Consider the following 54,511-nt stretch of genomic DNA (forward strand, 5'->3'; position numbering starts at 1 on the left):
CTTCCTTGTAAGTGTTAGCGTGACATCACCGGCACGCTCTGCTGCGGGGCTTGGGTTTGTGCCTCGATCTGCGTTGCCTGCTGATTGATCGTCTGACCCTGCGCCTGTATCTGATCCTGTTGGCGGTTGAGCTGAGCGCCCATCGCCAGATATGCATGGCCCTCGGGGGACTGCTCATAGCATTTGCCCACTGCCAGCATGCCCTTGGTGTCGCCTCTTTCAGCGGCGCTACAAATCGCCTCGAACATGTCGTGGACAGAGCTGTCCTTGGTGACCGCCTGCGCCGTTTCGGCATAGGGGCCTTGGGCGTGTTCCAGGTTGTGTACCTGCTCCCGCAAGGCGTTGAGTGTCGTCGGGCCGGCTACACCATCAATCTTCAGGCCATTATTCCTCTGAAAGCTCTCCACTGCCTTGGTGGTGGCGGGGCCGAAGCGACCGTCTGCATGCAGGGTTTGACCATGGCTGTCGGTATAGCCCAGCACGGCAAGGTCGGATTGCAACGCGCGCACGGTATCGCCATGGCCTCCTTGCTTGAGGATTGCCCCAGCCTCGTTCAACGTATGGCCGTGGGCTTTTTGGCAGGGCTGGCAGGGCCAAGCTTGAGTTCGCTCATGGCTTCGTTGAAGCGCTCTTCGCGGCCTGCGACGCCGCGCGCATTGGCCGGGTCGCGGCCGTATGGTGTCGTACCGATAAAGTTCTGCATATCGTCACGGGTCGGTGGGTTACCCGCTTGTATCCCGCGCTCCATCTTCCCTGCCAGAAAGCTAGCAAGCTGGGCGTCATACCGAGGGGAGAACTGGTTCGCGTAATCGGCGACGCCTAATTGCAATTTGGCGTCTTTGACCATGGCGTCGGCGGCCGCTGGATTTTGTTTGCGAACATCATCAATGATGTCGCCTACACGTCCAATGGTGGCATCCAGCTGTTGGTTGGTGAATTGATCCATTTTGGTTTGCGGGATCGCCTGCAATTTGATGTCTAGCGCATCCAGCTCCTTGCGTGACAGACCACCATGTTGCGATAGATTAGTGATGTCGGTATCGTCGAATCCATTCGACTTCAAAAAACCCTTTACTTCATGACCCCCATTACCGACATCAAATTGCATCGGCCCAAACGAATAGGTGCTACTGGCAAGCTCGGCATACGAAAAATGACTAGAATCGCCCGTTCTTCCGCCAAGCTCTGTGGAGATGACAACCGTGAGCAGTTGATCGCGGGTGATAGTGGCGCTGTCTGACATGGTCAACTCCTTTTAGGACGTAGTCGGCGGGGCATAGCACTGCGTGTAAGTGAAATCGATCAGGTGCTTATCGGAAGCATCCTGTGGACTGGCCGGCTGCATCTGGAAAGCCCCGCCCATATCGCCGTAGCAAATTTCCACATTTTTCCGCTGTGACCCTTCCTGCAGTATGCAGGTGCCGCCAAAAGTGTTTTCACCGCCAACGGTGCCCAGTGGCAGATCGATGAGCTGGCTGCAACCGATGATCTTGCCGCTTTGCTTCTGTTGCGATAGGGATTGGTTGAACGAACTAATCCTGTCGTTGGGATCTCGATAGATCACCAGATTCAAGCAGCCATCATAATTGGGCTTGCCGCTAGGTTTTATGCAATTATCTGGAGTGTCATTAACTATGTTTTTATCGTTGCGCGCCAATACAGTGATACGGGCTGTATAAATCTGTCTTAGGCAGGTCGTATCTTGGCAAATGCCACGGGTGTACGTGATCCAGTTGCGTTGTTCTTTAGCCAACGCTTTCTTGCCGTACGCATCGGTCGCAGCCAGGGCCGTCTTGTAGGCTTGCTGCAGCTTGCCATCCAGCGCGGATGTCTCGGCGTCGCTACAGATCAGCTTTTCCGTGGCGCTCGCGGCCTTGTGGCAATCGAAACTGGCTGCGAGGACGCTAGGCGATAGACCGACAAGACCCAACGCAAAGAGAAGCTTCATCGCGCACGTAGACTGTATTTTCATAGAGGCTGGCGACCATTTTGAACATGACTCGGTCATTGCCCGATATCCTTCAATTGCTTGTCGATGATGTCTTTCGGACAGCACAACATCCCACCCTCCTTAGCGACGCGTCAAATCAGCTTGACTGATCTTATACCCGTCTAATCGATGCTTGCTACCGGCTAATTCGCCACGCTGATGTGACATGGCTCATTGCTCTAGTCCGTGCTTCAGTGTTTAGGACATCCGTAAGCCCCACGCGCGCGGATGCCCAGCGCTAGGTCATAAGCCAGAGTCTGCGTGTGGTCGCCGTCGTCGCTCACACACCACAACGAGTCGTCTTAGTTGGTAGGGTTGCCGTTGAGGTCCAACAAGATCACAACGACTCCCACGCACTGCCACTTGTCGCCGCGCCAGGCCTTGGGGTAGCAGCCAACACATATAGGATGCTGGGCGGATTCAGCTACGAAGTGCACCACGGTTGCATTGAATGCTCACTCAGGTCACTCACTTTTCCGGACTGACCATGGCGATGGCAACGATGACTATTATTTGAACGATGGTGGCAATGACACTGATGGCGAGGCCGCGAAAAAACGTTGTGCCGATGACAGCCGATAGGATAGCCGCACCCAGAATCGACGAGGCCGCGAAGGTCATTGTTTGAGACTGGCCCGCAAGAAATTTATCGATTACAGCGGATAGTAATCCCAGAAGAACGACGGCCAAAAGGGCAGCGCCGAAGCCTGTATTTTTAGCGCCGACCAAGCGTGCCGCAAACATCACGGGCGCAACAGTAATGGCGATAATTATCGCAAATGTCACAAAGAACATGATCATAAATATTCCGATCTGACGCGGGAGTTAAGCAGCGTCCGAGGCGTCCGCCTTGAACTAATGGTCAAGCGCACTGCACGAAACCAAAGCCCGCCAATCAATGTAGCGACCCATATCACGCAGTGACCTGAGGTCGATCCAGAACCGGCTCAACTCTCCAACCTGTTGAAACTCTTGGAACGCGCCAATAAGTTTAGCCAGGATGGCTGCATGGGACAGCCGTTGGCATGTCACTTGAGACAGCTTGCCGCAATCTTCAAAGGTGCGCTTGACTAGCACGCGGGACGGGCGTTCGCGAGCAAGGCAATACTCCGCGCGAACCGCATCAGGACGCGGCTCTAGCCAGATGTAGCCGATGGCCTTGTTGTAATGCAACCGGGCCGCTGCGCCAGGAAAATCGTCTGGCGGTAGGTAGAAGATTGGCACGTCAAAAATGCGACTGTTCATGATGCACGCCTGACGCCCGAATTAAGCCGACCCACGAAGCGGGTGCGGCTTGAATGAATGGTAAGACCCTTCTTACCCGCTTGCTGGCACTGACTCATAGCCGTTTCCCTTGCCACTCAACCAGCGCAAGGTGATCTTTCCCTCGCTGCGCAGGTGAGACTGCGCCAAATGGAATAACGGATGTTTCAGATCGGCCTCGACAAGGGCGCGCTGACTTCCATTTGTCTCAACTCTAAGAAAGTGCGCCTCGTCTGGCTCGTCGGTGTAGCTGCGTGCAATGAGGCTGAGAGGGCCGTCAGTGAAGCGGTAGATATCGTACTCGTAGTAGTAGTCGTACATACCCGACTCATCCGGCTCACTGGATTCAATTCGGCGGACGAGCTCAATGTGCATAGAAGCGGAGCCTGACGCAGAAATTAAGCGGCAGTGAAGCCATCCGCCTTGAACTAGTTGCTAGGCTATAGCTACGCAAGCGTTGCGATCAACTTTGCTGCAGATTGCCTTGTAAGTGGCCATGTGAGCAATGGGTTGGCAAGCTCATGCAGCGCCAGACCGGCGGGTCGTACTCTATGTCGTCGCGACATTCTATGCAGCTGGCCCAGTCCTCGACCTGCGCAGCAGAAACCTCGCCAGCGATGAATCGATCGAGCATCGAGGAAATAGGGGCGGCGTCCAGCACGATCACTGAGCTGGGAGCGTCCCAGCCGCAAGCCGAGAGGTCACGAGCGATTTCCCGGGCTGGCCGCCTGAGCGAAAGAAGCGCATTGAGAAGGGATTCGCGGCTGTCCATGTTTGCGACCTGGCGTTTGACATGAGCGAGTCCGCTCGATGGAGTTTTGTACTCAACGAAAGCGGGCATACATAAAGCAGGCTCTCGGTTCGGGAGAGATATTGGGATGGATCGTATAACGTTCCAGACGCCCCTCTCGATGGAAGCCCGACTTCTCGAGCGTTCGTTGTGAGCGAATATTCTCGACATCGCAGCTTGCTTGAATTCGAAACGTAGAAGGCTGCGCGAGCGCGGTAGCCACCAGGGCGTCGATGGCCTCGGTCATGAGGCCTTTGCCCCAATGCGTTGCCGCCAGAACGTAACCGATATCGATAGTGCTGCCTTGAAACCTTGCCTCAAGCATGCCAACTGGCGAGTCCGACCCGGGCGCAACAAGGATATAGGCGAAGCGGGTTCCTTCATTCCAGGCGCTTACGCAAGACCCGATGAATTCGGCGGTGACAGCCTCGGAAGCGTGCGGCGTCCAGACCATGAATCGGCAGACGGCTGGATCCTGCGCGTAGGAGGCGAAGATGGCTTTTGCATCCGAATGCCGAGGGCGCCGCAACGTCAGGCGCTCAGTCTTGATGTCGTCGGGAAGGTGCACGAATGCGGCCTAACGCTGGAGTTGAGTGACGTGCGGTACGCGCGTCCGCTTGGACGCATTGTCAGGTGGTTGCCCCACCACTACCGTGCACCTGCACCGGGTGGCCCAACCAGCGACTCGATGCCTTCCTCACGAATGGTCCGTAGCCCCTCGTCCAGAGCAGCCTGGTCGGTGGCGAACAAATCATCCCACACGGTCGAGTTGTTGAAGGCGTCAACAATCTCCAGTGTCCAGGCCGTATCAGGTCCTCGATAAATATCGATGCGAACGGTGTGATCTTTTTCGGTGATCGACTGGCAGAGCGGCGAGATAGTGAGTGGGTAATCCTGGTCCATAAGCGTCTCCGTTTGTCATGGTGTTTTACAGCCGCCTAACGCCTGAATTAAGTCCACTAGTGAGGCGGATTCGGCTCGAATGAAATTGTTAGGTCCCATGGTGCATCCAGGCAGCCCGACCCGCAAGCAAGGTGCGCGCTACCGCAAAGCCGTCCGGAGACTGGCGGCCAACTCCATGCGCTCCTCGGTGGTGTAGGGCACTTTCTGTCCCGCATGCAGCTCGTCGTTTGTGTAGCGAGGAAATACATGGAGATGGTAGTGCCACACATCTTGATTGCCGGCTGGCCCGTTGTGCTGGCGAGTGGAGATTCCTTCACACCCAAAGGCATTCAACATAGCGTGCGCCAGGCGACGCGTGGCACGAAAAAAATCGTTACCAAGGTGGTCCGGGATGTCCAGCACGTTCTCATAGTGACCACGAGGTATCACCAAGCAGTTGCCTTTAATTCCCGCGTAGTGGTGCGTCGGAACCAACGCGAACACGTTGGTATCTACGAGGACAACGGCCGATTCTGGCGCAGGCGATGGGAGCGTCTCGGCAATAGCGCAAAACGGACACGCGTATCCGGGTGGAGCATTCTTCATAAGACCTAACGCTTGAGGTAAGCGGCGGCGCAGCCATCCGCCTTGAACGAATGGCTACAGCCCATTGCCCGAGAGATAGGCCGATGAGCGTAATGCCGCTGAGTATTGTTCACTCGAAAGAAAGGGCCAATAGGAAATGTCGCGGCTGCGCTTGGCTCGATGCGAGTAAACCCTGCCGGCAATGCTCAGTGTGAGCAAATTGGCGATTGTGAGCAGCATAGCTGCTGATCGCGAGAGAACCGGCCAACCGTATGGAAGCCCCGATTTAAGAAATAGGATGCAACGTACAGCGACTTCGCGCACTTGCGGAGAGAGCTGGTCACGCCCTGTTAGACGGTACTGACGCAAGTCGCAGTACATAAGCCAGAAAGCTTTGTTGTAGATCTCACGAATTGCAGGATCACTCGATATCGGAATGCGGTCATCGAATTGATGATTCGTGATGAGCCCTGCAACTAATGAGCGCGAAGCCTCTGCAAGTTTAGATCGTGCCTGTATGTCAATCATGGGCTCTAACGCCTGAATTAAACCGCGCCACGAAGTGGTGTTGGCTTGAATGAATTTGTTAGACATCATGCCCCTTGACACGTGACGCCTCTGCCAGCGCTTGCGCGCCAGACATGGTGTTACACGGCACGAGAATGCTGCCCGGCGAACAAACAAAATACTCTTGCGTGCTAGGGCGAAAGAATCCAGCCCTATCGAATTGAGCCAGGCTCTTGAACGCCGCGGGAATGTCTCGAACGATCTGATCATGATTCCAAGTGCCGCCGTACGCCTGCGCGAATGCTCGTATGTGACTTTGCTGCAACACGGCAAACGTGAGTGGTTCATTTGTGAAACACTCGCTGATATAAGGCGTATAGCCCTTGGTACGTCCGCATTGAGCGTGCATGGCAACATACTCGGCTGCATAGTCGAGCGTTGGCGAGAACCAGTGACCGCACGGAAATTGAACCTGCGATGCCCAGTAGCCGCGAAATAATTTGGCGCCGGCTGGTAACTGATGAGTTGGGCTGCCATTGAAAAGGTTGGCCAAATTTAAGATATAGCTTGGTGTCATGATATCTACCACTGGAGTTAAGCGGCGGCGCAGCCGTCCGCCTTGAACAAAATGTTAGCCCTCTCCCACGAGCGAGCCAATGTAGCCGGCTTGGTCATTTCATTGCCGCTCCAATTGCTTGGCGCACAGGAATGCCAGATGGCTCAAAATCTTGAAGGCAAAGAACATTTATACCGAGGTAGTCGGGCGTGACGCGCTTGCGATGAAACGGGTAGATGCCGCAGACCTTACAGAAGAAGTGACGGGCGGTCTTGGTGTGGAACTGGTACTCGGTGAGCGACTCTTCGCCGGCCAGCAATTTGAACTTGCTCTCGTGAACCTTGACCATCAGGGCATTCTTGCGACGGCAGATCGAGCAGTCGCACATGGTGAGTTCCGGGAAGTCGGTTTCGATCTCAAATCGGACAGCGCCACAGTGGCAACTTCCTTCGTATTTCTGAGGTGGGCGACTACCCATCGACTGAATCTCCATGAGAGGGCTAACGCTGGAGTTAAGCGGCGGCGAAGCCGTCCGCCTTGAACGAGTTGTTAGGCCTCCTTAGTAAGGCATCGACTGAGTATCTGAGCCTTGTAGTACGGACCATCGTTGCTTAAATCGTGCTGCGGAGTATCAAATTTAACCCAGTAAGAGTAATCCACGCCTTGCAGAGTTTGAATGGATTCCGGAGCGCTGGATATCACCCCAAGACAATCATCGCGCCACCCGCCGCCGATGGCTGAGACCATGACGCGCGTGCCGATAGCAAAATCTTGCCTCATTGCATAAGGGCTATACGGGGCGCTCACTTAGGTTCCTTGCGGCCTAATGCTGGAGTTAAGCGGCGCGCGGTACGCGCGTACGCTTGGACGAGATGTTAGGCCGCCGAATGTAACGCCAGGCAGCCGCTAAAGCGATGCTGAAAGTGAGCATGAGTGAAGAGATGATCCAGAACAACAGGCCTGCGAACGGTTCAGGGCCTTTAAAGATATTGGAGTAATAGCTGCTGTCGAAGACAGCCAGAACGTGTGGGAGGAACACAGTCATAATTGGTGTCGGGACAGGAGCCGCCAAAACTGAAAAGGATGAGGCAAGACCCGCAATGGCCCACCCAGAACGCACACCTTTACGACGCATCGAACGAGCTGCGAAGAAAAATGCCAACAAGAACGGGGAGGCAAGAACGGCCCACAGCAGCAATAAAGCCACCGATATTGTCAACGCTTGCAGAAAATAGCCCATGGCGGTCTAGCACCTGAGTTGAGCGGCGGCGGAGCCGTTCGCCTTGAACGAAATGTTAGGCGTTGCCTTTTGCCTTCTGTAATAGATATTCGAGTCCACAGCCACAAACAGCTCCTGCGATGCCCCAAAAATAAGAAACTGGAATGGTGATCATTGCCCACATTTTTGACTCGGGATCAGCCGGGTAAATCCAGGTCATGAACGCGATCACTATTGGAACGAAAATCCCACCCAACGCCATGCTGACAACGGCTCCATTCCCGCGCTTTCGGAGGTAGATGGCCGCCAGCAAGGAGCCAAGAATGCATACAATCAAAACCATCATGTGCTGACACCTTTCCTATGCAGCCTAACTCTGAACTTAAGCGGCGGCGAAGCCGTCCGCCTTGAACGAATGGTTAGGCCTCAGGCGAAACGCCCATTGCCAACTAGAATAAGAGTGACAGCTGCAGCGGCACCAATCGCCAACAAAGTGTCAATGGCCGAAACGGCGTAACCAAGAAATTGGCGCACCTTACTATCTGAGCCTCTTGCGCCCCGAAAAAGTAATACAGCTGCCGGCAAACAGACAAGACAGATTACTTGGGACACGAGCAATGTGGTGATTCCGTCCAAGCGGGGCAGCGCGCCACGAGCAACGACGATAGAGGTCCCGATAGATCCAACCGTGAGTGCATAACCGAAAGCTAAGAGACGGTTCATGTGAGGCCTAACGCTGGAATTAAGCGGCGGCCGAGCCGCCCGCCTTGAACGATTAGTTAGGCGGCTGCCACATACGTACAACAAAGCTTGCCAAAGTTACGACGAGCAGCGGAAGCAGCAACCAGTGAAGTTGAAGATCTTGAAATGGTGTTATGAAAACAACGGTTCCGTGGCAGTTGTAGTCGACGGTATTTTTGGTTGCCTCGTTTATCGTGCGAGGCGAGGCACAAAGCGTGCTGAGCAAGTAACACCATGCCGCAACAATGCCGACACCCATAACATTGATGATTACAAGTAGAGCGACACGTACTTTTTTCATGGTGCGTCTCGAAACCTAACGCTGGAGTTAAGCGGCGGCGAAGCCGTCCGCCTTGGACGAAATGTTAGGTGTGCAGCATGGAGCCAATGCAAATTATAAGTAGCACAAGGCCAGCAAGGGTAAGACAAAGGATATAAAAAACTTTGTTGCCTTTCTGATCATTTTTTACGTAAGACTCAGGGTTACGCCACTTGTGTACGACAGCCTCCCATTCACGTTGAAGCTCCATCGCGGCCGCGATAAAAAGTGGTAAAAAGCCAAGGAAATATAAAAACTTTGATACGGGAAGATCTGGTTTTTTTGGAGAGAGCCAAATAGTCATTGGCAACGTCACCAGGGTCAAAGCCGCAATTTTCCATTTTGATGCTGTCGACTTCATTCTCTACCTAACGCTTGAGTTAAGCGGTGGCGAAGCCATACGCCTTGAATGATTTGTTAGGCGCTAGGGCGCCCGAATTCTTGTAGCAGCACTTCATCAGCCTGCGTACCTGCGAGCTTTGTAAGCTGTGCCGCTTGGGCCGTCCGCTTTTTGTACTCGGGTGAGTAGTCTGCTTTCCAAGTGGCCAGATCAATGCACCTGCTGCGTATGGAATATGCCAGATTTGCTGCTGATGACTGAAGTACTTGATCATTAGGACTAGTAGCGAGCGCAGCTACGAGCGCATCGAATCTTTGATCTAGTTCGGGTGATGCTTCCTGATAACGCATATTTCGCAGCCTAATGCTGGAGTTAAGCGGCGGCGAAGCCGTCCGTCTTGAACGAGTTGTTAGCGACCAACTGGGGGAGCCCAACCTTCTTGTCTTAATTGTGCATGCATATTGTCCAAATCGTAGATGTGAACCATGAGCTTGCCATTTGTCGTTGTGCCGTTGAGCCCCATATAGGACACGCCGCCGGTATCTTTGAACTCGACAACCTGCATGCCGTCGTGAAGCATAGGCACTAAGTCGATCGTTCTTTTGGTCCCATCCGAGAGTGTTACGTTCTTGGAATAATGGCCATTGAACTCGTCAGCGAACACGAAATTCTTCTTGACCTCGTCTATGGACACGACAAAGTTTTTATGTGTGAGGTCGTTACTTGAGGTAATAACGGCAGTCGCGTTGGCGCGTGGAAGATTTGCTATAAGAACGCCGGCGGCGAAGCTTGCAACTACGAGTGTCAAGCTCTTCAGCATATTTGATTCCACGACATAGCTCCTCTGGTTGCTAACGCTGGAGTTAAGCGGCGGCGCAGCCGTCCGCCTTGAACGATTTGTTAGCGGGGTTGCTTTGGATCTTACCTGGGGCAAAGCAACCGATGATGCAACCCGAGTAAGGGTCCTGACCATCTTCAGTGATTGCCCAATGCCAATCAACAACAGTGGTATCCGTTGGAAACTGGAGCTTCACTCCGTTAGCAAACCGAAGAGTTATGGATGCGTCTGGAGACAGCTGCACGTCAGAAATTGCAGCGCCGAGGCAGGCGGCCAATATCGCGCTCTTGCCAATCAATTCAGGGTTGGCCGTATTGGCCGCCGGGCCGTAAGAGTTAACAAAGGAACTCTCTATGAGTTTCTCGTCGGGGCTACGCACATCCTGGGTCGAGAGTTCAAATCCGTCGAAGTCGAGTCCAAAAGCAGAAGCGACACTGAAGCTCCCATAGAAATTTCCGAGGAGGAGCGCTTGCAGTTGTTCGATTGCTTGCATGGTCGTGGGCACCGCTAACGCTGGAGTTAAGCGGCGGCGAAGCCGTCCGCCTTGAATGATTTGTTAGCTTGCCTTTGCAGCATGCTTGATGAACCGACGCTCGTCCAGCGAGTACCCGACTGCTTGGTAAAACCCGTGTGCAGCAGGACGGTGATCACCGCTTGTAACCTCCATGCGTTTCGCGCCCTTGCCCCATGCCCACTGCTCCGCGGCTGAAACAAGAGCCTTGCCCACACCTTTGCCGTGCGTTGATGGATTGACAGCGAGCGACGTGATGCGGCCGAGCAGCCCAGTTGTGTGAAAGAGCGGAAGCAAGCGCACGCTGACGACGCCCAACATGGAAGTAAGGTCGCTAGCCGAAGCAACGAAGACCGCATCCGTTGAACTGTCGGCGAAGGAGGCAAGACGCTCGGAAACAAGGTTGCACTCTGTGCCGTAACCAAGAGCGGAAAGGCATACAGCGATTTCGGGAGCGTCGACAATCTTGGCATGACGTACTGTCAGATTGCTCATGGTTACGTCACCGATGCTCTGAGAGCTAACGCTTGAGTTAAGCGGCGGCGGAGCCGTCCGCCTTGAACGAGATGTTAGGCCCCACGACCAACGAACCAACGCCCAATGATTGTACCCAGCCCCATGCCGATGATGGCAGCAGGGAGAACCCTGAGGAAGATCAAGTAGCCCGTCAGCGCACCAGCGGCGAAGCCCACGAGACCGTAGGCGGCGGCACGACGACGGACCGAGAGGATGCGAACACGGCTAGCGCTGTTTTTTGCCATGGCAGCCTGTTGAGCTTGCGGCTCCAGTAAAAGAGCGTCAGCGACTGAATTAGCTTGTTCGGAATTCATAGATGTCCCATTAGAGGGCCTAACGCCTGAGTTAAGCCGAGCTGCGAAGCGGCTTCGGCTTGAATGAATTGTTAGGCCGTAACCCGCCAAGGAGGATTCTTGCGATTGTCACCGGCCCAGAATAGGCAGAGTACATTGCCAGACGGGTCATTGAGGCGCGCCTCCCGCCAAAGCCAGCGCTCATCAGTGGGGAGCTGGGTAAAAGTGAACCCAGCAGCGACCAAGCTTTGAACGCGAGCATCTAGATCAGCGCACTCAAAGTACACAACTAAGCCACTTGCGGGATGATCAGCCGCGTGTAACGAAAAAGTGGCGTCTCCATCCGGGCACTCGAAGCGTGCATAGCGGGGCGGCGAGTGGACGATGAGCGTAAAGCCCATGTCTCGGTAGAAATCCACCGAGCGATCGAAGTCAATGACCGGGAGTGTTATCTGGTTGAGGTTCACAAGAGTGCCTGCTTACGGCCTAACGCTTGAGTTAAGCGGCGGCGAAGCCGTCCGCCTTGAACGATTTGTTAGCGGGGTTGCTTTGGATCTTACCTGGGGCAAAGCAACCGATGATGCAACCCGAGTAAGGGTCCTGACCATCTTCAGTGATTGCCCAATGCCAATCAACAACAGTGGTATCCGTTGGAAGCTGGAGCTTCACTCCGTTAGCAAACCGAAGAGTTATGGATGCGTCTGGAGACAGCCGCACGTCAGAAATTGCAGCGCCGAGGCAGGCGGCCAATATCGCGCTCTTGCCAATCAATTCAGGGTTGGTCGTATTGGCCGCCGGGCCGTAAGAGTTAACAAAGGAACTCTCTATGATTTTCTCGTCGGGGCTACGCACATCCTGAGTTGAGAGTTCATATCCGTCGAAGTCGAGTCCAAAAGCAGAGGCGACACTGAAGCTCCCATAGAAATTTCCGAGGAGGAGCGCTTGCAGTTGTTCGATTGCTTGCATGGTCGTGTACACCGCTAACGCTGGAGTTAAGGGGCGGCGAAGCCGTCCGCCTTGAATGAATAGTTAGATGCTTTAACGGAAAATTTGGTCGACTGATATTGGCTTTCCGTCTGGCCAATGTAGTACGAAGCCTCTATCAACGAACGATTGCAACGTTGTTCTGGCGAATAAAATCGCTAGATTCATGGCCTGCAAGGAGTCGACGCCACGTATGTCTGGCCCTTGCCGATCAAGCCCATCGAGAAATACAGGACAGGCCCAGCGCTCTCCGTTGAGCTCTGAATATGGCGTACCGATCCTGATGTGAAACGGAAATTTTCCCTTTTGAGGATGCTTCGCTACCAGCTTCCGTTCGGCGATAAATTCATCGGGGCGATTCATGGGCATCTAACGCTGGAATTAAGCGGCGGCGGAGCCGTCCGCTTGGATGACTTGTTAGACGGCGGCCCGCCACGCCGAAGTGTGGTTGCACGATAGCGCTGCTTTTGGTGCCCGGCAATGCCTTGAGGGTGATGGCGTGCGCGACGAGCGCGAACAGCGTGCGATGACCGGGACGTTACCGCGAGCCGCGCGTGATGAATGGCACGAAGAAGCGAGAAACGAAAACGCGCGCAATTTGCGGCGCACGCCCGAGCGAGCAAAACACCGCAACGCACGCTGGCCTGAAACACACCAGACGGGTGAAACGGAAAGCCAATTACGCGGGTCAACGCAAAAGGAAAATTGCTCTGCCGCCTAACGCTGGAGTTAAGCGGCGGCGAAGCCGTCCGCCTTGAACGAGTTGTTAGGCACGCTCGGCACCAACCTGTGAATCGAGGCTTTGGAGGTACGTTATGAGTGCCCGCAGTTGCTCATGTGTGACCGCGAGTGGGTATTGGGCAATAGCCGACCTAAGCACATCGTGATGATCGACGAAGAAAAGCTCTGTTTCTATGTATTGCCTGTACTCGTCGATGCTCATCTTGTACATCGTCGGTATATCAACGGCATCAATTTCGATTGTGTGTTTCATCCTGAAAGCTCCCCTTGTGTGCCTAACGCTGGAGTTAAGCGGCGGCGAAGCCGTCCGCCTCGAACGAATTGTTAGGAGTCAGCGCGACTGGAGCCAATTTATGACCTCCGGAATATCACTCTGCTCTGTCTCCAACAGTAGCTGTGCAGTTTGATGGTTGCCAGTGGCGGCCGCGGTTGCAGCTAGAGCCGAAGTACACAGCGACTCGCTCCATCCTGGCTGTGCGGCGGCTCCCGCGAGCATCGGAAGTTTAGCCAGTGCCGCAAAGTAAGAAGTAGCCAATGAAGTGGGGACAACGATCTTGCTTGAAGCCCGCGCGACCTCGATGCTTGCTGGCAACAGGAAGAAGCTCATGGAGGCTCGCGATGGGTCAGCGGCTAGAGTTTCGACGATGTGGGGAACTGCTGCGAAGGATGCAGAGTAGATATCGCCTTGATGGCAGAGCGAACTCCATAACGTGAACCACGGCTCGTCTTGGTAGGACGCCTCGTTTGGGTAGCTAGTAAGTTGACTCAACAACGCAGGGATATCTGACGCGACGCCGTACGCGTGCCGAAGCTCGGACCAAAAGGGACTATCGAGAGCCAACATCCTGTCTCTGACTCCTATCGCTGGAGTTAAGCGGCGGCGAAGCCGTCCGCCTTGAACGAATTGTTAGAGCGCATCATTGCCCGCCTTGTAGCCTAACGGGAATTGACCAAAATCGTTCCGGATCATTTGGGAAGCACCGTTGGTAATAAGGAACGAAATAACCTCTGGTCTTGAAGCGTAGTGCAGCGGAGTCGAGCCCATGTCGCCTCGCCGATTAATGTCCAGACCAGCCTTGATCAGAAGCTCAACGGCCCGCAGATTCCCTCGGTGCGACGCTGCATGAAGGCAGGTATCGCCATCGGGCGCAACATAGCTAAGTGGTTCGATCGCAGCTGTTGGATCTTCAGACTCGTAATTTACCAAATCGGCAAAGGCAGATTGCAGCTCGGAATATTCGGAAGATGAGAGCTGCTTCATTTGCGCTCTAACGCTGGAGTTAAGCGGCGGCAAAGCCGTCCGCCTTGAACGAGTGGTTAGCGCCCACCCTACGCAAAGCTGACCTGAAAATCGATGCCAGCCACAAAAGAAGAGGATTGGAGTGCGTCCTTGTAGTCTGGAATGAGCAGCACGCTTGAACTGAAGGCCTCGAAAAACTTTGACACATCTTCTTGCGGAACCGAGTAGCAGTCGAGTTGCACAGTGACATGCTTGCCATTGGATTCAGGAAACTGCTGCGCGAGATGGCCGTCTATTGCTGCATCAATGCAGCCGTAAAGCCTGCTCTGAACACGACGTAGATTTGATGCAACGTCCTCCCACGGCCCTTCCTCGACCAACACCATCCGCCAGGGATCTCTTACGATGAAGTCAATGGTCACTTCAGACATGGGCGCTAACGCTGGAGTTAAGCGGCGGCGGAGCCGTCCGCTTGAATGAGTGGTTAGGGCTGCGTCTGCACCGCAACGATTGTGCATTCACTACCGCCAACCTCTATGGACTTGCGCCAAACGTGCTTGATATTTGAAACCGGCAAGAACTCACCGCCGTACGCCTTGTTAGCAAGCTCACGGTAAAGAGGGGGCGTGAGCGCCGGAAGTGCGTGAGCAGGGATATTGGAACACCAAGTAGATACGAAGCCTTTGAAGTTGCTGTGGCTTCCTTGTGCGACATGACTAGATCCCTTGTAAGAAACGACATACGTATAAATTGGCATGCGAGTCCTAACGCTGGAGTTAAGCGGCGGCGAAGCCGTCCGCCTTGAACGAGTTGTTAGGCTTTGCCGCTGCCGGATAGTAGGCCGAGCAATGCTAGGCGCGAACCGACGGCGACAATGCCGAGAAAGAATGGAACTACCAAACCCAAGAACACACAAGGCCAATATCTAGCACGATTCTGTACGTATGGTCGGGTGGCCCGAAAAAAGGTCCAAAAAAACAGTGGCAGCGCGATGAGCAAAAAAAATAGCGTGGGGTAGCCAAGTGAGTCAGATACGCCCCCACCATAGAAGAACACAAATGGAAAAAACCATGCGGGCATAAAACTACGCCAATGCGCTTGTGCTGTGCCCCGAATGCTTGTTGATTGGCCCGATTCCATTTGTGAATCCTAACGCTTGAGTTAAGCGGCGGCGAAGCCGTCCGCCTTGAACGAGATGTTAGAGCAACCCTCAGTGCAAAATGCCTGCTGAGAGACCGATAACAAAAGAAGTGCACCAAAAACCTGCAGCAAATAGGAGACACCGCATGAAGTCGCGTGCATAGCGTGCCGCTGGCTTTGAACTACAGGGCTTACCCCACAAAGTAACTTCCCGCATCCGAAAGTCTCTTGGCTGCGCCCTGACCGAGAACATGTTTACCCAGAAGCAAAGGGCAACCAAGCACGACGCGAGGAAGCCAGCTGTGGAAATCCAAAAAATTGAACGAGCGAAATAATCCATTTGAGCTCTAACGCTGGAGTTAAGCGGCGGCGTAGCCGTCCGCCTTGAACGAGTTGTTAGGGCTCACTCGGATCAATTTTTTTGAGTGAGGTCGCAGTTGCTGGCGAAGCGCTGGTTGGCGATTTCGGTGCAGAGTGTCCAAAGCAAGAAGGTGCAACATCAGTCGGACCTTCAGTGCAATAGAAACCGGTTTTGTTGACGCCCAGCTGCAAGCAACCTTCAAGCGCGAAGCCAAACAACAATATGCAAATGGCTTTTGCAACAAAGGTCGAAACTTTTTTCATGGTGTCTGGAGTGAAAGTGGCCAAGGGTTTCGCCGATTGTGTGCAGGACATACGCTGCGGGGGCCTAACGCTTGAGTTAAGCGGCGGCGAAGCCGTCCGCCTTGAACGATTTGTTAGCGCCGCCTTGCAACTAAGACAGTGCGAGGATAACTAGAAATGCAACGAACAGAACCAATGTGGCGGTAAGCGAGTGCCTAATAAATACGTTGTACCACCGAGAGCTTTCCAGTGGCGACAGAAGGCGCAGATACTCAGGTACGTACTTGAAAGGGCCAAAGTTAAAAAACGCGTCGCGGCTCACTTTGCCGCCAGCATCGTTTACCCGCAGAAGTACGACGCAGAAGTACAGAATGTTGAAAAGAACGATGTCTGCGGCTAAGAACATCCAACTAGCAATGAGTAGTTTCGACATGGGCGCTAACGCTGGAGTTAAGCGGCGGCGAAGCCGTCCGCCTTGAACGAATTGTTAGGCTTCGACCGCCACAATTATTTTCTCCTCGGAATATCTACGCCATAAGCGCGCTCGCTGCCTTCGACCACAACAAGGTAGCTCAGAAATGTGCCAGGAAAGCCGAATAGGAACGACAAAATTCGCCAGCCGGCGCTATGGCTGTTTTGAGCACGCATGCCGGCATAGCTGAGGTTCGCAAGAATCCAAATCGCTGATGCGCCTGTTTGACTTACTGCATCCTGAGCCTGCGACCCAACCTCCGCCGCCTTGACGCTGAAGGATGCAACCAAAAGGGCGGTAGAGGTAACGCTTTTTTTGATGATCATGGATATCCCCATACCGATCGGCCTAACGCTGGGGTTAAGCGGTGGCGAAGCCGTCCGCCTCGAGCAAATTGTTAGACATCGGCGGCGTCCGAACTCTGTGTTGGTGTCGAAGACGAAGGATTTGGATACCCGAAGACAGCCAAGAAGGGCGAAAAGCGTATTAGTACCAGTCCCACAGCGATGTGTAGACAGCCTTGTAGGAAAAAGCCGAATGGCTGGGTATACGCGGGTGTGTAGTAGCCGTGCATGACATTGAAGGCTGCAAGGAAGTGCTCAAGACCCAGAACGAAGTTCCAAGCGCCGATAACTCTCAATGCAAGGCAAAACCACTGGAACGATGTCATAGAACTCTCCCTGTCGATGTCTAACGCTGGAGTTAAGCGGCGGCGGAGCCGTCCGCCTTGAACGACTGGTTAGGGCGACCGCCCAGAAAGAACACGCCAGTTTTTGCACTAAGGAGCGCCCACGCGTTGATAGCAATTCCTAAAGTATTGCGTATGACATTGGCCCAAAGCTTGGGTGCCGCCTCGGCCGGCAATGATGGACCGGATGAAACGAGAAGAGTCAAGCTTTGGAAGCCAAGGATGCCAAAAAATATCAAAGCGGCAGCCAACATGAGCCAGCGAGCGAATTGAACGCGGAACAATGCAAGTACAGAAGCGAGGATGAGGAGACCGGCTGTGCCAAGGGCAAGCAACGTTGTTGAGAGTCCTGGCCTGATGCTCTCGGGTATATTTGGATTTGAGCTGAGCAGAAGAAACGCTACAGCTGCAACGCTGATGGCCGCAACGAGAATATTCATGATCGCCGCGACCCAAAGTCTTTTAGGACGCGTAAGTTCTGTGACAGTCATTGTCTGATGAGCCCTAACGCCGGAGTTAAGCGACGGCGAAGCCGCCCGCCTTGGACGAATGGTTAGGATTGCACACGGCAAGACTCTGGTGAAGAGATAGCGGCCACCCATGCGCCCGCGGCATTGGCACATCCGTGTGCGGCATAGATCTATACGCATGTGCTCAACCGTGGCGGACAGGGCGTGCTGAGTCCGTTGGATCGTTGAGGCTCAGCGCGGCGGGCGCGCGCCCAGCACCACCAGCACTTCCTGCGCGCTGCGGATGCGTTCGGTGGCGCCGGGCAGGTCCAGCGTAATTTTCAGCTTGTCCTGGCCGTCGAGCTTGTACACGCGCGGCAGGCGCTGGATCAGCTTGATGATGGTCAGCGGGTCGACCTCGGGGTTTTCGCGGAACACGATGCGGCCGCCGTTGGCGCCGAAGTCGAGCTTGCGGATGCCGAGTGGGGTGGCCATCAGTTTGATCGTGGCGACGGCGAACAGCTGCTTGGTCGGGTCGGGCAGCAGGCCGAAGCGATCGATCATTTCCACCTGCAGGTCGCGCAGTTCCTCCTCGCTGCGCGCGCTGGCGATGCGCTTGTACAGGGTCAGCCGCGCGTGCACGTCGGGCAGGTAATCGTCGGGGATCAGCGCGGGCAGGTGCAGTTCGACTTCGGTTTCGTGTTCGCTGCTGAGATCGAAGTCGGGCACCTTGCCGGACTTCAGCGCGCGCACGGCGCGATCGAGCAGCTCGGTGTACAGGCCGAAACCGATTTCCTGGATCTGGCCGGACTGCTCGTCGCCCAGCAGTTCGCCCGCGCCACGGATTTCCAGATCGTGCGTGGCCAGGGTGAAGCCGGCGCCGAGTTCTTCCAGCGAGGCCAGCGCTTCGAGTCGCTTCTGCGCATCGGCGGTGATCGACTTGCGGTCGGGCACCACGAGATAGGCGTAGGCGCGATGGTGCGAGCGGCCGACGCGGCCGCGCAGCTGATGCAGCTGCGCCAGGCCGAAGCGGTCGGCGCGATTGATGATGATGGTGTTGGCGGTGGGAATGTCGATGCCGGTTTCGATGATGGTGGTGCACACCAGCACGTTGAAACGCTGGCGGTGAAAGTCCGCCATCACGCCTTCCAGCTCGCGCTCCGGCATCTGGCCGTGGGCGATGCGGATGCGCGCCTCGGGCACCAGCTCTTCGAGCTCGCGCACGGTGCGCTCGATGCTCTCGACCTCGTTGTGCAGAAAGTACACCTGGCCGCCGCGCGACAGCTCGCGCTGCAGCGCTTCGCGGATGGTGGCCGGATCCCACGCCGCGATGAAGGTGCGCACGGCGGTGCGGTGTGCCGGCGGCGTGGCGATCAACGACAGATCGCGCAGCCCGGCCATCGCCATGTTCAGGGTGCGCGGAATCGGCGTGGCGGTCATGGTCAGCAGGTCGACTTCGGCGCGCAGTTTTTTCAGCTGCTCCTTCTGACGCACGCCGAAGCGCTGCTCCTCGTCGACGATGACCAGGCCGAGATTCTTGAACTTGATGTCCGGCTGCAGCAGCTTGTGCGTGCCGACGATCACGTCGATCTGGCCATCGGCCAGACGCTTCAGCGCCTCGTTCACTTCCTTGCTCGAGCGGAAGCGCGACAGCACGTCGACGCGCACCGGCCAGTCGGCGAAGCGGTCGGCGAAGTTGCGGTAGTGCTGCTGCGCCAGCAGCGTGGTCGGTACCAGCACGGCGACCTGCTTGCCGGCGGTGGCGGTGGCGAAGGCGGCGCGCAGGGCGACCTCGGTCTTGCCGAAACCGACGTCGCCGCAGATCACGCGATCCATCGCGCGCGGCGCGGCCAGATCGTTGAGCACGGATTCGATCGCGGTTTCCTGATCGGGCGTTTCCTCGAACGGAAAGCTGGCGCCGAATTCCTCGACCAACTGCCGATCGATCGGCAGCGATTCGCCGCCGCGCGCCTGCCGCTGCGCGTAGATCGCCAATAGTTCGGCGGCCACGTCGCGAACCTTTTCCGCGGCCTTCTTGCGCGCGCGCTCCCACGCGTCGCCGCCGAGCGAATGCAGCGGTGCCAGCTCGGGCGCAGTGCCCGAGTAGCGGCTGACCAAGCCGAGCTGCGCCACCGGCACATACAGCTTGTCGCCCTTGGCGTATTCGATGGTGAGGAACTCGCCGTCCATGCCGCCGACGTCCATCGACACCAGGCCCTGATAGCGGCCGACGCCGTGATCGACGTGCACGATCGGCGCACCGAGGGTGAGCTCGGTGAGATCGCGGATGATGCTTTCCGGATCGCGCGCGGTGCCGCGTCGTCGTTTGCGGTCGCGCTCGCTGCGCACGCGCTCGCCGTAGAGCTCGCGCTCGGTGAGCACGGTGAGCGCCGGCTTGTTGAGCGCGAAGCCTTGTTCCATGCCGGCGATGACGATGCCGAAGCGCGCCTCGCTGGCGTCGTTGAGAAAGCTCGACCAGCTGTCGGTGTTCGACGGCTTCATGCCCGCAGTAGCGAGCGTTTCGATCAGCGCCTCGCGCCGGCCGGCCGAGTCGGCGGCGATCAGCACGCGGCCCTTGTAGCTCTGCATGAAGTGCTGCAGCGAGGTGCCGGGCTCTTCGCCCTTGCGGTTGAGCGGTACGTCCGGCGCCGGCTGCGTGCCGGTGTTCACGGCGTGCTCGTGATCGGCCGCGACCACTTCCACGCGCAGGCGCTTGTTGAGCTGCTCGCGCAGCGCGTCGGGCGGCAGGTAGATTTCCGCCGGCGGCAGCACCGGCCGTTCGATGTCGTGCGCGCGCTGGTCGTAGCGCTCGCCGGTCTGCGCCCAGAACTGATCGGCCGCCTCGCCGACGCCTTCGCCCAGCACGAACAGCGCATCGTCGGCGAGATAGTCGAACAGGGTGGCGGTTTGTTTGAAGAACAGCGGCAGGTAGTACTCGATGCCGCCGGGCGTCACGCCTTCCTTCATGTCCTGGTACAGCGGGCAGCGGCGCACGTCGATCGGGAAGCGTTCGCGCAGGTTGTTGCGGAAATCCTTGGCGGCCGCGTCGGTGAGCGGAAACTCGCGCGCCGGCAACAGCTCGATCTTTTCCACCTGCTGCTGCGAGCGCTGGGTTTCCGGATCGAAGCTGCGGATCGATTCCACCTCGTCGTCGAACAGCTCGATGCGGTACGGCTCGTTGCTGCCCATCGGGAAAATGTCGATCAGCGCGCCGCGTACGGCGAAGTCGCCGGGCTCGGCCACCTGCGGCACGTTGCGATAGCCGGAGGCCTCCAGCCGGCGCTGCTCGGCGATGATGTCGAGCTTCTGGCCCTTGCTCAGCATCAGCCCGGCGCCGGTGATGTGGGCACGCGGCGCGATGCGCTGCATCAGCGTGGCCACCGGCACCAGCAGCACGCCGCGCTTCACGCTGGGCAGCTGGTACAGCGTGGCGATGCGCTGCGAGACTACTTCCGGATGCGGGCTGAACGCGTCGTACGGCAGCGTTTCCCAATCGGGGAAGTGCAGCACCGGCAGGCCGCCGGCAAAGAGTTTCAGCTCGGCCTCCAGCGCATGCGCACGCTGGGTATCGCGCGTCACGGCCACCAGCAGGCCAGGATGCGTGCGCGCCGATTCGGCGATCAGCAGCGCGCGCGCCGAGCCGTGCGGCGGCGACCAGTAACGGCGCTGCTTGGGCGTGGTAGGAAGGGGAGGATGCGGGATCAAAACGGGCATATCGGGGTCGGCACGTAAACCACTTGTTCGGGACGCGACCGGCAGGTCGCCTCGGGTAAGCGGACAAGTGTAGCGTGCCGATGGCAGATGGCTGAGTCGTAGTGAACGGATGCGGGTAAACGCCGTAGAGCGGGCGTTCCCAGGCCATGCTGCCGAGGGATGGTGCGGTTTTTACGCCAGGCGCAGCACGATCTGCGCGACGCCCGGCTCGTTGTCCATCCGGCGACGGACGAAACCCAGCGCCTTGCACAGATCGAGCATCGGCCGGTTTTCCAGCAGCACATAACCCCAGATTTCGGCGAGGCCACGGCGGCGGCAGTCGTCGACCAGCCGCTGCATCAGCAGGGCGCCGAGGCCGAGCCGGGTCCAGTCTTTTTCCACCAGCACGGAGAACTCGGCGCTGTCGGCCGCTTCGTCGACATAGATACGGCCGACACCACGGATTTCGCCGGGCACCACGGTCTCGTCCACCAGCACCAGCGCGGTCTCGATACTCGGGTCGATCTGGCACAGGCGCTGCGCCATCGGCGTGGGCAGCTCGGACATGGCATGCAGAAAGCGGCGGCGCACGTCTTCGGGCGACAGCCGCAGAAAGCAGCGCTGCAGGGCTTCGATATCGTTGGGGCGGATACTGCGCAGGTGCAGCTTGCGGCCGTCCTGTATGGACACCAGCTCGCCGGAGGTCTCCGGCACCAGGCGCGGTGCAAAGCGTTCGCGCGCGGGCGGGCGCAGCGAGGCTTCGTCGGGCGGCAGGGAAAAGTCGATGGCGGGTAGCGGCAACATGTCCGTACTCTAGCGTATTTGGTGCGACGCAACATGAATGAGAGGGCTTTGGAACGCCGTTCTCATTGCAGCGCCGATCGTCCAGCGTGGCGGCGAATGGCGTGGGGGCCGCCGTACCCGATCATCGGCATCATCACGGCGCTCCACGCCACAATGCGCTTATCGACGGCTCTTATGACGAAGGCAACGAGTCCAATGCGTAGAACGATGGGGATGAGCGCGCAGCAGCTGGAAGCGTTTTGCGGCCATTGGCCGGGCGTGACGCGCGATATCAAATGGGAAACCAAGCTCGTGCTCAGCGTCGGCGGCAAGATGTTTGCGATGACGCCGGCCGACGGTAGCGACGGCGGCCGGCTTTCCTGCAAGGTAGACGATGCGCGCTTTCTGGAGCTGACCGATCAGCCGGGTATCATGCCCGCCCCGTACCTGGCGCGCGCGGGCTGGATATCCATCATCGAGCCGTCGCGGTTCGCTACGACCGAGCTGCAGGACCTTATCCGCGACGCCTACCTACTCGTGCGCGCCAGGCTCACCAAAAAAGTACAGGCGGAGCTCGCTCTGCTGCCAACTGACAAGGCAACCAAGTCATGACACAACATCTCGGCGCACTCGCGCTGCTGGTCGACGATTACGACGAGGCGATCGCCTGGTACACCCGCGCGCTGGGTTTCGATCTGGTCGAAGACACCGACATGGGCCACGGCAGGCGCTGGGTGCTGCTGGCGCCGCCGGGCTCGACCGAAACGCGACTGCTCCTGGCCAAGGCCAAGGGCGACGAGCAGGCCTCGCGCGTCGGCAACCAGACCGGCGGCCGCGTGTTCCTGCTGCTGCATACCGATGACTTTGAGCGCGACTGGCAGCGCATGCGCGCCGAAGGCGTGCACTTTCGCGAAGAGCCGCGCCATGAAACTTACGGCACCGTTGCGGTGTTCGAGGACTTGTATGGCAACGGCTGGGATCTGCTGCAGCTGAAAAAGTAGCCTGCGCCAGCTGGCGCGCTACGCGTGCGGCGCGTTCTTCGCCTGCCACACCCAGCGGCCCTGCACGGCGGCGTCTTCGCCGGACTTATCCATGGCGAATACCACGGCGCTGCGTGGGGCCACGCGCAGCTGTGCGCCGGGTTGCAGGCCGAGCTTGGCGACGTCTTCGCCGGCGATGTCGGCCTCCAGCGTGTGGTCCAGCGAGGGCACATAAAGCTCCAGATGCGCCACGCTGCCGGCCAGGTAGACGTGACGCAGTCGAGCGCTCCAGGCGGGCTGGGTTTCCGGTACATCAAGCGCCAGATGCTCGGGCCGCACGTAGGCGACGGCGTGGGCATGCTCGCCGTTCCACGGCTCGCCATCGAGGAGCCATTCGCCCATGCCGAGCCGGCCGCCGCTGAGCGTGAGCGGCAGCTTGTTGACCTTGCCGATGAACTCGCATACGAAGGGCGTGGCCGGCTGCTGATAGATCGCCTCGGGCGTGCCGACCTGCTCGATGCGGCCGCGGTTCATCACGGCGACGCGGTCGGCCAGCTCCAGCGCTTCCTCCTGATCGTGGGTAACGAAAATGGTGGTGAGCTCGAGGTCCTCATGCAGTTCGCGCAGCCAGCGGCGAAGGGTGAGGCGAACCTGCGCGTCGAGTGCGCCGAAGGGTTCGTCGAGCAGCAGCAGGCTAGGCTCCACCGCGAGCGCGCGCGCCAGTGCGACGCGCTGGCGCTGGCCGCCGGAGAGCTGGGTCGGATAGCGATGGCCAAAGCCATCGAGCTGAACGCGCTGGAGCAGTTGCTCGACGCGCTCGGCGATCGCTTTTTTGGACGGCCGCAGCCTGCGCTTGCGCACGCGCAAACCGAAAGCCACATTTTCGGCCACGGTAAGGTGACGGAACAGCGCGTAATGCTGAAAGACCAGGCCGATTTTTCGTTCGCGCGCCGGTGCGGCCAGAAAGTTTTGGCCGTCCAGATCGACGCTGCCGCTATCGGGGTAATCGAGCCCCGCCAGGATGCGCAGCAGCGTGGTCTTGCCCGAACCGGACGGCCCGAGCAGCGCCAGGAACTCGCCCGGCGCGATCGACAGGCTGACGTCGTCCAGCGCGGCGAAGTCAGTGAAGCGGCGGCTCAGATGGGAAAGTTCGAGAGTCATGGTTGTCTCAGTGTCCACCTGGCGCATGCGCGGCAATCTCGTCGCCGTAGCGCCATTCCAGCAGTGTCTTGATCGCCAGCGTCAGCAGGGCCAGCAGCGCCAGCAGCGAGGCCACGGCGAAGGCGCCGACATAGTCGTACTCGTTGTAGCGCATCTCCACCTCCAGCGGCATGGTGGTGGTGAGCCCGCGGATATGCCCCGACACGACGGACACGGCGCCGAACTCGCCCATCGCGCGGGCGTTGCACAACAGCACGCCGTACAGCAGCGCCCAGCGGATATTGGGCAACGTGACGCGGAAAAACATCTGCCAGCCGCCCGCGCCGAGCACGCGCGCGGCTTCCTCCTCGTCGCTGCCCTGCGCCTGCATCAGCGGAATCAGTTCGCGCGCGATAAAGGGCAGGGTGATGAAAATGGTGGCCAGCACCAGCCCCGGCACGGCAAAAATGATCTTGACGTGGTGCGCCTGCAGCCACGGTCCGAACCAGCCCTGAGCGCCGAACAGCAGCACGTAAACCAGGCCGGAAATCACCGGCGAGATCGAAAACGGCAAATCGATGAAGGCACCCAGCAGCGCCTTGCCGCGAAATTCGAAGCGTGCCATCGCCCATGCCGCGGCGATGCCGAACACGATATTCAGCGGTACGGCGATCACCGCGACCAGCAGGGTCAGTCGGATCGCAGACAGCGCTTCCGGTTGTTTGATGGTCGAAAGATACGCGTGCATGCCTTGACGAAACGCCTCGACGAACACCACGCTCAGCGGCAGCACCAGAAACACGGCAAGAAAGATCACCGCCGCCAGGATCAGCAGCGAACGCCCGATCTTGCGTGGCCAGTGTGGCGCGCGCCTGTGCCGAATGCCTGTCGCTGACGTGGTCGAAGAGGCCGTCATCGCGTGTGCTCCGCCCAGCGCCGGCTCCATCGTTGCAGCAGCGAGATGACGATCAGCAGCACGAACGAGGCGATCAGCATCACCATGCCGAGCGCGGCCGCGCCGGCGTAGTCGAATTCCTCCAGCTTCTCCACGATCAGCAGTGGGGCGATCTCCGAGCGCATCGGGATGTTGCCGGCGATGAAGATCACCGAACCGTATTCGCCCACGGCGCGGGCCAGCGCCAGCGCAAAGCCGGTCAGCAGCGTAGGAAACAGCATCGGCAGGATCACCCGGAAAAAGGTTTGCGGATGCGACGCGCCGAGACTCTCGGCGGCCTCTTCCACATCGCGATCGAGCGATTCCAGCACCGGCTGCAGCGTGCGCACCACGAAAGGAAAGCCGACGAACACCATCGCCAGGATCACGCCCGGCGGTGCATAGGCAATCTGGATACCGTGCGGCACCAGCCACTGCCCGAGCCAGCCGTTGGGTGCGTAAAGCGCGGTCAGCGCGATGCCGGCGACCGCGGTGGGCAGGGCAAACGGCAGGTCGACCAGCGCATCGAAAAGTCGTCGCCCGGGAAAGCGGTAGCGCACCAGCACCCAGGCGACCAGCAGACCGACGAAGGCGTTGACCACGGCGGCGAACGTCGCGCCGACAAAGCTCAGCTTGAGCGCGGCGAAGGTACGCGGCGAACTGAGCAGGCGGATCAAACCGTGCAGGCCGATACCGGAAGCCTTCCACGCCAGCGCCGCCAGCGGCAGCAGCACGATCAGGCCCAGATACGCCAGCGCATAACCCAGACTGAGCCCGAAACCGGGCAGGATGCGCCGACGCATGCGTGGTCAGTGCCCGGGGCCGATCTGGTCGAAGATCGCGCCGTCGGCGAAGAATTTCGCCTGCGCCTGGCGCCAGTCGCCGAACAGCTCGTTGATGGTGAAGGTGTTGACCTTGGGAAACTGCGCGGCGAACTGCGCCGATACGGCGGGCAGGCGCGGGCGATAGAAGCTCTTGGCTTCGATGGTCTGCGCCTGTGGCGAATAGAGAAACTTCACGTAAGCCTCGGCCACGGCGCGCGTGCCGTGCGTGTCGACGTTGCTGTCGACCACGGCGACCGGCGGCTCGGCCAGTATGCTGATCGACGGCACCACGATGTCGAACGTGCCTTTACCCATCTGCTGCTGTGCCAGCAGCGCCTCGCTTTCCCAGGCCACCAGCACGTCGCCCACGCCGCGTTGCGCGAAGGTGTTGGTGGCGCCTCGCGCGCCCGCATCAAGCACCGGCACATGCTGGTACAGCGCCTGCACATAGGCCTTCGCCTTGGCCTCGTTGCCACCGGGCTGTTTGAGCGCGTAGCCCCAGGCTGCCAGAAAATTCCAGCGCGCACCGCCAGAGGTTTTCGGGTTTGGCGTGATGACCTGCACGCCGGGCTTGATCAGATCGGCCCAGTCCTTGATGCCCTTGGGATTGCCCTTGCGCACCAAGAAGACGATGGTCGAGGTGTAGGGCGACGCGTTGTCGGGCAGGCGGGTCTGCCAATTCTTCGCGAGCAATCCATGATCGGCGATCGCATCGATGTCGTAGGCCAGCGCCAGCGTGACGATATCGGCCGGCAATCCGTCGACCACCGAGCGCGCCTGCTTGCCCGAGCCGCCGTGCGACATCTGTACGGTCACGTCGTCGCCGTGCTGGGCCTTCCACTGCGCCGCGAACGCGGTGTTGATATCTCGGTACAGCTCGCGCGTGGGATCGTAGGACACGTTCAACAGCGTCACGTCTTTCGCCTGCGCAGTCGCCGCCGACAGTGTGCCCAGCATGGCCAACAGCATTCCCAGCTTTTTCATGGTCCGTGTCTCCCTTAGGCGGATGGACGGGTCAGCGTAGCCAGCGCGCCGTCCGCCACAAAATGGCCAAATGCCATTTGTTTATACCCGATCGTTATGCCCGATGGCTGAAGAAAGTTTCATGGGCGATGCCATATGGCGCGTATGCCCCGTACTACTGGGCCAGCGCCTGATCGATGGCGCGCTGCGCCAGCGGCGTCATCACCGCGTAGCCTGCGGCGTTCGGGTGCAGGCCGTCGAAGGAGAGACTCCTCTTCATCGAATGGTTTGCGTCAAGCAGGGCGGAGTAATAGTCCGCATAGATGAAATGTTGTTTCCGTGCGTAAGACTTGATCCACTCATTGAGTTCTAGAATTTTTTGTGGCGGGTGCGCCGTTGTCTGAGTTGGAATCAAAAAATTGCTGACAGGCGTCAGTGAACTCATGACCACTTTGATACCGTTGGCCCTTGCCAGTTCGGCCATGGAGCTGAGATTGCCTTCGATCGTGGTGAGTGCTGCGGGTTCCGGCGTGGTGGCGAGGTCGTTGACGCCACCGAGTAGGACGACGACGCGCGGATGGAGGTCGATAACGTCTTGTCGAAAACGTAGCAGCATTTGCGATGTTGTTTGGCCGCCGATACCGCGATTTATATACGGCTTGCCGGGGAAAAATACGTCTGCGCTGTGGCCCCACAGATCAGTGATCGAATCGCCCATAAAGACGACTCGTGTTTCGCCCTGTTTGCGTGGAGCGACACCGGCGTTTTGCTTTTGGTAGTAGCCAAGTTGTGGCCAGTCGGCGAGCAACTTTTCATCGGCCTGAAATTTTTGTGTCACCGCCTGCGGCAACGACGCCGTGGTCTGCGCGAAAGTTGCGGCGTTACACGCGATCGCGGCTAGCAAGACCAGATACTTTTTCATCGCAGTTGCTCCATCGGCCGATAGCTCGCTGTAAATAAGATCTTTACTCGAACTGTCCTGTTCGCCTGCGCGTTATGTGTCGAAGTGACCATATTTTTGACTGATCCGATGATCGGATCTTAATCCGTGAAATCCGGCTCGAAGAAGCTCCAGCGCACGTCGTCGAACTGGGTTTTCATGGCGCGCTCGACCGTGTTGATCGCCTCGATCAAACCGCGCGCATCGGCGGTCGGCGCCATCAGCGCCTTGACCGCGACCATCACGTCCGGGCCCATTTGCAGGGTGATCAGGTTCAGCACCTGGGATACTTCGGGACGCGCTTGGAGAAACGCCATCAGTTCGGCCCGGCGCTGCGGCTCCACGCCCTGGCCGATCAGCAGGGCTTTCACCTCGATCGCCAGCAGAATCGCGACCACCACCAGCAGCACGCCGATCGCCACCGTGCCGATGGCGTCGTACATCATGTTGCCGGTGAGCATGGTGGCGCCGATGGACACCGCGGCGAAACACAGGCCGAGCAGGGCGGCCAGATCCTCGCCGAAGATCACCAGCAGCTCGCTCGAACGCGTTTCGCGGAACCAGCGCCACAGGCTGCGATCGCCGCGCGCCTTGTTCACTTCGGCCAGGCAGCCGCGCATCGAGATGCTTTCGGCGACGATGCCGAACACCAGCACGCCCAGCGCCAGCCACGGCCATTTCAGCGGCTCGGGATTCGTCAGCTTGTGCACGCCCTCGTACACCGAAAACATGCCGCCCACGGAGAACAGCAGGATCGCCACCAGAAACGACCAGAAGTACAGCGCGCGGCCCCAGCCCAGCGGATATTCCGACGAGGCCGGCCGCTTGGCCTGGCGCATGCCCAACAGAAGCAGGCCCTGGTTGCCGCAGTCGGCGAGCGAGTGCACCGCTTCGGCCATCATCGCGCCGGAGCCGGTGACGAACGCGGCGACCAACTTGCTCACGAAGATCGCGAAGTTGGCGCCCAAGGCCAGAAAAATCGCTTTCAGCGAATTGGCGTTACCCGACATGCGAGAGTCCTTGTTCGAAGAAGGGGCGGCGGCTGCGCCGGCACTCCGTTGCGTTGCTCATCATCAATGGATGCCGACACCCACGCCCAGGCCGAAGCTGACGTTGTTGCGACCCTGCTCCAGCTCCTTGCGGGTCCATACGTGCGACTGCGTAGCGCTGACCAGCGGGAATACGTAGTTCGCTTCGCCGACCTTGCCGGCGCGGCTGCCGTTGAGCTTGCCGCTGACCGTGATCAGCGAGCCGCTCGGGTAGTCCAGCGGTTCCACGTAACCGGGCATCGCCACGATGAAGCGGCCGTTGCCGCTGTCGTTTGCCTTGGGGCGCTGCGAGCTGTCCAGCGGATAGGCCAGCACTTCGACCTCGCTGTGGTCCGACAAATTGGTGACCTGCACGATGCGGCCGCCCCAGATCACGTCGCCGCTGGTGTAGCGCTCGGGCGTTTGCGACACCTGCATGGGGGTCACGATCACGGCGCCCGGCACCGGCTTGTAGATCGGTGCCGGCGCGCACGCGGCCAGCGCGAGAACGGCGAGGGGAGCAAGCCATCGACTGAAGCGGAAAGTATTGCGGCGCATGCTGAACTCCGGCGGGGATGAGGGAAGGTCCGAACGGTTCGTGCGTCGACGCGACCGCGTCGAACCGTCGTACCGACGACGCTACAACAAGATGCGTGGCAAGAGCGTATATCGCCGGCCGCGCAGTGAAGCGGGCCGCCGCAGCTTCAGCGCGGCCGGCGCGTACGCGGCTCCGGCGTCACACGCGAGCGGGGCATCGGGCTGGCGACCGGGACGGCATCACCCTCCTGCAGCAGCCAGTCCAGCTTCCATTCGGCGGGGTGATCTTTCGACAGCAGGCGCGCCATCGCCCGCAGCGAGTCGCGCAGCACGTCGTCGAGTTTCCACGGCGCGTTCAGAATGACCATGCCCGAACCGTTCAGCCGCAGCGGCGAGTCGTCCGGATGCACCAGCAGCTCGGCGCGCAGCACGCGCTTGGCGCCGCTGCGCGGCAGCCAGCGCAGGAAAGGCTGCACCTGGCTGCGCAGCTTGATCGGGTACCAGATCGCATACACGCCGGTCGGCCAGCGCTGCATGCACAGCTTGATCGCCTGTTCGAGCTGCTTGTATTCGGCCTCCTGCGCCTCGTACGGCGGATCGATAAGCACCAGGCCGCGTTTTTCTTTCGGCGGCAGCAGCGCCTTCAGCGCTTCGTAGCCGTTGCGCTGGTGCGTGTGGATGCGGTCGTCGCGGTGGAACAGCTCGGCCAGCAGGCCAGCTTCTGTCGGATGCAGTTCGCACAGCTGCGCGCTGTCTTCGGCGCGGATCGCCTGGGCGATCTGCAGCGGCGAGCCGGGGTAGAGCTTCAGTTCGTCCTCGTTGCCAGGTATGGCCAGCACGCTGTCGAGCCAGCGGCGCAGCAGCGGCGGCAGCGCGGCGGCATCCGCCTTGCCGCCGTGCAAGTCGGGATACAGCAGCCGCGAGATGCCGTCCTTGAATTCGCCGGTCTTGCCGGCCTCGTAACCGTCCAGCGCATAGCGGCCGCTGCCGGCGTGGGTTTCGATCACGCAGAACGGCGTCGGTTTGCTGCGCATCGCCTCGATCAGCGCGAGCAGCACGGTGTGTTTCAGGACATCGGCGAAGTTGCCGGCGTGATAGGCGTGGCGATAGTTCATGGAGATCACGGCATGCGGGATAGGCAAGTATAGGGGCGCTTGGCGTTACAGCCTGTTTTGACCTGTTGAGCATCGGCGGCGCAGCGCCTAAGCTTATTGATGTGAACCAATCACTCCGCCATGTCACGCACTCGCCGTTCCTTCGGGTTCTGGCGGCTTTTGCGTGGCTGCTGCTGGTGGTTTTGCCGGTACACGGCGAAACCATGGCGATGAACGGCACCGCCTCGGTGGCCAGCCACTTGACCGTCAGTCACTCGATGGGCGGCATGTCGCCCCTGTCGATGGCATCCGCGGCCGGTGCCGATCACGCCCAGCATGCGGCTCCGGCCAAGCCATCGGTGCACGCCGAAGACTGCTGTGGCGCCGGCAAGCACGGTCTGGCCGGCAGCTGCCACTGCGCCGCAAGCGCCGGCAGCGCCATGGCGGCGGTCAGCATCATCGAGCTGCTCCCGTTGATGCCTGCCGACACGTATCCATCGCTGCGCAGAGCCGCCGCACCGGATGTCGCCCACGCTCCACCGCTGCGACCGCCAGCCGCCTGATCCTCCCCCGTCGCGATGAGCCCGGCTCGCGCGCGCCTGTTCGCATGCGCCGCCGGAACTACGACCGGCATCGCCATAGATGCCAGCGCGGAGAGCGTCATGAAACATCGATTTCCTTCCTACGCGGCTGACCTTTCGCGGCGCCGCTTTGTTCAGGGCCTTGCGCTGGGCGGTGCGGCCGCCGGCCTGGGCCTGCTGAGTCCTTCCAACGCGTGGGCGCTGACCGGCCCAGGCCAGCCGACGGTGCTCAGCGGCAGCGACTTTGCGCTGGATATCGCCGACACGCCGGTCAATATCACCGGCAATACCCGCCCGGCGACGACGGTCAATGGCGGTGTGCCGGGCCCCGTTCTCCGCTGCAAGGAGGGCAGCGCGCTGACGCTGCGCGTCACCAACCGGCTGAAGGTGCCGACCTCGATCCACTGGCACGGCATCGTGCTGCCGTACGAGATGGATGGTGTGCCTGGCATCAGCTTCGACGGCATTGCGCCCGGCGAGACGTTCGTCTACCGGTTTGCGTTGAAGCAGTCGGGCACCTACTGGTACCACTCGCACTCGCGTTTTCAGGAGCAGACGGGTTTGTACGGTGCGCTGATCGTCGATCCGATCGAGCCGGATCGCCATGCCGCCGATCGCGATTATGTCGTGCTGCTCAGCGACTGGAGCGACCAAGACCCCGAGCGCATCTGCGCCACGCTGAAGAAGCGCAGCGACTATTACAACCGCGCCATGCCCACGGCGCCGAACTTTGCGCGCGACGTGCGTGAGCAGGGCATCGGCAAGGCACTGGCCGAGCGCAAGATGTGGAACGTCATGCGTATGAACCCGACCGATTTCAGCGACGTCTCCGCTTACACCTATACCTATCTGATGAACGGTGCCGCGCCGGCGGCCAACTGGACCGGCCTGTTCCGTCCCGGCGAAACGATCCGGCTGCGCTTTATCAACGGCTCGTCGATGAGCCTTTTCGACGTGCGTATTCCGGGCTTGAAAATGACTGTGGTCGCGGCCGACGGTCAGACCGTGGAGCCGGTGTCGATCGATGAATTTCGCATCGCCGTGGCGGAAACCTACGACGTAGTCGTCGAGCCGCAGGAGGATCGTGCCTATACCGTGTTCGCCCAGTCGATCGACCGCAGCGGCTACGCCCGCGGCACGCTGGCGCCGCGCGCCGGTATGGAGGCGGCAGTGCCCGAGGTCGACCGCATCGTGCAGCTCGGCATGCAGGACATGATGGGCGCGATGGCGATGGCGATGTCGGGTGCCGGCGATCGCGGCAGCATGGCCGGTATGAGCACGGGCGACGCGCCGGCCGTGCATCATGCGCGTACCGAGTACGGCCCCGGGGTCGACATGCACGTCGACATGCCGCGCACCAACCTCGACGATCCGGGTGTCGGCCTGCGCGACAACGGCCGACGCGCGCTCACCTACGCCGATCTGCACACCGTCGGCGGATCGATCGATACGCGCGAACCGAATCGCGAAATCGAGCTGCACCTCACCGGCAATATGGAACGCTATATGTGGTCGTTCGACGGCGTGAAGTTTTCCGACGCGGCGCCGGTGCATTTTCGTCGGGGCGAGCGGCTGCGCATCGTTTTGGTCAACGACACCATGATGAATCATCCGATCCATCTGCACGGCATGTGGAGCGAGCTGGAAAATCCGCACGGGCAATTCCAGGTGCGCAAGCACACCATCAACGTGCAGCCGGCGCAGCGCATCACCTATGCAGTGACCGCCGACGCGCCCGGGCGTTGGGCGTATCACTGCCACATGCTCTATCACATGGAAGCGGGCATGTTCCGCGAAGTGGTGGTGGCATGAGTTCGCACAACCTCGTCCCAACCGTCGCTCAGAGATCGTGGTTGATGGCGACAGTGCTGTACGCCTGCGTGTCGACGGCGGTCGCGCAAACGGCGCCGGCGTCGTCCAGCAGCACATCGTCATCGGACATGTCTGGGATGGATCACGACAGCATGCCCGGCATGGACATGGGCACGCCGACGGCACCGGCGAGCACGGCGAAGCCCGCTCCGGCCAAGAGTGCTTCGGCCTCCGGCGATATGCGGAGCATGGACGGCATGCAGGGCATGGATCATGCGTCCATGCCGGCGACGAATTCTGCACCTGCGCCAGCGGCCACTCCCGGCGTCATGCATCACGGTTCGATGCCATCAGAGCAAAGCGGCGGCATGTCCGGCATGCGGATGGGTCCGATGCAGGGCGGCAGCGCGCCGGCGAATGCACGCAGCGCGGATTACTCCGATGGCATCGGCTACGGTCCGATGCGCGGCATGGACATGCAGGACAACGCGCCGCAAAGCATGCTGACGATCGATCAGTTCGAGGCGTTCCACGACAGGGATGCCAACGGGCAGTCGTGGGAGGCGGAGGCCTGGTACGGCAACGATGACGACAAGCTGTGGTTGCGTACCGAAGGCGAGCGCTATCGTGGCCGGCTGGATGATGGCGACATCGAGGCGCTGTGGAATCACACCGTAGCGACCTACTGGAGCACGCAGCTCGGTCTGCGGCAGGATATCGGTCAGGGTCCGAATCGCGACTGGGCCGCCTTCGGCGTGCAGGGTTTGTCGCCATACTGGTTCGAGCTCGAGGCGACGGCGTATCTTGGCGACAGCGGCCGCACGGCGGCGCGTTTTCGCGCGGAGTACGACTTGCTGTTTACCCAGCGGCTGATCCTGCAGCCGGAGTTCGAAGTCAATCTATACGGCCAGTCCGATCTGTCACGGCGCATCGGCAGCGGCCTGTCGGATGCGCAGCTTGGCCTGCGTCTGCGTTACGAAATCGGCCGGCAGTTTGCGCCCTACGTCGGCGTGGTGTGGACGAATCGTTACGGTCGCACGGCTGACTTTTTGCGCGACGATCATCAGGGCGCGTTCGATCGGCAGTGGGTGGCCGGCGTGCGTTTCTGGTTTTGAGATTTCGAACTTGGACGTCTACTTTTATTTCTATTTTTGGCGATATTTCAGCGGGAGATTTTCATGATGCAAGCGATCAGGCGAGTCGTCATCACGATCGTCATTCTTGGGGCAATAGGGGCGGTCGGCATCGGCGCGTTCGTTTATTCCGGCATCTACAACATCGGCGCGGACGATCATCACACCCGCCCGGTGTTTGCCCTGCTGCAGACGCTGCGCGAACGCTCGATCACGGTGCGTGCACGCCACGTGCAGGTGCCGGATCTGGAAGACCCGGCCTTGATCCTCAAGGGCGCCGGCCAGTATGCGGCGATGTGCACGCAATGCCATCTCACGCCGGGCATGAAGGACTCGGAAATACGACCCGGCCTGTATCCGCAGCCGCCCAATCTGGCCCGGCTGCGGGTGGCGCCTGGCGAGGCCTTCTGGGTGATCAAGCACGGCATCAAGATGAGTGCGATGCCGGCCTGGGGCGGCAGCCACGACGATGCCACGATCTGGAGCATGGTCGCGTTTCTGCAGAAGCTGCCAGACCTGTCGCCGAAGCAGTACAAGGACATGGTGGCCAAGGCGCCGCCGGATGACGATATGGATATGAGCGAGATGGATCGCGACGGGAAAGCCGCCGACCGCCCGGCCGAGCAGCGCGCGGGCAGCGCGGTCGACCAGGGGGGCGATGCTGGCGACGTTCCGGCGATGGCGATGCCGGCGGCGCCGACCAGCGTTGCGCCGCCGCCTGCCGTCAAGGCATCGCATCGCCGCCACTGAGCCGTCCTCGCGCCTGGCGCAACTGCGTGGCGAACCCCTTCTCGCCGCTGGGCCACCATGGGCCGCCATGCCACAATAGGGCCGAGTAGGTGAGTTATCGGTGCCGCTTGGTATCGGGAAAGGGGCCCCGAGTCGATGAGCGCGACGCTTCGACACTTGTGGATTGTGGCCGCTGCGCTGCTCGCGCTGGCGTGCTTGCCCGTGCGGGCGCAACAGTATTCCTTCCAGAGTTACGACCGCAAATCCGGGCTGGAAAGCCAGACCATCAACTGCATGCTGCAGGATCATCGCGGCTTTATCTGGGCCTGTTCGGAGATGGGCCTGTACCGTTTCGACGGCACCAACTTCGTGCGCATGGGCCGCGCGGAAGGTTTCGACAAGGGCGAGTACGTCACGTCCATCGTCGAGAACGTGAACACCGGACGATTCTGGGTAGCCACACAGTCGGGCCTGCGCGTGGGCGACGGCCTGCATTTCCAGAAAGTGGAGCCCGACGGCAAGCCGCTGGTGGTCGATGTGGCCAGACAATTGGTCGCGCTGGACGACGGCCGGCTGCTGCTGGTTCGCAATGACCGGCTGATGGTGTTGTCACCGCGTCACACCGATGGCCAGTGGCAACTGGCGCCGATGTTCAGCACGGCGCAGCTGGACCGCTATCCGCAGCTGCGCAGGATTACCTCCGTCTTTGCCTATCGGAACGGCCTGTGGATCGGCTGCGACACCGCCCTGTGCGAGATCGGCGCCGACGGTCAGGTCCGCATCCACGGTGCCGACGAAGGCGTGCCGGCAGACACCTGGTCGGGCATGCGCGTGGACAACGACGGCACGCTGTGGCTGCGTGGCGTGCATCAGGTGCGGGCGCGGCCCGCCGGCAGCGCCCGCTTCGTCGCGCGCGACGTGCCCGACAAGGACATGGACACCGTCACCGACAACGGCACGTTTATCGAGGATCCTGCGGGACATGTTCTCACCCCCACCAACCACGGCCTGGCGCGCTGGAACGGCACGCACTGGGATGTCATCGACGCGCGCAACGGCCTGCCGGATATCGGTATCACCGCCGTGCTGTTCGACCGCGACGGCACGATGTGGCTGGGCACCTACGGACGCGGCATCTTTCGGCTGAGCAACTACGGCCTGGTCGATGGCTGGGGCCGCGGGCAGGGGCTGGACAGCGTGCCGAACTGGTCGATTCTTCGCGATGGACAGGGCACCATGTGGTTCGGCAACGAACTGGGCGGCAGCGTGCTGCCGCGTGGACAGACCCACATGAGTCCGTGGCCGGTCAGCATTTCGCCCGCGCCGCGACAGGTACTGTCGATGGTCAAGGCGCCGGACGGTGCCATCTGGATCGGCCTCTACGAACATCGCCTGTTGCGCTACGACCCGGTGAGCAAACGCACCGCGCTGGTGGCGCGGCTGCCGAGTTTCATCAAGGTGCTGTTTTTCGATCGGCAGGGCCGCCTGTGGATCGGTACGGTCAACGGGATTTATCACATCGATCGTCTCGGCGCGCCGCCGCAGCGCGTGCCGGCGGAACAAAGCACCGACAACCAGTGCTCGGACATCGCCGAAGACAGCCACGGCGCGCTGTGGTTTGCCTGCAACGCGGGCGTGCTGCGCTACGCCGACGAGCGCTGGACGCTGATGGCCGCTACCGAGGTGAGCATGGCCTCCGGCTTCAGCGCGATCACTATCGGTACCGACGACAGCCTGTGGCTGGGTGCGAACGAGCCGGGCGTCTTTCGCGGCAAGGTGGTCGGCGATCAGCTGAGCATCGCAGCGGTGGACGACAGCTGGCTGCAACGTTCGCTGGTGTATTTCATCCGGCGCGATCGGCGCGGCTGGATATGGGCGGGCGGCGGTGGCGGCGTGGACGTTTTCAACGGCCACAGCTGGACGCATCTGTCGCCGGACGACGGACTGATCTGGGACGAAACCGACCAGAACACTTTTTTCGAGGACGACGACGGCTCGATCTGGATCGGCACGCCGGTCGGCATCAGCCACGTGCTGCGACCCGAGGACATGCTGTCGGCCAGCCCGCATACAGTGGTGATCACCTCGGTGATGCATGGCGCGCAGCCGGTCAACGAGGGCGATACCGTGCCGAACGACGGCAACCACGCGCCGCTGATTGTGCGTTACACCTTGCTCGGCCGGGTTTCCAGCAGCGCGCCGCACTTCCGCTATCGGCTGCAGGGCTCGGACTGGATCGAAACCTCGTCGCATGTGATCAATTTCACCGGGCTGCCGTCGGGCCACTATCGTTTCGAAGTGCAGTCCATCGATGAAGATCGGCGTTCGGTTTCATCCTCGGCCACGTTCACTTTCAGGATTCCCGCGCCGTGGTGGTTTGCATGGTGGACTTATCCGCTGGAGATCGTGCTGGCGGTCCTGATGCTTGCCCTGGTCTGGCGCTGGCGCTCACGCCTGCTGCGAGGGCAGAACCGCCGCCTGGAGGCGATGGTGGCCAAGCGTACGGCCGAGCTTACCGAAGAGAAGCGTGAGCTGGAGCGGGCTCGCGCCGAGCTCTATGTGCAGGCCACCCACGACGGTCTAACCGGCTTGTACAACCGCATGGCGATTCTCGGTCTGCTGGCCGCGCATCTGGAAAAAGGCGCGCGCGTATCGCCGGGCCTGGCGGTAGCCCTGATCGATGCCGACCACTTCAAGCGGATCAACGATACCTTCGGCCATCAGGCCGGCGATGCTACCCTGCAGACGATTGCCGAGCAGCTGCAGTCGTATGTGCGCGGCGGCGATCAGCTGGGTCGTTACGGCGGCGAAGAAATTCTGATGGTGCTGCCGGGCATCGGTCATCTCGATGCGGAAAATCGCATGCTGCAGATCCAGCAGGCGGTGAGCGCCATCGCGCACAGTTGGCACGGCGATCAGTTTCGCGTCACGCTGAGCATCGGCCTGGTCTGGGTCGGCGGCGAAACGGTCACCGTCGAAGACGTTATCCGTCGCGCCGATGACGCGCTGTATGCGGCCAAGAGCGAAGGTCGCGATCGGGTCGTCAGCGAGGTCATCGGCGCCTGACCGGGCGCCCGAAGCGCGAGTGCATTACTCCACCATGCCGTGGCTTTCCGCGGTGCTCAGCAGCTCCGGCTGCTGCGTCGCACCTTGCCGGCGATGGAGCAGCGGATGCATGAATACGGCGGCGAGGATCACCACCACGCCTGCATAGAACCAGCCGTCCAACTCGCGCTGCTCGTGCAGCAGCACGATCGCCAGCACGATGGCGTACACCGGTTCGAGGTTGGTGATCATCTGCGTGCCGAACGCGCTGATATGACGCAAAGCGACCAGGGCCAGGGCGAATGGCAGCAGCGTGCAGCCGAACGACAGCGCCAGCAGCATCCAGGTGTCATGCAGATTCGGCCATACGAACGCCGCGCCGGTATGCGGAAACAAGGGTGCAATGGCGGTGAGAAACAGCGCGCCCGTACCCATCTCGATGCAGGTCACCGTCAGCGGATCGCCGTGATCCACCAGCCGCTTGTTGAGCGAGCCGAACAAGGCCACGAACAGCGCCGACAGCACGCCGACCAGAATGCCCAGGCGCATGCCGTGCGGCACGCCGCCCACCACCATCGCCACGCCGGGCACTACCGCTGCGCCGATCAGCAGTTCGCGCGGATCGAATTTGCGGCGGGCGATCCATGGTTCGATGAATGCCAGAAAGACCGGCCCCAGCGCGATGCAAGTGGCGCCCACCGACGCGTTGGAAAGCTTGATCGCGGCATAAAAGCTCAGCCAGTGCAGCGAGACCAGCACGCCGATGCCGGCATACGCCCAGCGCACTCGTGCCGGCATGGCACTCAGGCCACGCCAGACCTTCGGTAGCAGCAACAGTGCCCCGGAGACCAGCAGCATGCGCCACCACACCAGCGGTAGCGCGGGCAAGGTGATCAGCTTGCCGAGGATGGCGGTAAAGCCCCACAGCACCACGCAGAAATGGATCTGCAGGCGCGCCTTGCTTGCAGCTTGCATGCGTCAGTCACATCGTGGGAGAAGGCGCATTCTAGCCGGACGGGTGCTAGCTTGGTCCGCCAACCCGGTGAGGCCGCCGGGTTGGCTCGATCGGTTTGGGTTAATGGGTCTTCTTCGGCACGCCGCTCTTGGTCGCCGCCTCGGTTGCCGGCATGGCGCTGCCGGAGTTGCGCAGCTGCTGCAGCACATCGCGACACGTGTTGCCGCCATCGTCGCCATGGTTCGGCGAGATCAGCGCCAGCAGCGCGGCCGCCGGCGCGGCAACCACGCCCAGCGTGACCGCTCCCGCACCGCGAAGGATCAACGGCACTTTCTGCACGCCGACATCCGGGTTTTTCAGGGTGCCGCGGGCATACAGCGGCGTGCGCAGCGAAAAGATGCGGAAGCCCTTGGTCTGCGGCCGCACGTTGAGGTCGAGCTTTTCCGTAGCAAAGTCCACCGTGCCGTCGACCTTGATCACCGCGTCATCGGTGTCGAAGACGAACAGGTTCATGGTGAACAATCCGTCCTTGGCTGTCATGTCCGACGCAGCGCAGTTGATCGGCACCGTGCGGTCGCCGAACAGCTTGCCGATGATGATGTTGCCGACGTTGAGGCCGGCCGTTTCCAGCAGGGTCTTGCTGATCGCGCCGTCGTTCATCAGCAGCTTCATCTCGCCGTTCGAACTGCCGAGCAGGGCAGCGACGGAGTTGCCGCGTGCGGTGAGGCTGACGTCGCCGTTGATTTCGCCGAACGCGGTGCGCATCGGCGCAAAGGTCGGGAACAACTGCTTGAGCTTGAGATGCCGGGCGCCGATTTTTATCGTGCCCTGCAGCGGCGTCTTGCTGCCATCGAGGCGGATGGTGCTCTGGACGGTGCCGCCAGCGAGACCGAAGTTCAGCGGCGTCAGCTGCAGCACGCCGCTGTCCATGATCAAATGGGTGTCGAGCGAGTTGATCGGCAGCTTGTCGTTCTGCACGATGCGCGCGGCGCTGAAGGTGACGTCGGCATCCATCGCTTTCCAGCGATCGGTGCTGAACGGTTCGACCGGCAGCAGTTTGTCCTTCGGCTGCACGGTCTTGTCGCCGCGCTGCTTCTTTTCTTCATCGGAACCACCGCCGATCAGCGGCGCCAGATCGGCGAACTGCAGCAGCTGCGAAGACAGATTGCCGCTGAGCTTCGGCCGCGTGCCGCCGGTGGTATAGAGCAGGCTGCCGCTGGCGTCGCTGCCGCCGATATGGCCATGGAAATTCTCGTAGCTGAAGCGGCTGTTGTTCTTGTGCAGCTGCGCGATCAAGTGGCCTTCGGTAGCGTAAGGCGGCGTATTGGGCAGAGTGACGCCGGTGATCGCGTAAAGCTTGGCCATGCTGGAGCCGGAGAACCACAGTTTCAGATCCAGCGCCGCCAGATGCACCGGATCGGTCAGCGTGCCGACCAGTGCGATATGGCTGTCGCCGATATGCACGTCCGCCTGCACCGGGAATGGCTGGTTGGCTTCTTGGAGCGCCAGTACGGCGCCGGTTTTTCCACTGCCGCTAACGGCTGCACCTTGATAGCTGCCGTCGGCCTTCCAGGCGAACTGATAGCTGGTCTTGGATGCCGCAGCAGCCGTCTTTGCATCGGCTGGCGCATCGGCCGAGGCGGCTTTTTTGAGCGATTTCGTATTCGTTCCGGTTTGCGCACGGGTTGCGGCCGACTGCTGGGCCACGAGCTGGTCGTACGGAATGGCCTGCTGCAGCGGCGTGATGGCGACCTGCAATTTGATCTTGCTGGCGGCGTCATCCAGCGACACCTCGCCGCGATCGAAACCGATCGACCCGAGCTGCAGACTCCAGGTGGACGGCTGGCCATCGTTCTGCGGCAGCGTGAAATCCCACGTTGCGCGGCCCTGCTTGTCGCGCTCCAGATCGACGGTCGGATGCACCAGCTGCAGCGACGGCACGTCGACCGTGTGGGCGATCAGCGCCAACGGCGACAGGCGAAAGCGCAGCGCATCGAGCTGGGCGAACTGGGGCTTCGCTGCCCACACCGGGTTGCCGATGCGGATGTTTTGAGCGGTGAACTCCGGCCATGGCACCCACGCATGCCAGCCACCCTCGGTGGGCTCGCGTCGCCAGTCGACGCTGAGGTCTCCCTGGATCGCAAAAGGACGACCGATGGCCTGGCTCACCTTGTCGTCGATAAACGGCTTGAGCCGATTCCAGTCGAAAGTGGCGATGACGACGACCAGCACCGCCATCAGCGCCAGGAATATTCCGCCGATCCATGTCAGCACTTTGCGGCTGCGCTTCATTCACTCTTCCCATGATGGTCCCGCGACGGCGGGCGTAGCGCGCTTGATAGCGCACCGGATGGAAAAGTTATGTATGCAAATGCTGAAAAGCCGTACAGGAATCCCCTGCGAAGACCGGTCTTAGCCTCAATCGTCCGATAGTGTCGGCGTCAAACGGCGACGCGCTTCCGCTGGCGTCGGCCGATTCGATACACCGTGGCGGGAGGCAGATTGAACAGCACGCTGCCGATGCGAACCGCCTCGAGGTCGAGCTGTTCAAGCAGGTGACGTGGCAGCGGGCAACGGTGGCCGTAGGTGAACTGATAGAGCGCACCGTCCGCGTGCAGCTGCTGATCGAACACGCCACGAATAATCGCCGCGACCTGCTCCGGTGGCATCGACAGTAGCGGCAGGCCGCTGATCACGGCGCTGGCGCGTTCGTCGCCGAACAGCGGCAGCGTATCGCCCAACTTCGCAGCATCCATGCGCAGCACGTTCGCCTGGGGATAACGCTGAATGAGAGCATCGGCAAAGACCGGGTCGGCCTCCACCAGCGCCAGCCGATGCATCGGCAGTCCGCCGGCGAGCAGGGCGCGAGTGAATACGCCGGTGCCCGGACCCAGTTCGATCACGGGGCCATGCCGATGATTGACATGGCGCGTCATCAGTCGCGCCAGCGATGGTCCCGACGGCGCCACGGCGCCCACGCTGCGCGGCGCGCGCAGCCATGCACGCCAAAAGCTGAAGGTCTCACTCAACATCATCCGTTTCCCTGGTCAACGCGGCATCACGCATGCAGGCATTCCGCAAACCGTCAAACTAGCTGATGACGCTGAATAAAATGTTGTAGCGAGGCTCAATGCCTGGTCGCGGCAGCCGTCGGGATCGCGCGCATCGGCACATCGATGCTGCAGATGTCGATCTTGCCGGCCGGCACGGTGTAGAACGCATCGCGGCGGTTGCGCTTGGCGTCGACCAGGGCCGCGAAGGTCTTGCTGTCGGTACGCAGCACCTCGATCGATGGCCGTTGCGCCGCCGGCAGATCGGCGGCCAGCTGCACGGACTGGATGGCGACCTGCTGCGACGGCTTGTCGTAAAAACCCATTGGACCCGTGCCACGCGGCAGGCTCGACAGCAGCGGCATGCCATCGAGCACGCGGCCGATCACGGCGAGGTTGCGATCGAGCCGACGCGGCGCCTGACCGATCACCGCGTACAGCGCGCTGCCGTTTCCGGTATCCGCACCGTTGTCGCGGCCCACGCCGACCATGCCGTAGCAATGGGTCAGCCACTCCTGCCCGCTGGCCGGATCGCGCGCCACCGGAAAGCCTTCGGAGAAACCGACTTCCGCCGCATACACGTCGCCATCGGGCAATCTCGTCCACGGCAGTTTCGCGTCGATCGGACGAGTGAACTCCGGTGGCACCGTGGCCTTGGCCTTGCCTAACGGGTGCATCTTCGATTTGTCGCCGTTGTCGTCGCCCGCCGGGTCATCCCACTGCGTGACGAAGTTGTCCTGCACCCGCACGATCGCCAGCCCGTCGAAGTAGTGCTGGCGGATCAGCGTGCGGATATTCGCCGCGTGCAGCGGCGTGAAATCCGGCGCCAGTTCGATCAGCACACGGCCGTTGGCCAGCTGCATGACCACCAGGTTTTCCGGATTCGGCTTGCGCCATTCGTCCGAGGTGGACTTGGCCAGCAACTGCGGCGTGGTCAGCGTTGGCGCGGCCTGGTCCTTTTCGGCCAGGGCAGGCAGCGCGAACATCAGACTGGTGAGCAAGGCAGCGGCGAACTGGCGGCAACGGATCATGGCGGTCCCCTTCTATCGAATCGGTACAGAGCGCAACTTAGCAGAGCTGAAGTACCGACATGAGCCGCTGCCCTAGCTCGCGGGAATCCAGCCAAGCCCGAGGCTCTTTTGCAGCGACACGAAGTCGTTCAGCAGATCGGCGCGTCCCTCGACGAGATTTTGCTGCGCGGAAAACTGCACCCGCTGCGTATCCAGCAGGTCGATCAGCGATGAAGCGCCCGCGTCGTAACGCTGGCGCATCAATGTCGCCGAGCGATCGGCCGAGGCTTCGATCTGCTGCAGGCGGGCGACGCTTTCGCGCTGGTGACCGTAGCGGGACAGCGCATTGTTGGCGTCCTGCAACGCAGCGAGCACGGTTTGCGCATAGCGGGCGTCGGCCTCGTCGCGGCTCGCTTCGGCCTGTCGAATACCGGCGCGCGTGCGTCCAAAGTCGAACACATCCCATTGCAGATAAGGCACGCCCAGCCAGGAGAGTGAGCGCTTTCGCGTCAAGTGCCCCGGGTCGGCCGCGTTGGAGCCGACAAATCCCAGCATCGTCACCTTGGGAAACAAGTCGGCGGTGCGTTCGCCGATCTGCGCGTTGCTCGCGGCCAGCCGCCGCTCGGCGGCGCGAATGTCCGGGCGCTGCCGTAACAGTCTTGCGGGATCGTCGATTGGCACGATCGACGGCAAAACCGGCAACGGGGCAGGCGCCGACAGCTCCCGATCGAGCGCGCCGGGCGCCTGTCCGGTGAGCACGGCAAGCTGATCGAGCGACTCGGTGATCTGCTCGTCCAGCGGAATGAGCGTCGCGCGGGTGGTTTCCACTTGCGTGGTCTGGCGTTCGACATCCGCGTCGCCGGCGACGCCACGAGCGCGCCGCTGCTGTATCAATACCAGCGTCCGCTGTTCCAACGCGGCCGACTGATTGACCAAGGTCAGGCGTTGCTGCTGGTCGCGCAGATGGATGTAAGCCTGGGCCACCTCGGCGGCCAGCGAGACCTGCGTATCGGCGAGATCCGCGTCGACCGCATCGGCCTGCGCAGAAGCCGCTTCGATGGCGCGGCGCGTGCCACCGAACAGATCCAGTTCCCAGGATGCGTCGAAGCCGGCGCTGTACAGCTGCAGCGGACTCTGTCCGCGCGACGTGCGACTGGCTTGTGCGGTGGAGGCCGTCGGGTTCGTGTCAGTCGGCGACGTCTGCAGGCCGGCAAGATCCGGTTCCCGCGTGCGCAGCGCGGCGGCGTCGGCCGACACGGTCGGCAACGCGTCGGCACGCTGTTGCTGCAGCTGCGCGCGCGATTCGCGCAAGCGTGCCTGCGCCGCTTGCAGATCCTGGTTGTGCGCCAGCGCGGTCTCGATCAAGGCGCTCAGCTGCGCATCGCCGAGCGTGCGCCACCATCGGCTTGGCGCATGCGTCGATGCCATTCCGGCGGACGGTGCGCGCACGAATGCGCTGGCGTGCAGCGCGTTCCCCGCAATATTCGGTGCGCCACGATAATCGGGGCCGACGGTGCAGCCCGGCAATGCGGCGAGCGAACCCAGTAGCGCAAAAAAGAGAACGCGTGAAACCGGTGAATCGCTTATAGGCATGACGGACATCCTTAATGGCCTGCGGCGGCGGGTGCGCCATAGCTGGGTGTTTTCAGAAGCAAGGCGAGTGGAATGCAGCACGCGAGCGCGATGCTGAGCAGGTAGAAAACTTCGGAATAGGTGATCACCATCGCCTGCTGCTGAATCTGCGCAGCAAGCTGGCCAAGCACGCGCATTTTTGCGTAGGCCATATCCCCGGTCCGCGCGAACCAGCCCGCTGCATTGGCGGCCAGACGATCCTGGCCCAGCACCGAATTCGCCGTCAGCGATTCGCGGATGGAAGCGACATGGAACGTATTGCGCCGATCGATGACGGTGCCGATGACCGCCAGGCCGATCGATCCGCCGAGGTTGCGTGCCATGTTGTACACGCCGGCGGCATCGCCGGCTTCCTCCCGTGTTACCGCGGCCATCGATGCCTGGTTCAACGGCATGAACACCAGCATCTGGCCGGCGCCGCGTATCAGCTGCGACCAGAGGAAATCGTGGCCGACGCTTTGCGCGGTCAAATGGATGTCCAGCAGGCAGCTCACCACAAAACACATCAGGCCGACGATCACCATGATGCGGAAATCGACCTTGCCCAGCAGGCGCGGCAGCAGCGGCATCATCAAGAACGCCGGCACGCCGGATGCCAGCATCACCCAGCCCGATTGCTCGGCGTTGTAGCCGGCGATCAAGCCGAGGAATTGCGGTATCAGATAGATGACCGAATAGAACACCGCGCCGACCACCAGCACGATAAAAATGACGCTGGCATAGCGCGGGTTGCGCAGCAGGCTCAAGCGCATCACCGGGCGCCTGGCGGTGAACTGCGAGATCGCGATCAGCACCATGCCAGCCAGCGACAGCAGGCTCAGCCAGATGATCAGATCGGACTCGAACCAGCGCTCGCGCTGGCCTTCTTCCAGCACCACCGTCAACGAACTCAGGCCGGCGGTGAGCCCGACGATGCCCAGCCAGTCGGCCTGCTTGAGCGCATCCCATTGGGGCCGATCGGGCGGCAGTCCGATCAACAGCAGCGCGATCAAGCCGATGCACACGGGCAGGTTGATAAAGAAGCACCAGCTCCAGCTGATGTTTTCCGTCAGCCAGCCGCCCAGCACCGGGCCGAGCAGGGGGCCGAGCAGCACGATCAAACCGAAGATCGTCATGCCGATCGGCAGTTGCGACATCGGCAGGCGGCTGCGAATGATGGTCTGTCCGGTCGGAATCATCGCGCCGCCGGTCAGGCCCTGGCCGATGCGGCCGACGATCATGGCCGTCAAGGTATGCGACAGGCCGCACATCATCGAGAACAGCATGAACAGCACCGCCCCGCCGAGCAAAAAGTTGCGCAGGCCGAATACGCGCGTCAGCCACGCGGCCAGGGGAATGATCACGATTTCGGACATCAGGTAGCCGGTCGAAATCCAGGTGCCTTCCGTACCGGTGGCGCCGATTTCGCCCTGGATCTGCGGCAGCGCGGAATTGGTGATGGAAATGTCGAGCGTGGCCATCAGCGCGCCAAGCGAACCAGCGGCCACGGCAATCCAGTCGGCAGCGCTGGCGCGGTCGGGGTGCGCTGCCGGGATGGAGGCCGCCTCAGCCATGAGGGTTGCCTGCGCTGGCGACGGCCCGATCGTCGTGTGCCGGGCGTGTATCCACCTCGACCGTCACCGACAAGCCTGGTACCAGCAGCTTGCGCGTCTGTTCGTCGGTATCGATGCGAATGCGCACCGGCACGCGCTGCACGATCTTGGTGAAATTGCCGGTCGCGTTTTCGGGCGGAAGCAAGGCAAATTGCGAGCCCGTGCCCGGGGCGAAGCTGTCCACCACGCCGTGCAGATCGGCATCCGATAGGGCATCGATGTGCAAGCGCGCACGCTGGCCGGCACGCATGTGCCCGACCTGGGTTTCCTTGAAGTTGGCCGTGAGATAAATGCTCTGCACCGGCACCACGGTCAGCATGCGCGTGCCGGGCTGCACATATTGCCCGACGCGTACCGTTCGATCGCCGATGCGGCCACTCAGCGAACTGCGGATCACGGTGTCTTGCAGGTCGAGCTGCGTTTGTCGCGCGGAGGCCTGTGCCGCCTCCAGTTGCGCGCGTGCCTGCGCCAGCTGGGCATCCAGATCGGCCATACGTGCCTGCGCCTGGTCCAGCGCCGCGGTGTCGGCGGCGAGCGTCGCGCGCGCCTGGTCGCGATTGCTGGTCAGTACGGATAGTTGGTCGCCGCTTTCCGCACCGGTCGTCGCCAGCGGCCCGTAACGACGCACTTCGTCTTCGGCGTGGCGGCTATTGAGCGCGGCCACTTGCTGCTGCGCCTTGGCTTGTGCGATCGCGGCCCGCTGCTGCGGCACACCGGCTTGCGCGCGCAGAATATCCGCCTTACGTGCGTCGATCGTGGCCTGGGCCTGATCCAGCGCAGCCTGATATTGACGGCTGTCGAGCCGTACCAGCGGCTCGCCTGCTTTCACCGAGACGTTGTCGCCCACGTAGACATCGGTGACGTAGCCGCTGACCTTGGGCGCGACGGTGACGCTGTCGGCCTGCAGATACGCATCGTCCGTGCTCTGCATGAAGCGGCCAACGAGCCACCAGTAAACCAGCGCGACGACCGCGACGATGGCGACGACAATGCCGGCGGGGATGAGGAAACGACGCACTTTCGACGGTCGCGCCGGCGGGGCGGTGGCGCCTTGCGTGCCGTCGGCGTTCGATGCGGATCCAGTAGCGGGAGGCATGGTTATCGTCCAAAAGTATTCCGGGTGGAACATTTATTCCGATTGGAATACTTTTGTCAAATGTTATTATCCGCGGGCATCCAGGAGATCACCCGTATGAGAGCCCGCGCATGAGCCCCGTCAAGCGACCCCGTCGGCCGTTGGCAGGCGGTTATGCGCGTGGCGACGAAACGCGTCAGCGCATCATCGCCGCGGCGGTGAAGCTGTTCGGCGAGCACGGTTTTGCCGGTGCGTCCACACGCGATATCGCCGCTGCCGCCGGCGTCAACGCGCCGGCGCTGCAGTACTACTTCGAAAACAAGGAGGGGGTGTATCAGGCGTGCGCCGAATACATCACCAACGATCTCAGGGATCGCTTCGCGCCGGCCATGCGGCAAGCCAATGACGTATTGAAAAGCCATGGCGATAGCGATGCACTGATCGACGCCTTCATCGCCATCCAGGCAACCACCCTGGATTGCGTGCTTCTACAGCCCTATGCCTCCAAGCGACGACTTTTCGTGGCTCGAGAGCTGGCCGACGAAGAGGCCGATGTTGCCTCCAAGCTGCTCCATCGTCGATTGAAGCAACCGCTGAACAAAGTGACCCTGACCCTGCTTTCGCGCATCACCGGTCGTAGCGTCAACGACTCCATAACCCGCATCCGGATGCTCACGCTCAAAGGCCAGATCATGCCGTTCTACCATCCTCCCGGGGCTTGCCTCGATGTGCTCGGATGGAAAGAGATCGATGCGGCCAACGGCGCTTTGCTGAAAGCGACCGTACTTGAGCAGACACGAACTTTGCTCGATAGCTGGGCTGCGCTATCGGCTGCGAAGCCGGCGAAGTAACAGCTTCATCGTTCCAGACAATCATGCGTGTCGCCGCCCATGGACGTATTCGGCGCTGTCAGGCGCAAGGTTTTTATGCTGAGTCTGCCAAGTGGGCGTGGCACCAAAGTCTGTGCAGTTTTGGAGACCAAAGTATGTGCCGGACAGGCCACTGGAACGCCCCATGCGTCTTGCCACCAAGAAGGTAAAGTGACGATGAGGTCAAAGACAGTCGTCGTCCTGCCATGCTCGCCTGGCGCTTCATTTTTTTGTGCTATTCACGTAAGCGGTGATGTCGGCGACGGCGTCGAGAATCTTCACTGTAAGCGTGCTCGGATGCCTGCTTCCAGACTCGTCGTCATAGTATTGCGTGATGTCTATCGACTTGTCGTTTCGCTCTTTTCCATATTCAGGGCTATTGATGGTCTGCGATGGGCCATCGCTGCGTTCTTTCGCCTTGCGAGGCGCAAAGCTCATTGCGCCATAGAGTGCATGGCAGCAGTCGAGTAGCTTTTATCGTTGGAACGATGTCGCGGTTTCAATGTGCTTCCGCCTGGCGGCCGAGAACTTCAAGCTCCGTCGCGGATTTGATACAGGACTCCATCTCGCGGCGGCCTGTAGGTAGCTCGCGTTTTGCGGTCAGCGCATGATGCCGGTATGGCCCAGCGAATAGCGTCCCGGCTGCGGCCATACGGTCAGACCGTGCGGCTCCATGCCGACCTTGATGCTGCGCACCTTGCCGGTGCGAGTGTTGATCGCATACACCACGTCGTCGAAGCGACCGCTCAACCACAGCATGCTGCCATCGGCGCTGACATTGCCCATGTCCGGGCTGCCGCCACCGGGAATCCGCCACCTGGCGACGACCTTGCGCGTGGCGTAGTCGATCACCGAGACACTGCCCTTGCCGTGGCGTCGGCCGTGAATATTGTGCGAGCCCCGATTGCTGACGTACAGCCGGGTGCCGTTGCGACTGGGGTACAGCCCATGGGTGCCGATGCCGGTGTGGATGAAGCCGATCTTGGTGAAGCTGTCGCCGTCGATCAGGAACACGCCATCGGCCATCATGTCCGCCACGTAGAACACCTTGCCGTCCGGCGAAACGCGGACGTCCTGCGGCATGCCGGCTTTCTTGTCCACCTGCAGGTAGCCGAGCACCTTGTGGTTCACCATGTCGATCTTGACCAGAGCGCCGCCAAACTCGCAGGTGAAGATCGCGTAGCGCCCGTCGATCGAGAAGTCGGCGTGGTTGATGCCCTTGCAGCCAGGCACCGGCAGGCGGCTCTTCAGCGCCATCGTGTGCGCATCACGAAAATCCAGCTGCGCATGCGCATCGGATACGACGATCGCTTCGCTGCCATCCGGGGTGAAGTACATGTTGTACGGGTCGTCCACCGGGATCGCCTCGCCCGGCTGACCGGTCAGGGGATCGATCGGGGTCAGGCTGCCTTCGCTACCGCCCTCGGCATTGTTGGTCACCCACAGCTTCTTCAGATCCCATGACGGCACGATGTGCTGCGGGCTGCGGCCAACCTTGAACGTGGTCAGCACCTTGAATGTGGCTGGATCGATCACGGATACGTCATCTGAACGCACGTTCGGCACATACACCCTCGGCAGTGCGCCCTTCACGGCCGGGCTGAAATCGTTGGCGGCGGACTGGCTGTAGAGGTTTGCCGGGCTGCTCACCGGCGGCATGCCCGGCACGGTGACGATTGGCGTTGCCGCGGTTACGGTGCCCGTCAGCGCCAAGCTGGCCCACAGCACATTCGCGCCACCCGCGCGACGCATTAAACGGTGGAAGGGCATATCTAGCGTGTCCTGTTCTGGTTTCGTCGAGTGTCGATGATAGGGAAATGGCCGGCCTGCGCGAGATCAGTGGCCGACGGTTTCTTCATGGATCGCCGCGACCGTGCGAGACACGATCGCATCGGTGCCCAGTTTACCAAGCTGCGCGGAGGAGCGACGCGGATCGCCGCCATAGACTCCATCGACGGCGCCTGGTTTCACGGCATGTCGCAACACATCCAGCCGGACCATCTGCGGCGCCACGGCCAATTGCAGCGAGGTATCGGCCATGCCTGCATGAGTACCGATCTCGTCATCGTGAAAACCGTGCTGGCGCAATATTTGCGCAAAGCCCGTCGAACTGCTTTCGTAGTAAGCGGGAGGCACGAACGCGCGCACCCTGGTCTGCGCCCATGCTTTATTAAGCTCAGCCACCACCCGCTTGAGGTCGTTCTGGTAGCCGCCGTGATCACCCAGGAACACGATGTCGCGAAAACCATGCACCGCAAAACTGTTTGCGACGGACACCAGCATTTGCTCGAACGTCGAGTCAGGGATGGTGATTGTGCCGGGGAAGCGCATATGCGCAGTGGGCGGCGCATAACCACCCTCCGGCACATAGGCCACTACCGGTGCCACTAGCGCATTACCCAACTGCTGAGCGATTTGTTGCGACAGCCATGCCGCCCGCGCATTGTGCTTGCCCAACGCGACGTAGGGCCCGCTCTGTTCGGTGCCACCGATTGGTATGATGACGGTGGTCTTGCCCGCTGCAATCTGGGCGCGCAGCTCGGTCCAAGTGAGATCTTGAAGTTGCACCGTGTGCGGGGCCTGCGCGCGGGCTAGTTGCGCCAGCAAGAGCAGCAGCGAGAAGGCGAAGATCTGTCGACACGAAAAGCGGGGCAGGGGAGAGTTGGGCACGGCGACATGATGGTTGAAGAACGGTACCGCGAACAGTGGAACAGTGATGTGTCGTTGCGCAAGCCCGGGTACCAGACCCGCTCCCCCCCATCGGTACAACGACCTCGGCGCCTCTAGCGCCTGCTCCAGCCTGGGAAAGCTCTCGTCAAACTGCTGCCTAGGTCAGCACTTATCCGACATCAACTGTTCGCAGCGCCACTGCAAAAGGGGTATGGGCCAATCCACGTGCCGGCGCCCGCTCGCACATGTGTTTACGCGAGTCTGAAACCCATATCTGTAAAACGCCCACACCCATTGGTTTCATGCCCACAAGACTTTGCCGGAACCATGACTTCAGGCCCATGTACTAGTGTTAACTAAGTACTATTGTTTACTCACGACTAAGTAGCCGTGCAGGTAAGTCCATGGATGACCTCGTCAGCCAGTTGAAGAAATTCCAGAAGGAGCTTTCCAGCGGCACGGTTTCGCTGGTGCTGCTGGCGGTGCTGAGCCAGTCGCGCCAACCGATGTACGGCTATCAGATTGCCAAGCGGCTGGAAGAAACCGGCGAGGGCGTGCTGGCAGGCAAGCAGAGCGCGCTGTATCCGGTGCTGCGCAATCTGGAAGCGGCAGGCCTGCTTTCCAGCGAGGTCGAGCCGTCGGTCAGCGGTCCGCCGCGTCGTTATTACCGCATCACCAAACCAGGGCGCGAGGTGCTGCGCGAGTGGGTCGCGGCATGGAACGCCACCCGCGATTCCGTCGATAACGTTTTGCAAGGAGGGGTGTCATGAACTCGTCGTCGCCAGGTTCACCGCGCACGATCGTCGAATATCTCAATCAGTTGCGCACTGCTTTGCGTGGCGCCGATCCGGCGTTGATCCAGGATGCGCTGTACGACGCGGAAGAGCACTTGCGCGCCGAACTGGCCGATCAGCCGGGCCGCAATGAGGCGACCATGCTGCAACACGTCGTCGGCAGCTACGGTGCGCCCGATGAAGTGGCCGATATCTATCGCGATCAGGAAATAAAGATCCAGCGTGCGATTCGGCCACCGCCCGTACCGCGGCGGCGGTCTCTGGCGGGACGCTTCTTCGGCGTGGCGGCCGATCCGCGGACTTACGGCGCGCTGTTTTATATGCTGCTGTCCTTGGCCACGGGCAGCCTCTATTTCAGCTGGGCCGTCGTCGGGCTCTCGCTGTCGCTCAGTTTGTCGATATTGATTATCGGCATTCCCTTCATCGTGCTTTTCTTCAGCAGCGTGCGCGGCTTGTCGCTGCTGGAAGGTCGCACGGTAGAGGCTCTGCTCGGTGTACGCATGCCGCGGCGGCCGGCATATCCCGCGCAGCCCGGGCAGTCGCTGTTCAAACGCATCGGCACGATGTTCACCGATGCGCGCACCTGGACCACGTTGTTCTACATGCTGCTGATGCTGCCGCTGGGTATCGTTTATTTCACCCTGGCCGTGACCCTGCTCGGCGTGTCCTTGCTACTCGTTCTCGCACCCGTCGCACTCGCGATTCAGGACACCGGCGTTGCCAATCTTTTCGTGGATGGCCGTCTGATGATCGACTGGGGTTTCGGCGCGCACGTGCCGGGTTGGGGCGAGGCGATCGTTCTATCGTTCATCGGCTTTCTGTTGATGTTTATATCGCTGCATCTCGTTCGCGGTTTGGGTCGGCTTCACGGTCAGCTCGCCAAGCATCTGCTGGTACAACGTTCTTCGCCCGAATGACGCGCTGTACTCCAAGTGGATAGCTAGAACGAACGTATTACCGGATCATCGGTAATTGAGATCCGGCGACGCCAGCAAAAAGCTGTTCCACTCCTGCTGCGAGTTGGCCTTGGCCAGCGCATCGTGTGTGGCCGCAGACAGATAGGGCTCGATCGTGTCGTAGTAGAGGCGCGTGGTCAGCATCGGAAAACCGGCAGCGCGCGCGGTGCTGCCGGCCGGCGTGAACAGCAGGTTGTTGCCGTTGCCGATCGCGCGTGCGATGTCGAAGCGCTGGGTCAGCTGGCCGGAGCTGGACCAGCTGGCGCCGTCCAGCGGCCAGCCATCGGGCGTGATGCGGCCGAACAGCGGCTCGTCCAGCTGGTTGAGCCAATAGACCAGCGGCAGCGCATTGGCGATGGGCTTGCCATCGAAAGCCAGGCGCACCGACGAGACAACGAAGCGCATCGGATCGTCGAATTTTGCATCGTGGCGTTTCGGGTCGGTGCCGGCCACCCATTCGCGCGACTCGATCATGGTGCGCATCACCTTCGCGATATCGCCGCCGCTACGCTGGAAGGTGTGCGCCATTTTCTTCACCAGCGCCGGTGGCGGATTGTCGGAGACGAAATACTCGGCCAGTTGGCGCGAGATGAATTCGCCGCACGCCGGTTGTTGCACGATCAGGTCGACGGCCTGGGTTACTTCGTCGAAGCCGCTGCCCTTGATCGTATGGCCGAGGAACACTTTGTCGCTGAAATCGTGCCGCTGCGGGTTGAACTCGAACAGCCCGTTGCGCACCACCAGCGGCGCCATCTTCGGATTGAATTTTTCCGGCTTGCCGTTGGTCGGCGCGATGCCGACGCCGGAGAGGATCAGCGCCAACTGCTGCACGTCCTGCTGCGAATAGCCCGAGCCCACGCCCAGCGTGTGCAGCTCCATCAGCTCACGCGCGTAGTTCTCGTTGACGTGCCCTTTGGCGTTCTGATTGTTGTCGAGAAATTCCAGCATCGCCGGGCTTTCCAGCGTGGCCATCACCAGATCGCGGAACTTGCCGAGCGCGTGCGGACGAATGGCGTTCTGCGTGTAATCGCCCAGCTCCCAGCGCACGCGTCCTTTCGGCGCGTAGACGCTGAAATGGTTGAGCCAGAACCACACCAGCTGCTCCTTGAGCTGGTTCGGCCCATAGACGGCCTGCAGTAGTTCGGCCTGCTGCGCCTGCTGCTGCAGCTGGTTGCCCATGTCCTGCAGATTCTTTTTCGCGGCGACCTGATCGGGGCCGTCCGGCATCGTTTTGACGTGCTGCTGGGCGGCGTCCAGCTCCATCAGCAGCTGCTGTGGCGGCGTGGCGATGGCCTGGTAGCCGTCGAGCAGCGACGCGATGGGTGGCGGCAGTGAATCATTGATGTGGTCCGCGAGCTGCGCATCGAGCAGCCCGTTTCGACCCAGGTCGCGATAACGCGTTACCGCGGCGGTATCCAGGCCGAACCCGTCGCGGCGCAGCCAGGTGATGTCATCGGGCTTCAGCGGCGCCGTGCCGCGCGCGCTGGCGATGAGAGGAGCGAGCAGAACGAGGCATGCGCCGATGCGCAGGCGGGAAATAACAAGGCGTTTCGAAAGGGCGATTCGTTGGGGTTGCATGCAAGGCGTTTCCTGTGAAATCCATTTAGAGTCGTCGCGCCGCTCAACGAGCGTGCGCGACGTCGCACTCAGACCAGCTGCAGATCGCGCGGCTTTGCGCCGGGGAACACCGTCTGCATGCGGTTGCCCTGCAGCCCCCACAGGCGGCCGAGCAGGCCGGCGAGCACGTCGCGATAATTGTTCAACACCTGATAGTCGCGGTTCTGCAAGAGATTTTGTTGGGTCACGGCGATCTGTTCACCGGCGATGCGGCCACCGTTGACCTTGCCGCCGAGCACCCAGTGCACGGTGCCGTGGCCGTGGTCGGTGCCCTTGTCGCCGTTTTCGCGGAAGGTGCGGCCGAACTCGGAGACGACCACGACCGTGGTGTTGTTCCACTCGTCGCCCAGCGCATCGGCGTAGGCGGCCAGGCCGTCGCCGAGATTTTTCAGGTTATTGGCGAGGCCG

General features: G+C 60.9%; 62 protein-coding genes and 1 pseudogene (1 of these 63 running past the window's edge). 11 read left to right on the top strand and 52 right to left on the bottom strand.

From position 1 onward, the window contains the following. Window positions 1-14: 14 nt before the first annotated feature. The 23 genes from HDE78_RS12940 to HDE78_RS13050 all read right to left on the bottom strand — a co-directional run bounded on the left by HDE78_RS12940 (window position 15) and on the right by HDE78_RS13050 (window position 12,316). A complete protein-coding gene (locus HDE78_RS12940) occupies window positions 15-509 on the bottom strand; it encodes a peptidoglycan-binding domain-containing protein (protein ID WP_179480093.1) in 495 nt (164 codons plus the stop codon). 44 nt (window positions 510-553) lie between these two features. Then, window positions 554-1,243, bottom strand: coding sequence for a hypothetical protein (locus HDE78_RS12945; RefSeq protein WP_179480095.1), 690 nt, complete (start codon window positions 1,241-1,243; stop codon window positions 554-556). Between the two features lie 12 nt (window positions 1,244-1,255). Continuing rightward, window positions 1,256-1,948: a lysozyme inhibitor LprI family protein gene (locus HDE78_RS12950; protein WP_179480097.1), complete on the bottom strand. Its 693-nt coding sequence runs from the start codon at window positions 1,946-1,948 to the stop codon at window positions 1,256-1,258. 510 nt (window positions 1,949-2,458) lie between these two features. Further along, window positions 2,459-2,791 (bottom strand): hypothetical protein, encoded by a 333-nt coding sequence (locus tag HDE78_RS12955; protein WP_179480099.1) that lies wholly within the window; start codon window positions 2,789-2,791, stop codon window positions 2,459-2,461. 54 nt (window positions 2,792-2,845) lie between these two features. Beyond that, window positions 2,846-3,235: a hypothetical protein gene (locus HDE78_RS12960; RefSeq protein ID WP_179480101.1), complete on the bottom strand. Its 390-nt coding sequence runs from the start codon at window positions 3,233-3,235 to the stop codon at window positions 2,846-2,848. 72 nt (window positions 3,236-3,307) lie between these two features. Then, a complete protein-coding gene (locus HDE78_RS12965; protein WP_179480103.1) occupies window positions 3,308-3,628 on the bottom strand; it encodes a hypothetical protein in 321 nt (106 codons plus the stop codon). A gap of 88 nt (window positions 3,629-3,716) precedes the next feature. After that, window positions 3,717-4,025, bottom strand: a complete 309-nt coding sequence (locus HDE78_RS12970) for a hypothetical protein (RefSeq protein WP_179480104.1) — start codon at window positions 4,023-4,025, stop codon at window positions 3,717-3,719. A gap of 52 nt (window positions 4,026-4,077) precedes the next feature. Next, window positions 4,078-4,611 (bottom strand): GNAT family protein, encoded by a 534-nt coding sequence (locus HDE78_RS12975; protein ID WP_179480106.1) that lies wholly within the window; start codon window positions 4,609-4,611, stop codon window positions 4,078-4,080. Between the two features lie 80 nt (window positions 4,612-4,691). Next, entirely contained in the window at window positions 4,692-4,946 is a 255-nt protein-coding gene (locus tag HDE78_RS12980) for a hypothetical protein (RefSeq protein WP_179480108.1), read from the bottom strand. Window positions 4,947-5,084: 138 nt separating this feature from the next. Then, window positions 5,085-5,531 carry an HIT family protein gene (locus HDE78_RS12985; RefSeq protein ID WP_179480110.1) on the bottom strand — a complete coding sequence of 149 codons (447 nt, stop codon included), beginning with the start codon at window positions 5,529-5,531 and terminating at the stop codon, window positions 5,085-5,087. A 54-nt stretch (window positions 5,532-5,585) separates the two neighbouring features. After that, on the bottom strand, window positions 5,586-6,104 hold the full coding sequence (locus HDE78_RS12990; RefSeq protein WP_179480112.1) for a hypothetical protein: 519 nt from the start codon (window positions 6,102-6,104) through the stop codon (window positions 5,586-5,588). Next, window positions 6,097-6,594 carry a hypothetical protein gene (locus tag HDE78_RS12995; RefSeq protein WP_179480114.1) on the bottom strand — a complete coding sequence of 166 codons (498 nt, stop codon included), beginning with the start codon at window positions 6,592-6,594 and terminating at the stop codon, window positions 6,097-6,099. Before HDE78_RS12995 ends, HDE78_RS12990 begins: the two co-directional genes overlap by 8 nt. A 94-nt stretch (window positions 6,595-6,688) precedes the next feature. After that, on the bottom strand, window positions 6,689-7,051 hold the full coding sequence (locus HDE78_RS13000) for a GFA family protein (RefSeq protein ID WP_179480116.1): 363 nt from the start codon (window positions 7,049-7,051) through the stop codon (window positions 6,689-6,691). A 357-nt stretch (window positions 7,052-7,408) separates the two neighbouring features. Then, entirely contained in the window at window positions 7,409-7,813 is a 405-nt protein-coding gene (locus HDE78_RS13005; protein ID WP_179480118.1) for a hypothetical protein, read from the bottom strand. A gap of 55 nt (window positions 7,814-7,868) precedes the next feature. Then, entirely contained in the window at window positions 7,869-8,138 is a 270-nt protein-coding gene (locus HDE78_RS13010) for a hypothetical protein (protein WP_179480120.1), read from the bottom strand. 429 nt (window positions 8,139-8,567) lie between these two features. Beyond that, window positions 8,568-8,834 carry a hypothetical protein gene (locus tag HDE78_RS13015; protein ID WP_179480122.1) on the bottom strand — a complete coding sequence of 89 codons (267 nt, stop codon included), beginning with the start codon at window positions 8,832-8,834 and terminating at the stop codon, window positions 8,568-8,570. Window positions 8,835-8,898: 64 nt separating this feature from the next. Further along, entirely contained in the window at window positions 8,899-9,213 is a 315-nt protein-coding gene (locus HDE78_RS13020) for a hypothetical protein (RefSeq protein ID WP_179480124.1), read from the bottom strand. Window positions 9,214-9,601: 388 nt separating this feature from the next. Continuing rightward, complete coding sequence (locus HDE78_RS13025) at window positions 9,602-10,012, bottom strand: hypothetical protein (RefSeq protein ID WP_179480126.1); 411 nt, start codon at window positions 10,010-10,012, stop codon at window positions 9,602-9,604. Between the two features lie 43 nt (window positions 10,013-10,055). After that, a complete protein-coding gene (locus HDE78_RS13030; protein WP_179480128.1) occupies window positions 10,056-10,523 on the bottom strand; it encodes a hypothetical protein in 468 nt (155 codons plus the stop codon). A gap of 63 nt (window positions 10,524-10,586) precedes the next feature. After that, a complete protein-coding gene (locus HDE78_RS13035) occupies window positions 10,587-11,036 on the bottom strand; it encodes a GNAT family N-acetyltransferase (protein ID WP_179480129.1) in 450 nt (149 codons plus the stop codon). A gap of 74 nt (window positions 11,037-11,110) precedes the next feature. Beyond that, on the bottom strand, window positions 11,111-11,371 hold the full coding sequence (locus HDE78_RS13040; RefSeq protein WP_179480131.1) for a hypothetical protein: 261 nt from the start codon (window positions 11,369-11,371) through the stop codon (window positions 11,111-11,113). A 71-nt stretch (window positions 11,372-11,442) separates the two neighbouring features. Continuing rightward, on the bottom strand, window positions 11,443-11,817 hold the full coding sequence (locus HDE78_RS13045) for a VOC family protein (RefSeq protein WP_179480133.1): 375 nt from the start codon (window positions 11,815-11,817) through the stop codon (window positions 11,443-11,445). A gap of 31 nt (window positions 11,818-11,848) precedes the next feature. Continuing rightward, window positions 11,849-12,316: a hypothetical protein gene (locus HDE78_RS13050; RefSeq protein WP_179480135.1), complete on the bottom strand. Its 468-nt coding sequence runs from the start codon at window positions 12,314-12,316 to the stop codon at window positions 11,849-11,851. A 517-nt stretch (window positions 12,317-12,833) separates the two neighbouring features. On the opposite strand from HDE78_RS13050, the gene HDE78_RS13055 reads away from it, so the two are divergent. Beyond that, the gene (locus HDE78_RS13055; protein ID WP_179480137.1) at window positions 12,834-13,055 is read left to right on the top strand and encodes a hypothetical protein; all 222 of its coding nucleotides are present in this window, start codon (window positions 12,834-12,836) and stop codon (window positions 13,053-13,055) included. 45 nt (window positions 13,056-13,100) lie between these two features. Here HDE78_RS13055 and HDE78_RS13060 read toward each other — a convergent pair whose 3' ends face one another. The 9 genes from HDE78_RS13060 to HDE78_RS13100 all read right to left on the bottom strand — a co-directional run bounded on the left by HDE78_RS13060 (window position 13,101) and on the right by HDE78_RS13100 (window position 22,164). Further along, on the bottom strand, window positions 13,101-13,328 hold the full coding sequence (locus HDE78_RS13060) for a hypothetical protein (RefSeq protein WP_179480139.1): 228 nt from the start codon (window positions 13,326-13,328) through the stop codon (window positions 13,101-13,103). A 78-nt stretch (window positions 13,329-13,406) separates the two neighbouring features. Next, the gene (locus HDE78_RS20840) at window positions 13,407-13,682 is read right to left on the bottom strand and encodes a hypothetical protein (RefSeq protein ID WP_218862329.1); all 276 of its coding nucleotides are present in this window, start codon (window positions 13,680-13,682) and stop codon (window positions 13,407-13,409) included. A gap of 300 nt (window positions 13,683-13,982) precedes the next feature. Further along, complete coding sequence (locus HDE78_RS13070; protein ID WP_179480143.1) at window positions 13,983-14,336, bottom strand: ankyrin repeat domain-containing protein; 354 nt, start codon at window positions 14,334-14,336, stop codon at window positions 13,983-13,985. Between the two features lie 68 nt (window positions 14,337-14,404). Continuing rightward, a complete protein-coding gene (locus tag HDE78_RS13075) occupies window positions 14,405-14,746 on the bottom strand; it encodes a hypothetical protein (RefSeq protein WP_179480145.1) in 342 nt (113 codons plus the stop codon). 1,105 nt (window positions 14,747-15,851) lie between these two features. Further along, the gene (locus tag HDE78_RS13080) at window positions 15,852-16,103 is read right to left on the bottom strand and encodes a hypothetical protein (RefSeq protein ID WP_179480147.1); all 252 of its coding nucleotides are present in this window, start codon (window positions 16,101-16,103) and stop codon (window positions 15,852-15,854) included. A 462-nt stretch (window positions 16,104-16,565) separates the two neighbouring features. After that, entirely contained in the window at window positions 16,566-16,856 is a 291-nt protein-coding gene (locus HDE78_RS13085; RefSeq protein WP_179480149.1) for a hypothetical protein, read from the bottom strand. A 376-nt stretch (window positions 16,857-17,232) separates the two neighbouring features. Then, a complete protein-coding gene (locus tag HDE78_RS13090; protein ID WP_179480151.1) occupies window positions 17,233-17,658 on the bottom strand; it encodes a hypothetical protein in 426 nt (141 codons plus the stop codon). A 261-nt stretch (window positions 17,659-17,919) separates the two neighbouring features. Then, the gene (gene mfd, locus HDE78_RS13095; RefSeq protein WP_179480153.1) at window positions 17,920-21,381 is read right to left on the bottom strand and encodes a transcription-repair coupling factor; all 3,462 of its coding nucleotides are present in this window, start codon (window positions 21,379-21,381) and stop codon (window positions 17,920-17,922) included. Between the two features lie 171 nt (window positions 21,382-21,552). Then, the gene (locus HDE78_RS13100) at window positions 21,553-22,164 is read right to left on the bottom strand and encodes a GNAT family N-acetyltransferase (RefSeq protein WP_179480155.1); all 612 of its coding nucleotides are present in this window, start codon (window positions 22,162-22,164) and stop codon (window positions 21,553-21,555) included. A gap of 33 nt (window positions 22,165-22,197) precedes the next feature. Between HDE78_RS13100 and HDE78_RS13105 the strand changes: the two genes are divergently transcribed. After that, complete coding sequence (locus HDE78_RS13105) at window positions 22,198-22,755, top strand: DUF6194 family protein (protein WP_255457796.1); 558 nt, start codon at window positions 22,198-22,200, stop codon at window positions 22,753-22,755. Continuing rightward, on the top strand, window positions 22,752-23,144 hold the full coding sequence (locus HDE78_RS13110) for a VOC family protein (protein ID WP_179480157.1): 393 nt from the start codon (window positions 22,752-22,754) through the stop codon (window positions 23,142-23,144). The genes HDE78_RS13105 and HDE78_RS13110 overlap by 4 nt, the downstream gene beginning before the upstream one ends. Before the next feature lie 18 nt (window positions 23,145-23,162). Here HDE78_RS13110 and HDE78_RS13115 read toward each other — a convergent pair whose 3' ends face one another. From HDE78_RS13115 to rlmJ, 8 genes are all read right to left on the bottom strand, one after another. Continuing rightward, a complete protein-coding gene (locus HDE78_RS13115) occupies window positions 23,163-24,284 on the bottom strand; it encodes a TOBE-like domain-containing protein (protein WP_179480159.1) in 1,122 nt (373 codons plus the stop codon). Window positions 24,285-24,291: 7 nt separating this feature from the next. Next, the gene (gene cysW, locus HDE78_RS13120; RefSeq protein ID WP_179480161.1) at window positions 24,292-25,179 is read right to left on the bottom strand and encodes a sulfate ABC transporter permease subunit CysW; all 888 of its coding nucleotides are present in this window, start codon (window positions 25,177-25,179) and stop codon (window positions 24,292-24,294) included. After that, window positions 25,176-26,000 (bottom strand): sulfate ABC transporter permease subunit CysT, encoded by an 825-nt coding sequence (gene cysT / locus HDE78_RS13125; protein ID WP_179480163.1) that lies wholly within the window; start codon window positions 25,998-26,000, stop codon window positions 25,176-25,178. The genes cysW and cysT overlap by 4 nt, the downstream gene beginning before the upstream one ends. Window positions 26,001-26,006: 6 nt before the next feature. Further along, the gene (locus HDE78_RS13130; protein WP_179480164.1) at window positions 26,007-27,005 is read right to left on the bottom strand and encodes a sulfate ABC transporter substrate-binding protein; all 999 of its coding nucleotides are present in this window, start codon (window positions 27,003-27,005) and stop codon (window positions 26,007-26,009) included. 154 nt (window positions 27,006-27,159) lie between these two features. Continuing rightward, a complete protein-coding gene (locus tag HDE78_RS13135) occupies window positions 27,160-27,906 on the bottom strand; it encodes an SGNH/GDSL hydrolase family protein (protein WP_179480166.1) in 747 nt (248 codons plus the stop codon). A gap of 119 nt (window positions 27,907-28,025) precedes the next feature. After that, window positions 28,026-28,934 carry a cation diffusion facilitator family transporter gene (locus HDE78_RS13140; protein ID WP_179480168.1) on the bottom strand — a complete coding sequence of 303 codons (909 nt, stop codon included), beginning with the start codon at window positions 28,932-28,934 and terminating at the stop codon, window positions 28,026-28,028. A gap of 63 nt (window positions 28,935-28,997) precedes the next feature. After that, on the bottom strand, window positions 28,998-29,510 hold the full coding sequence (locus HDE78_RS13145; RefSeq protein ID WP_179480170.1) for a Slp family lipoprotein: 513 nt from the start codon (window positions 29,508-29,510) through the stop codon (window positions 28,998-29,000). 146 nt (window positions 29,511-29,656) lie between these two features. Then, window positions 29,657-30,604 carry a 23S rRNA (adenine(2030)-N(6))-methyltransferase RlmJ gene (rlmJ, locus tag HDE78_RS13150; protein WP_179480172.1) on the bottom strand — a complete coding sequence of 316 codons (948 nt, stop codon included), beginning with the start codon at window positions 30,602-30,604 and terminating at the stop codon, window positions 29,657-29,659. A gap of 101 nt (window positions 30,605-30,705) precedes the next feature. Here rlmJ and HDE78_RS13155 point away from each other — a divergent pair, with 101 nt between their 5' ends. The 5 genes and pseudogenes from HDE78_RS13155 (at window position 30,706) to HDE78_RS13175 (ending at window position 37,904) form a co-directional block, all read left to right on the top strand. Then, window positions 30,706-31,146 carry a hypothetical protein gene (locus HDE78_RS13155; protein WP_179480174.1) on the top strand — a complete coding sequence of 147 codons (441 nt, stop codon included), beginning with the start codon at window positions 30,706-30,708 and terminating at the stop codon, window positions 31,144-31,146. A 99-nt stretch (window positions 31,147-31,245) separates the two neighbouring features. Then, complete coding sequence (locus HDE78_RS13160; protein WP_179480176.1) at window positions 31,246-32,976, top strand: copper resistance system multicopper oxidase; 1,731 nt, start codon at window positions 31,246-31,248, stop codon at window positions 32,974-32,976. Window positions 32,977-33,113: 137 nt separating this feature from the next. Next, window positions 33,114-34,091, top strand: coding sequence for a copper resistance protein B (locus HDE78_RS13165; RefSeq protein WP_345776061.1), 978 nt, complete (start codon window positions 33,114-33,116; stop codon window positions 34,089-34,091). A 63-nt stretch (window positions 34,092-34,154) separates the two neighbouring features. Next, a pseudogene (locus tag HDE78_RS13170) lies at window positions 34,155-34,688 on the top strand (cytochrome c); the annotation flags it as partial. Between the two features lie 306 nt (window positions 34,689-34,994). Beyond that, window positions 34,995-37,904, top strand: coding sequence for a diguanylate cyclase (locus tag HDE78_RS13175; RefSeq protein WP_179480187.1), 2,910 nt, complete (start codon window positions 34,995-34,997; stop codon window positions 37,902-37,904). A 24-nt stretch (window positions 37,905-37,928) separates the two neighbouring features. Here HDE78_RS13175 and HDE78_RS13180 read toward each other — a convergent pair whose 3' ends face one another. From HDE78_RS13180 to HDE78_RS13210, 7 genes are all read right to left on the bottom strand, one after another. Next, window positions 37,929-38,858, bottom strand: a complete 930-nt coding sequence (locus HDE78_RS13180; protein WP_179480189.1) for a DMT family transporter — start codon at window positions 38,856-38,858, stop codon at window positions 37,929-37,931. A gap of 100 nt (window positions 38,859-38,958) precedes the next feature. Further along, a complete protein-coding gene (locus HDE78_RS13185) occupies window positions 38,959-41,130 on the bottom strand; it encodes an AsmA family protein (RefSeq protein ID WP_179480191.1) in 2,172 nt (723 codons plus the stop codon). 149 nt (window positions 41,131-41,279) lie between these two features. Then, window positions 41,280-41,870, bottom strand: coding sequence for a phospholipid methyltransferase (locus tag HDE78_RS13190; RefSeq protein WP_255457797.1), 591 nt, complete (start codon window positions 41,868-41,870; stop codon window positions 41,280-41,282). Window positions 41,871-41,965: 95 nt separating this feature from the next. Next, window positions 41,966-42,919, bottom strand: coding sequence for a peptidylprolyl isomerase (locus tag HDE78_RS13195; protein ID WP_179480195.1), 954 nt, complete (start codon window positions 42,917-42,919; stop codon window positions 41,966-41,968). Between the two features lie 72 nt (window positions 42,920-42,991). Further along, the gene (locus tag HDE78_RS13200; RefSeq protein WP_179480197.1) at window positions 42,992-44,491 is read right to left on the bottom strand and encodes an efflux transporter outer membrane subunit; all 1,500 of its coding nucleotides are present in this window, start codon (window positions 44,489-44,491) and stop codon (window positions 42,992-42,994) included. Window positions 44,492-44,502: 11 nt separating this feature from the next. After that, complete coding sequence (locus HDE78_RS13205) at window positions 44,503-46,083, bottom strand: MDR family MFS transporter (RefSeq protein WP_179480199.1); 1,581 nt, start codon at window positions 46,081-46,083, stop codon at window positions 44,503-44,505. Next, the gene (locus HDE78_RS13210) at window positions 46,076-47,218 is read right to left on the bottom strand and encodes an HlyD family secretion protein (protein ID WP_179480201.1); all 1,143 of its coding nucleotides are present in this window, start codon (window positions 47,216-47,218) and stop codon (window positions 46,076-46,078) included. Before HDE78_RS13210 ends, HDE78_RS13205 begins: the two co-directional genes overlap by 8 nt. A gap of 110 nt (window positions 47,219-47,328) precedes the next feature. Between HDE78_RS13210 and HDE78_RS13215 the strand changes: the two genes are divergently transcribed. Beyond that, a complete protein-coding gene (locus HDE78_RS13215) occupies window positions 47,329-48,048 on the top strand; it encodes a CerR family C-terminal domain-containing protein (protein ID WP_179480203.1) in 720 nt (239 codons plus the stop codon). A 240-nt stretch (window positions 48,049-48,288) separates the two neighbouring features. Here the strand turns inward: HDE78_RS13215 and HDE78_RS13220 are convergent, their stop codons facing one another. The 3 genes from HDE78_RS13220 to HDE78_RS13230 form a co-directional block, all read right to left on the bottom strand. Beyond that, window positions 48,289-48,504 (bottom strand): hypothetical protein, encoded by a 216-nt coding sequence (locus HDE78_RS13220; protein WP_179480205.1) that lies wholly within the window; start codon window positions 48,502-48,504, stop codon window positions 48,289-48,291. Window positions 48,505-48,666: 162 nt separating this feature from the next. Continuing rightward, window positions 48,667-49,836 (bottom strand): YncE family protein, encoded by a 1,170-nt coding sequence (locus HDE78_RS13225; protein WP_218862330.1) that lies wholly within the window; start codon window positions 49,834-49,836, stop codon window positions 48,667-48,669. 66 nt (window positions 49,837-49,902) lie between these two features. Continuing rightward, on the bottom strand, window positions 49,903-50,736 hold the full coding sequence (locus HDE78_RS13230) for a creatininase family protein (protein WP_345776062.1): 834 nt from the start codon (window positions 50,734-50,736) through the stop codon (window positions 49,903-49,905). A gap of 404 nt (window positions 50,737-51,140) precedes the next feature. Here HDE78_RS13230 and HDE78_RS13235 point away from each other — a divergent pair, with 404 nt between their 5' ends. Further along, on the top strand, window positions 51,141-51,506 hold the full coding sequence (locus HDE78_RS13235; protein ID WP_179480207.1) for a PadR family transcriptional regulator: 366 nt from the start codon (window positions 51,141-51,143) through the stop codon (window positions 51,504-51,506). After that, window positions 51,503-52,447, top strand: coding sequence for a sensor domain-containing protein (locus HDE78_RS13240; protein ID WP_179480209.1), 945 nt, complete (start codon window positions 51,503-51,505; stop codon window positions 52,445-52,447). Before HDE78_RS13235 ends, HDE78_RS13240 begins: the two co-directional genes overlap by 4 nt. 45 nt (window positions 52,448-52,492) lie before the next feature. Here HDE78_RS13240 and HDE78_RS13245 read toward each other — a convergent pair whose 3' ends face one another. Continuing rightward, window positions 52,493-54,064 (bottom strand): DUF1800 domain-containing protein, encoded by a 1,572-nt coding sequence (locus HDE78_RS13245; RefSeq protein WP_179480211.1) that lies wholly within the window; start codon window positions 54,062-54,064, stop codon window positions 52,493-52,495. A 68-nt stretch (window positions 54,065-54,132) separates the two neighbouring features. Beyond that, on the bottom strand, window positions 54,133-54,511 hold the 3' end of the coding sequence (locus HDE78_RS13250) for a DUF1501 domain-containing protein (RefSeq protein WP_179480213.1). Its footprint extends 824 nt past the window's final position; 379 of the gene's 1,203 nt are visible here — the last part of the coding sequence; its start codon lies off the right edge, out of view — the gene reads right to left on this strand; it ends in the stop codon at window positions 54,133-54,135.

The organism is Rhodanobacter sp. K2T2 (genome assembly GCF_013408815.1).
Taxonomy (GTDB): Bacteria; Pseudomonadota; Gammaproteobacteria; order Xanthomonadales; family Rhodanobacteraceae; genus Rhodanobacter.

What these genes read in the sequence shown, in the direction of transcription:
- HDE78_RS13135 (WP_179480166.1), bottom strand. Translation starts at nt 27,906, where the DNA reads ATGAAAAAGTATCTGGTCTTGCTAGCCGCGATCGCGTGTAACGCCGCA.
- HDE78_RS13025 (WP_179480126.1), bottom strand. Translation starts at nt 10,012, where the DNA reads ATGCTGAAGAGCTTGACACTCGTAGTTGCAAGCTTCGCCGCCGGCGTT.
- rlmJ (WP_179480172.1), bottom strand. Translation starts at nt 30,604, where the DNA reads ATGAACTATCGCCACGCCTATCACGCCGGCAACTTCGCCGATGTCCTG.
- HDE78_RS12980 (WP_179480108.1), bottom strand. Translation starts at nt 4,946, where the DNA reads ATGGACCAGGATTACCCACTCACTATCTCGCCGCTCTGCCAGTCGATC.
- HDE78_RS13195 (WP_179480195.1), bottom strand. Translation starts at nt 42,919, where the DNA reads ATGATCCGTTGCCGCCAGTTCGCCGCTGCCTTGCTCACCAGTCTGATG.
- HDE78_RS12995 (WP_179480114.1), bottom strand. Translation starts at nt 6,594, where the DNA reads ATGACACCAAGCTATATCTTAAATTTGGCCAACCTTTTCAATGGCAGC.
- HDE78_RS13205 (WP_179480199.1), bottom strand. Translation starts at nt 46,083, where the DNA reads ATGGCTGAGGCGGCCTCCATCCCGGCAGCGCACCCCGACCGCGCCAGC.
- HDE78_RS13040 (WP_179480131.1), bottom strand. Translation starts at nt 11,371, where the DNA reads ATGAATTCCGAACAAGCTAATTCAGTCGCTGACGCTCTTTTACTGGAG.
- HDE78_RS13075 (WP_179480145.1), bottom strand. Translation starts at nt 14,746, where the DNA reads ATGTCTGAAGTGACCATTGACTTCATCGTAAGAGATCCCTGGCGGATG.
- HDE78_RS13130 (WP_179480164.1), bottom strand. Translation starts at nt 27,005, where the DNA reads ATGAAAAAGCTGGGAATGCTGTTGGCCATGCTGGGCACACTGTCGGCG.
- HDE78_RS12960 (WP_179480101.1), bottom strand. Translation starts at nt 3,235, where the DNA reads ATGAACAGTCGCATTTTTGACGTGCCAATCTTCTACCTACCGCCAGAC.
- HDE78_RS13235 (WP_179480207.1), top strand. Translation starts at nt 51,141, where the DNA reads ATGGATGACCTCGTCAGCCAGTTGAAGAAATTCCAGAAGGAGCTTTCC.
- HDE78_RS13225 (WP_218862330.1), bottom strand. Translation starts at nt 49,836, where the DNA reads ATGCCCTTCCACCGTTTAATGCGTCGCGCGGGTGGCGCGAATGTGCTG.
- HDE78_RS13105 (WP_255457796.1), top strand. Translation starts at nt 22,198, where the DNA reads ATGAATGAGAGGGCTTTGGAACGCCGTTCTCATTGCAGCGCCGATCGT.
- HDE78_RS13015 (WP_179480122.1), bottom strand. Translation starts at nt 8,834, where the DNA reads ATGAAAAAAGTACGTGTCGCTCTACTTGTAATCATCAATGTTATGGGT.
- mfd (WP_179480153.1), bottom strand. Translation starts at nt 21,381, where the DNA reads ATGCCCGTTTTGATCCCGCATCCTCCCCTTCCTACCACGCCCAAGCAG.
- HDE78_RS13005 (WP_179480118.1), bottom strand. Translation starts at nt 7,813, where the DNA reads ATGGGCTATTTTCTGCAAGCGTTGACAATATCGGTGGCTTTATTGCTG.
- HDE78_RS13215 (WP_179480203.1), top strand. Translation starts at nt 47,329, where the DNA reads ATGAGCCCCGTCAAGCGACCCCGTCGGCCGTTGGCAGGCGGTTATGCG.
- HDE78_RS13115 (WP_179480159.1), bottom strand. Translation starts at nt 24,284, where the DNA reads ATGACTCTCGAACTTTCCCATCTGAGCCGCCGCTTCACTGACTTCGCC.
- HDE78_RS13060 (WP_179480139.1), bottom strand. Translation starts at nt 13,328, where the DNA reads ATGAAACACACAATCGAAATTGATGCCGTTGATATACCGACGATGTAC.
- HDE78_RS12985 (WP_179480110.1), bottom strand. Translation starts at nt 5,531, where the DNA reads ATGAAGAATGCTCCACCCGGATACGCGTGTCCGTTTTGCGCTATTGCC.
- HDE78_RS13020 (WP_179480124.1), bottom strand. Translation starts at nt 9,213, where the DNA reads ATGAAGTCGACAGCATCAAAATGGAAAATTGCGGCTTTGACCCTGGTG.
- HDE78_RS13010 (WP_179480120.1), bottom strand. Translation starts at nt 8,138, where the DNA reads ATGATGGTTTTGATTGTATGCATTCTTGGCTCCTTGCTGGCGGCCATC.
- HDE78_RS13085 (WP_179480149.1), bottom strand. Translation starts at nt 16,856, where the DNA reads ATGATCATCAAAAAAAGCGTTACCTCTACCGCCCTTTTGGTTGCATCC.
- HDE78_RS13070 (WP_179480143.1), bottom strand. Translation starts at nt 14,336, where the DNA reads ATGAAGCAGCTCTCATCTTCCGAATATTCCGAGCTGCAATCTGCCTTT.
- cysT (WP_179480163.1), bottom strand. Translation starts at nt 26,000, where the DNA reads ATGCGTCGGCGCATCCTGCCCGGTTTCGGGCTCAGTCTGGGTTATGCG.
- HDE78_RS13175 (WP_179480187.1), top strand. Translation starts at nt 34,995, where the DNA reads ATGAGCGCGACGCTTCGACACTTGTGGATTGTGGCCGCTGCGCTGCTC.
- HDE78_RS12990 (WP_179480112.1), bottom strand. Translation starts at nt 6,104, where the DNA reads ATGTCTAACAAATTCATTCAAGCCAACACCACTTCGTGGCGCGGTTTA.
- HDE78_RS13240 (WP_179480209.1), top strand. Translation starts at nt 51,503, where the DNA reads ATGAACTCGTCGTCGCCAGGTTCACCGCGCACGATCGTCGAATATCTC.
- HDE78_RS13180 (WP_179480189.1), bottom strand. Translation starts at nt 38,858, where the DNA reads ATGCAAGCTGCAAGCAAGGCGCGCCTGCAGATCCATTTCTGCGTGGTG.
- HDE78_RS13035 (WP_179480129.1), bottom strand. Translation starts at nt 11,036, where the DNA reads ATGAGCAATCTGACAGTACGTCATGCCAAGATTGTCGACGCTCCCGAA.
- HDE78_RS13185 (WP_179480191.1), bottom strand. Translation starts at nt 41,130, where the DNA reads ATGAAGCGCAGCCGCAAAGTGCTGACATGGATCGGCGGAATATTCCTG.
- HDE78_RS13110 (WP_179480157.1), top strand. Translation starts at nt 22,752, where the DNA reads ATGACACAACATCTCGGCGCACTCGCGCTGCTGGTCGACGATTACGAC.
- HDE78_RS13210 (WP_179480201.1), bottom strand. Translation starts at nt 47,218, where the DNA reads ATGCCTCCCGCTACTGGATCCGCATCGAACGCCGACGGCACGCAAGGC.
- HDE78_RS12970 (WP_179480104.1), bottom strand. Translation starts at nt 4,025, where the DNA reads ATGGACAGCCGCGAATCCCTTCTCAATGCGCTTCTTTCGCTCAGGCGG.
- HDE78_RS13190 (WP_255457797.1), bottom strand. Translation starts at nt 41,870, where the DNA reads ATGTTGAGTGAGACCTTCAGCTTTTGGCGTGCATGGCTGCGCGCGCCG.
- HDE78_RS13200 (WP_179480197.1), bottom strand. Translation starts at nt 44,491, where the DNA reads ATGCCTATAAGCGATTCACCGGTTTCACGCGTTCTCTTTTTTGCGCTA.
- HDE78_RS13050 (WP_179480135.1), bottom strand. Translation starts at nt 12,316, where the DNA reads ATGCAAGCAATCGAACAACTGCAAGCGCTCCTCCTCGGAAATTTCTAT.
- HDE78_RS13100 (WP_179480155.1), bottom strand. Translation starts at nt 22,164, where the DNA reads ATGTTGCCGCTACCCGCCATCGACTTTTCCCTGCCGCCCGACGAAGCC.
- HDE78_RS12955 (WP_179480099.1), bottom strand. Translation starts at nt 2,791, where the DNA reads ATGATCATGTTCTTTGTGACATTTGCGATAATTATCGCCATTACTGTT.
- HDE78_RS12945 (WP_179480095.1), bottom strand. Translation starts at nt 1,243, where the DNA reads ATGTCAGACAGCGCCACTATCACCCGCGATCAACTGCTCACGGTTGTC.
- HDE78_RS12965 (WP_179480103.1), bottom strand. Translation starts at nt 3,628, where the DNA reads ATGCACATTGAGCTCGTCCGCCGAATTGAATCCAGTGAGCCGGATGAG.
- HDE78_RS20840 (WP_218862329.1), bottom strand. Translation starts at nt 13,682, where the DNA reads ATGAGCTTCTTCCTGTTGCCAGCAAGCATCGAGGTCGCGCGGGCTTCA.
- HDE78_RS13145 (WP_179480170.1), bottom strand. Translation starts at nt 29,510, where the DNA reads ATGCGCCGCAATACTTTCCGCTTCAGTCGATGGCTTGCTCCCCTCGCC.
- HDE78_RS13245 (WP_179480211.1), bottom strand. Translation starts at nt 54,064, where the DNA reads ATGCAACCCCAACGAATCGCCCTTTCGAAACGCCTTGTTATTTCCCGC.
- HDE78_RS13160 (WP_179480176.1), top strand. Translation starts at nt 31,246, where the DNA reads ATGAAACATCGATTTCCTTCCTACGCGGCTGACCTTTCGCGGCGCCGC.
- HDE78_RS13220 (WP_179480205.1), bottom strand. Translation starts at nt 48,504, where the DNA reads ATGAGCTTTGCGCCTCGCAAGGCGAAAGAACGCAGCGATGGCCCATCG.
- HDE78_RS13030 (WP_179480128.1), bottom strand. Translation starts at nt 10,523, where the DNA reads ATGCAAGCAATCGAACAACTGCAAGCGCTCCTCCTCGGAAATTTCTAT.
- HDE78_RS13165 (WP_345776061.1), top strand. Translation starts at nt 33,114, where the DNA reads ATGGATCACGACAGCATGCCCGGCATGGACATGGGCACGCCGACGGCA.
- HDE78_RS13090 (WP_179480151.1), bottom strand. Translation starts at nt 17,658, where the DNA reads ATGAATATTCTCGTTGCGGCCATCAGCGTTGCAGCTGTAGCGTTTCTT.
- HDE78_RS13140 (WP_179480168.1), bottom strand. Translation starts at nt 28,934, where the DNA reads ATGTCGGGTAACGCCAATTCGCTGAAAGCGATTTTTCTGGCCTTGGGC.
- HDE78_RS13000 (WP_179480116.1), bottom strand. Translation starts at nt 7,051, where the DNA reads ATGGGTAGTCGCCCACCTCAGAAATACGAAGGAAGTTGCCACTGTGGC.
- cysW (WP_179480161.1), bottom strand. Translation starts at nt 25,179, where the DNA reads ATGACGGCCTCTTCGACCACGTCAGCGACAGGCATTCGGCACAGGCGC.
- HDE78_RS12950 (WP_179480097.1), bottom strand. Translation starts at nt 1,948, where the DNA reads ATGAAGCTTCTCTTTGCGTTGGGTCTTGTCGGTCTATCGCCTAGCGTC.